This is a genomic window from Nodosilinea sp. AN01ver1 (assembly GCF_050565655.1).
Classification (GTDB): Bacteria; Cyanobacteriota; Cyanobacteriia; order Phormidesmidales; family Phormidesmidaceae; genus Nodosilinea.
The window spans coordinates 54,991-100,966 of record NZ_JBNXVS010000022.1 but is presented as its reverse complement, the minus strand read 5'-3'; the positions used below and the strand labels follow the sequence as shown (position 1 = coordinate 100,966).

45 protein-coding genes (1 of these 45 cut by a window edge) are annotated in these 45,976 nt (G+C 58.1%); 15 read left to right on the top strand and 30 right to left on the bottom strand.

All coding sequences use genetic code 11. The annotated features are described in order from the left end of the window. Window positions 1-331: 331 nt before the first annotated feature. Window positions 332-892, top strand: a complete 561-nt coding sequence (locus ACQ4N7_RS17445; RefSeq protein WP_430712768.1) for a pentapeptide repeat-containing protein — start codon at window positions 332-334, stop codon at window positions 890-892. A gap of 53 nt (window positions 893-945) precedes the next feature. On the opposite strand, the gene ACQ4N7_RS17440 is transcribed toward ACQ4N7_RS17445, so the two are convergent. Further along, a complete protein-coding gene (locus ACQ4N7_RS17440; RefSeq protein ID WP_430712773.1) occupies window positions 946-1,677 on the bottom strand; it encodes an MlaE family lipid ABC transporter permease subunit in 732 nt (243 codons plus the stop codon). Window positions 1,678-2,675: 998 nt separating this feature from the next. Here ACQ4N7_RS17440 and ACQ4N7_RS17435 point away from each other — a divergent pair. From ACQ4N7_RS17435 to ACQ4N7_RS17415, 5 genes are all read left to right on the top strand, one after another. Further along, window positions 2,676-3,467 carry a hypothetical protein gene (locus ACQ4N7_RS17435; RefSeq protein ID WP_430712767.1) on the top strand — a complete coding sequence of 264 codons (792 nt, stop codon included), beginning with the start codon at window positions 2,676-2,678 and terminating at the stop codon, window positions 3,465-3,467. Between the two features lie 54 nt (window positions 3,468-3,521). After that, window positions 3,522-3,935 (top strand): hypothetical protein, encoded by a 414-nt coding sequence (locus ACQ4N7_RS17430; RefSeq protein WP_430712766.1) that lies wholly within the window; start codon window positions 3,522-3,524, stop codon window positions 3,933-3,935. 13 nt (window positions 3,936-3,948) lie between these two features. Next, window positions 3,949-4,527, top strand: coding sequence for a hypothetical protein (locus ACQ4N7_RS17425; RefSeq protein ID WP_430712765.1), 579 nt, complete (start codon window positions 3,949-3,951; stop codon window positions 4,525-4,527). A gap of 102 nt (window positions 4,528-4,629) precedes the next feature. Then, a complete protein-coding gene (locus ACQ4N7_RS17420; protein ID WP_430712764.1) occupies window positions 4,630-6,750 on the top strand; it encodes a hypothetical protein in 2,121 nt (706 codons plus the stop codon). 444 nt (window positions 6,751-7,194) lie between these two features. After that, on the top strand, window positions 7,195-8,334 hold the full coding sequence (locus tag ACQ4N7_RS17415) for a hypothetical protein (RefSeq protein ID WP_430712763.1): 1,140 nt from the start codon (window positions 7,195-7,197) through the stop codon (window positions 8,332-8,334). 91 nt (window positions 8,335-8,425) lie between these two features. On the opposite strand, the gene ACQ4N7_RS17410 is transcribed toward ACQ4N7_RS17415, so the two are convergent. The 10 genes from ACQ4N7_RS17410 to ACQ4N7_RS17365 all read right to left on the bottom strand — a co-directional run bounded on the left by ACQ4N7_RS17410 (window position 8,426) and on the right by ACQ4N7_RS17365 (window position 14,935). Then, window positions 8,426-8,953: a PAM68 family protein gene (locus tag ACQ4N7_RS17410; RefSeq protein WP_430712762.1), complete on the bottom strand. Its 528-nt coding sequence runs from the start codon at window positions 8,951-8,953 to the stop codon at window positions 8,426-8,428. Between the two features lie 67 nt (window positions 8,954-9,020). Further along, complete coding sequence (rpsO, locus tag ACQ4N7_RS17405) at window positions 9,021-9,290, bottom strand: 30S ribosomal protein S15 (protein WP_035987838.1); 270 nt, start codon at window positions 9,288-9,290, stop codon at window positions 9,021-9,023. A 133-nt stretch (window positions 9,291-9,423) separates the two neighbouring features. Then, entirely contained in the window at window positions 9,424-10,050 is a 627-nt protein-coding gene (gene ruvA / locus ACQ4N7_RS17400; RefSeq protein WP_430712761.1) for a Holliday junction branch migration protein RuvA, read from the bottom strand. Next, entirely contained in the window at window positions 10,047-10,856 is an 810-nt protein-coding gene (locus ACQ4N7_RS17395) for a hypothetical protein (RefSeq protein WP_430712760.1), read from the bottom strand. The genes ruvA and ACQ4N7_RS17395 overlap by 4 nt, the downstream gene beginning before the upstream one ends. Further along, window positions 10,757-11,317 (bottom strand): pantetheine-phosphate adenylyltransferase, encoded by a 561-nt coding sequence (coaD, locus tag ACQ4N7_RS17390; RefSeq protein ID WP_430712759.1) that lies wholly within the window; start codon window positions 11,315-11,317, stop codon window positions 10,757-10,759. The genes ACQ4N7_RS17395 and coaD overlap by 100 nt, the downstream gene beginning before the upstream one ends. 177 nt (window positions 11,318-11,494) lie before the next feature. Then, a complete protein-coding gene (locus tag ACQ4N7_RS17385; RefSeq protein WP_430712758.1) occupies window positions 11,495-12,001 on the bottom strand; it encodes a GNAT family N-acetyltransferase in 507 nt (168 codons plus the stop codon). 25 nt (window positions 12,002-12,026) lie between these two features. Then, entirely contained in the window at window positions 12,027-12,617 is a 591-nt protein-coding gene (locus tag ACQ4N7_RS17380) for a tRNA-(ms[2]io[6]A)-hydroxylase (RefSeq protein ID WP_430712757.1), read from the bottom strand. A 126-nt stretch (window positions 12,618-12,743) separates the two neighbouring features. Continuing rightward, a complete protein-coding gene (gene aroQ / locus ACQ4N7_RS17375) occupies window positions 12,744-13,205 on the bottom strand; it encodes a type II 3-dehydroquinate dehydratase (protein WP_430712756.1) in 462 nt (153 codons plus the stop codon). Window positions 13,206-13,336: 131 nt separating this feature from the next. Beyond that, window positions 13,337-13,468 carry a hypothetical protein gene (locus tag ACQ4N7_RS17370; protein ID WP_430712755.1) on the bottom strand — a complete coding sequence of 44 codons (132 nt, stop codon included), beginning with the start codon at window positions 13,466-13,468 and terminating at the stop codon, window positions 13,337-13,339. Between the two features lie 153 nt (window positions 13,469-13,621). Continuing rightward, a complete protein-coding gene (locus ACQ4N7_RS17365) occupies window positions 13,622-14,935 on the bottom strand; it encodes a competence/damage-inducible protein A (protein WP_430712754.1) in 1,314 nt (437 codons plus the stop codon). A gap of 163 nt (window positions 14,936-15,098) precedes the next feature. Here ACQ4N7_RS17365 and ACQ4N7_RS17360 point away from each other — a divergent pair, with 163 nt between their 5' ends. Beyond that, window positions 15,099-16,874, top strand: coding sequence for an ArnT family glycosyltransferase (locus ACQ4N7_RS17360; protein ID WP_430712753.1), 1,776 nt, complete (start codon window positions 15,099-15,101; stop codon window positions 16,872-16,874). Here ACQ4N7_RS17360 and ACQ4N7_RS17355 read toward each other — a convergent pair. Together ACQ4N7_RS17355 and glyA are read right to left on the bottom strand one after the other, a co-directional pair. Continuing rightward, the gene (locus ACQ4N7_RS17355; RefSeq protein WP_430712752.1) at window positions 16,830-17,888 is read right to left on the bottom strand and encodes a glycosyltransferase family 4 protein; all 1,059 of its coding nucleotides are present in this window, start codon (window positions 17,886-17,888) and stop codon (window positions 16,830-16,832) included. The two genes, ACQ4N7_RS17360 and ACQ4N7_RS17355, sit on opposite strands and share 45 nt — an antisense overlap. Window positions 17,889-18,193: 305 nt before the next feature. Then, the gene (gene glyA / locus ACQ4N7_RS17350) at window positions 18,194-19,477 is read right to left on the bottom strand and encodes a serine hydroxymethyltransferase (protein ID WP_430712751.1); all 1,284 of its coding nucleotides are present in this window, start codon (window positions 19,475-19,477) and stop codon (window positions 18,194-18,196) included. 455 nt (window positions 19,478-19,932) lie between these two features. Between glyA and crtB the strand changes: the two genes are divergently transcribed. Beyond that, complete coding sequence (gene crtB / locus ACQ4N7_RS17345; protein WP_430712750.1) at window positions 19,933-20,859, top strand: 15-cis-phytoene synthase CrtB; 927 nt, start codon at window positions 19,933-19,935, stop codon at window positions 20,857-20,859. Window positions 20,860-20,960: 101 nt separating this feature from the next. After that, complete coding sequence (locus ACQ4N7_RS17340) at window positions 20,961-21,428, top strand: thiol-disulfide oxidoreductase DCC family protein (protein ID WP_430712749.1); 468 nt, start codon at window positions 20,961-20,963, stop codon at window positions 21,426-21,428. Window positions 21,429-21,589: 161 nt separating this feature from the next. Here the strand turns inward: ACQ4N7_RS17340 and ACQ4N7_RS17335 are convergent, their stop codons facing one another. From ACQ4N7_RS17335 to ACQ4N7_RS17325, 3 genes are all read right to left on the bottom strand, one after another. Then, complete coding sequence (locus ACQ4N7_RS17335; RefSeq protein ID WP_430712748.1) at window positions 21,590-21,919, bottom strand: DUF2973 domain-containing protein; 330 nt, start codon at window positions 21,917-21,919, stop codon at window positions 21,590-21,592. A 106-nt stretch (window positions 21,920-22,025) separates the two neighbouring features. Beyond that, on the bottom strand, window positions 22,026-22,292 hold the full coding sequence (locus ACQ4N7_RS17330; protein WP_430712747.1) for a TIGR02450 family Trp-rich protein: 267 nt from the start codon (window positions 22,290-22,292) through the stop codon (window positions 22,026-22,028). A 216-nt stretch (window positions 22,293-22,508) separates the two neighbouring features. Next, complete coding sequence (locus tag ACQ4N7_RS17325; RefSeq protein ID WP_430712746.1) at window positions 22,509-22,961, bottom strand: hypothetical protein; 453 nt, start codon at window positions 22,959-22,961, stop codon at window positions 22,509-22,511. A gap of 125 nt (window positions 22,962-23,086) precedes the next feature. Here ACQ4N7_RS17325 and ACQ4N7_RS17320 point away from each other — a divergent pair, with 125 nt between their 5' ends. The 4 genes from ACQ4N7_RS17320 to ACQ4N7_RS17305 all read left to right on the top strand — a co-directional run bounded on the left by ACQ4N7_RS17320 (window position 23,087) and on the right by ACQ4N7_RS17305 (window position 29,067). Continuing rightward, a complete protein-coding gene (locus ACQ4N7_RS17320; RefSeq protein WP_430712745.1) occupies window positions 23,087-24,532 on the top strand; it encodes a phenylalanine--tRNA ligase subunit alpha in 1,446 nt (481 codons plus the stop codon). 104 nt (window positions 24,533-24,636) lie between these two features. Then, window positions 24,637-27,138, top strand: a complete 2,502-nt coding sequence (locus ACQ4N7_RS17315; protein WP_430712744.1) for a PAS domain S-box protein — start codon at window positions 24,637-24,639, stop codon at window positions 27,136-27,138. Continuing rightward, complete coding sequence (locus ACQ4N7_RS17310) at window positions 27,104-28,621, top strand: sensor histidine kinase (RefSeq protein WP_430712743.1); 1,518 nt, start codon at window positions 27,104-27,106, stop codon at window positions 28,619-28,621. Before ACQ4N7_RS17315 ends, ACQ4N7_RS17310 begins: the two co-directional genes overlap by 35 nt. Then, entirely contained in the window at window positions 28,618-29,067 is a 450-nt protein-coding gene (locus ACQ4N7_RS17305; protein WP_430712742.1) for a response regulator, read from the top strand. Before ACQ4N7_RS17310 ends, ACQ4N7_RS17305 begins: the two co-directional genes overlap by 4 nt. 7 nt (window positions 29,068-29,074) lie before the next feature. On the opposite strand, the gene ACQ4N7_RS17300 is transcribed toward ACQ4N7_RS17305, so the two are convergent. Further along, complete coding sequence (locus tag ACQ4N7_RS17300) at window positions 29,075-32,212, bottom strand: hybrid sensor histidine kinase/response regulator (RefSeq protein WP_430712741.1); 3,138 nt, start codon at window positions 32,210-32,212, stop codon at window positions 29,075-29,077. 356 nt (window positions 32,213-32,568) lie between these two features. On the opposite strand from ACQ4N7_RS17300, the gene ACQ4N7_RS17295 reads away from it, so the two are divergent. Then, complete coding sequence (locus ACQ4N7_RS17295) at window positions 32,569-32,769, top strand: hypothetical protein (protein WP_430712740.1); 201 nt, start codon at window positions 32,569-32,571, stop codon at window positions 32,767-32,769. 17 nt (window positions 32,770-32,786) lie between these two features. Here the strand turns inward: ACQ4N7_RS17295 and ACQ4N7_RS17290 are convergent, their stop codons facing one another. From ACQ4N7_RS17290 to ACQ4N7_RS17250, 9 genes are all read right to left on the bottom strand, one after another. Next, a complete protein-coding gene (locus ACQ4N7_RS17290; RefSeq protein ID WP_430712739.1) occupies window positions 32,787-33,092 on the bottom strand; it encodes a hypothetical protein in 306 nt (101 codons plus the stop codon). A 66-nt stretch (window positions 33,093-33,158) separates the two neighbouring features. Then, window positions 33,159-33,767, bottom strand: a complete 609-nt coding sequence (locus ACQ4N7_RS17285) for a hypothetical protein (RefSeq protein ID WP_430712738.1) — start codon at window positions 33,765-33,767, stop codon at window positions 33,159-33,161. A gap of 154 nt (window positions 33,768-33,921) precedes the next feature. Continuing rightward, complete coding sequence (locus ACQ4N7_RS17280; protein WP_430712737.1) at window positions 33,922-36,147, bottom strand: Na-K-Cl cotransporter; 2,226 nt, start codon at window positions 36,145-36,147, stop codon at window positions 33,922-33,924. Between the two features lie 200 nt (window positions 36,148-36,347). Next, a complete protein-coding gene (locus ACQ4N7_RS17275; RefSeq protein WP_430712736.1) occupies window positions 36,348-37,538 on the bottom strand; it encodes an MSMEG_0565 family glycosyltransferase in 1,191 nt (396 codons plus the stop codon). Window position 37,539: 1 nt separating this feature from the next. Beyond that, window positions 37,540-38,529, bottom strand: a complete 990-nt coding sequence (locus ACQ4N7_RS17270; protein ID WP_430712735.1) for a sll0787 family AIR synthase-like protein — start codon at window positions 38,527-38,529, stop codon at window positions 37,540-37,542. A 490-nt stretch (window positions 38,530-39,019) separates the two neighbouring features. Then, on the bottom strand, window positions 39,020-39,538 hold the full coding sequence (locus ACQ4N7_RS17265; protein ID WP_430712734.1) for an MSMEG_0567/Sll0786 family nitrogen starvation N-acetyltransferase: 519 nt from the start codon (window positions 39,536-39,538) through the stop codon (window positions 39,020-39,022). Window positions 39,539-39,607: 69 nt separating this feature from the next. Further along, window positions 39,608-40,693, bottom strand: a complete 1,086-nt coding sequence (locus ACQ4N7_RS17260) for an MSMEG_0568 family radical SAM protein (RefSeq protein ID WP_430712733.1) — start codon at window positions 40,691-40,693, stop codon at window positions 39,608-39,610. Between the two features lie 95 nt (window positions 40,694-40,788). Beyond that, on the bottom strand, window positions 40,789-41,841 hold the full coding sequence (locus ACQ4N7_RS17255; RefSeq protein ID WP_430712732.1) for a Nit6803 family nitrilase: 1,053 nt from the start codon (window positions 41,839-41,841) through the stop codon (window positions 40,789-40,791). A 90-nt stretch (window positions 41,842-41,931) separates the two neighbouring features. Beyond that, a complete protein-coding gene (locus tag ACQ4N7_RS17250) occupies window positions 41,932-42,414 on the bottom strand; it encodes an MSMEG_0572/Sll0783 family nitrogen starvation response protein (RefSeq protein WP_430712731.1) in 483 nt (160 codons plus the stop codon). Window positions 42,415-42,791: 377 nt separating this feature from the next. On the opposite strand from ACQ4N7_RS17250, the gene ACQ4N7_RS17245 reads away from it, so the two are divergent. Further along, complete coding sequence (locus ACQ4N7_RS17245; protein WP_430712730.1) at window positions 42,792-44,072, top strand: MSMEG_0569 family flavin-dependent oxidoreductase; 1,281 nt, start codon at window positions 42,792-42,794, stop codon at window positions 44,070-44,072. Between the two features lie 80 nt (window positions 44,073-44,152). Here the strand turns inward: ACQ4N7_RS17245 and ACQ4N7_RS17240 are convergent, their stop codons facing one another. From ACQ4N7_RS17240 to ACQ4N7_RS17225, 4 genes are all read right to left on the bottom strand, one after another. Continuing rightward, window positions 44,153-44,434 carry a HepT-like ribonuclease domain-containing protein gene (locus ACQ4N7_RS17240; RefSeq protein ID WP_430712729.1) on the bottom strand — a complete coding sequence of 94 codons (282 nt, stop codon included), beginning with the start codon at window positions 44,432-44,434 and terminating at the stop codon, window positions 44,153-44,155. After that, window positions 44,431-44,721 carry a nucleotidyltransferase family protein gene (locus ACQ4N7_RS17235; protein ID WP_430712728.1) on the bottom strand — a complete coding sequence of 97 codons (291 nt, stop codon included), beginning with the start codon at window positions 44,719-44,721 and terminating at the stop codon, window positions 44,431-44,433. Before ACQ4N7_RS17235 ends, ACQ4N7_RS17240 begins: the two co-directional genes overlap by 4 nt. Window positions 44,722-44,790: 69 nt before the next feature. Further along, on the bottom strand, window positions 44,791-45,603 hold the full coding sequence (gene proC, locus ACQ4N7_RS17230) for a pyrroline-5-carboxylate reductase (protein ID WP_430712727.1): 813 nt from the start codon (window positions 45,601-45,603) through the stop codon (window positions 44,791-44,793). 115 nt (window positions 45,604-45,718) lie between these two features. Then, window positions 45,719-45,976 carry the final stretch of a cell division protein SepF gene (locus ACQ4N7_RS17225; RefSeq protein WP_106867322.1) on the bottom strand. Its footprint extends 342 nt past the window's final position, so the window shows 258 of its 600 coding nt (coding positions 343-600); its start codon lies beyond the right edge, outside the window; the stop codon is at window positions 45,719-45,721.

Below are 45,976 nucleotides of genomic sequence, written 5' to 3'. Positions count from 1 at the left end.
CTATTCTCACGATCTATTCACAGACTGCATAATGAATCTGACCTGCCCAGCTATGCTGTTTTTCCCTCGCCAATCGAGGGGGTGCCGAAGTTGATGCAACTAGGTGCCGAAGTTATGCAAATACGCAATTTGTCTTAAAAGATACAAATATTGAATGCTTGTCTATTGCGAAGACCGTAAAAACCCCTACGATTGAAGTTAGGGAATGTGCGCCAACCTCCTGCCAACAAAGGGTTTCAGAGTTTTAGGATGAGCGCATTTGACATCTACTGCACAAAGGCGATCGCAGAGCAGCGATCGCGGTTTCTACCCTTTTCTACCTGAACCGTCCATGCCAACCCCCAGTCGTTATTCCCTTGACTTACTCAATCAAAGCTATAGCCGAGGTCAGCTTCAGTTTCAGCATCTCGATCTGCGCAAACTTTCCCTAGAGGGCATCAAAATGCCCTTTGTGGAGTTCATCGACTGTAACCTTCAGGGCCAAAACCTGGCCGGGGCGTTCATGCCCGGCGGCGTGTTTTCTCACAGCTGTCTGCGCAAAAGCAAGCTTAACTGGGCCAACCTGATTGGTACCGACTTCTTTTTGGCCGACTTGTCCGGGGCTCAGCTCAATCGCGCTATGCTGGCCGGGGCGAAGCTGGTAGGCGTTAATTTGCAGGGCGCAAGCCTCAAGGAAGCGGTGCTAACCGGCAGCGACCTGCGAGGGGCCAATCTGAAGGGGACCAATTTACGAGGGGCAAACCTCAGCAATGCCAACCTGCAGGGAGCCGACCTGCGAGGGGCAGACCTGACCGGGGCTGATCTCAGCGATGCTTTACTGGTGGGCACCCTCATGCCCGATGCCACCTATGTTGACTACGGCGTTGAGCTGCTACCAGCCGGGGCGGAGTAGCTCAACTCGTTGAGGGCTCTGATGCCTAGGGCGTTGCCTAAACGGTAATTAGCTCAGTGGAGGGCTACCCCTGCCCCACCAAACAGCACCAGCGACAGAAAGAAATCGACGATGAACAAACCTACCCAGGTGGTAACCACAGCTGAGGTCGCGGCCCGCCCAACCGAACGACTACAGGTTGTGGTTAACCCCCAAGTGCAGCCCGCCAGCGCGACAATCGCCCCAAACAGCACTGACTTGATCAGCACGGCAATTAGGTCGTTGAGCACCATCAGCGATCGCACCGAGTCGAGAAACTGACCGACGGGCATTTCATAAAAGAAGAAAGCCACCCCAGCCCCACCGACAATACCCAGTACCAGCCCCAGCACTGTCAGCACGGGCAGCATAATGCAGCAGGCGACAACTCGCGGCACCACCAGGTAGTCTACGGGGTCGGTGCGCAACACTTTGAGCGCATCAATTTGGTCGGTCACCTTCATGCAGCCGATTTCGGCAGCGTAAGCCGTACCCACCTGACCAGCCATGATTGCAGCCGTCAGGATGGGCGCGAGCTCACGGCAAAAGGCCATTGCAAAGGCACCGCCTAAGGCATGCAAAGCGCCAAACCGTTCCAGTTCGCGAGCGGTTTGAATGGTAAAAATCATGCCGGCAAAGACATTGGTGAGCAGCACCGGGGTTAGCGTTAAGGGTCCTGCGGCCACCATTTGCTCAAGGGTGCGCTGGCGATTTACGCCACACCGCAAAACCCGCACCAGCACCTGTCCGCCCAAAAAGCAGGCCATTACGATGTGGTAAGGACAAGACTTTTGCCGCACGGCCTGGGCTGGTTTGGAACCAAGCTGAGGGCCATAGCTGGGGCGAACTGATACCGGAAGCGGAAGCGAAAGTCGCACGGCTTTGTGGTAGGCCTTAACCATGGCAAGAACTCATTAAGGATGTCAGGCAGACGCGGTCAGCAAGCGTAGTGTGCCCTTCTTCTGCAGCTCGGTTGAACGCAGGTCAGAGAAACTACATGAAGATGACAGGCGGATAGACCGGCTTCTACAAAGGCACTACTCAACTCAGCTGGGTCAGGAAACTTACCTTTTGCCGCCACAAAAGTGCATCACGAATTTCTGCGAGTTGAAGACATCTGAGAATACCTTCAGAAATACAGCTACAAAGCTGACACCAACTTACAGAGTCCTTTAAGGGTTCTAGATTTTCTACGGATAGTTTTCACATTGTGACCCCGGCTGACCTTGCTTGGGCCAGGAGGCTCACAGCCCTGCTACCGATGGATGCACAAGTCTAGGGGATCGGGGCCGCCCCAGCAGCCCAATCTGGCCCTCAGATCGAAGGATCGAAGCCTGAGAAAGCGCCAAAAAAAGACATCCTGCCAAGTTAGTACATTTTTAGTACAAACTTGACATACTCATGATACACTTGTACCAACTGATCGGGGAATTTCTCTATCAAAGGTCTGGGTCAGGCTTTGGGCCTGGGCATTCAGGCTTTTAGCTGCGGTTTACAGTCATGTTTGCTCTCCTATTAGGGGTACAGCACGGTGGATTTACAGAGCATTCAAACCAAACTTATTCATAGGGTTAATGCCCTTGGCCAAGACGAGGCCAATGTACAGGTTGATTGGGCTGGGGGGCCATCCCCGGTTGAGTCTAACCAGGTCCGGTCGGGGGGAACAAGACCTAAAGCAGACGTTTCGGCGGCCATCAACACGCTACAGCGCCGTGCCGTTCCGAGAGGGGGCGAAGGGAATGCCTCTCCATCTGAGTCAACCGCAATGGTTAACAGTTACATTCAACAGCTCAACGGCATTGCCGCCAAAATCAATCAAATTTCAGCAGAGCAGGAGCGGGCGATCGCAGAAATGCAGCTCATTCAGGCCCATCTGGCTCAGGTTTACCCTGTCGTTAACCATCAGGGGCAGCCAGTTGCCCCCCCTTACCTCGACGCACAGCGAGCCGTTATCGCGGCAGCGGAGGTAGATAGCTGGGGCAATGTTGTGCTGGCGTACCGCGCTGTTACTCCCAACTTAGCCACTGGTGCTGCAGCGCCGTCTCGCTCGCCTGCGGGCCGGGCCCATCAGCTAGCCCACCAACTGCGCAACAGCTATGGCTCCTCCTCGCCGCCGCTGCGCGGAGTTTGGAATTCTCTGGTCAGCGATGTAGAGGCCTTGGGCCACGAGCCTGCCCAGCTTCTGGCTCAGCTGGGTCGCACAGTCTGGGGGGCGGCGCTCAATCTAGCTCAACAGGTAAGGCCTATCGCGGCGCGACCTCGGCCTGCCCAACGCCCGTTTAGTCAACCGCTGGGGGCTTTTAGCCAAAGCAATCGCGGTGCATCGCTGTCGCTGGTAGACAGCATGCTGTGGTTTGGCGGCGGGGTCATCGGGCGGCTGGCCTTAAATTTGCTGATCGGAGCTTTTCCAGCCCTGTGGTCGCTGGCCGTGGCCGCTATCACGGCGATGACAGCCTATGCGCTGTATCGCGCTACTCTGGCTCCCAAATTGGCTTTTGGACCAGCGCTACGCGTGGCTTTGCTGGTGGTAGGGCTGATTGTGGGTGGCCAAATCTAGGGCCAGTAACCCGGGGCAAAACTTTTTTTGTTTGAGGTTCTAAGGAGGCAGGCTATGGTTTCGATGCATCAGGCTGGGGGCGGCATCACCCTGGCTACCGCTAAACCGTTCATTGCCGGTGGGCTGATGCTAGCCATTGGTTTACTGGCTATTGATGACCGAGGGCTGGGGCGCTGGTTAACGGCGGCACGCCCGCAAACGGCACCGGGGTGCGAAAAAATTGTGCAAAGCAATTCTCAGCTCAGTCGTGAGCAACTGGCTCAGCTTTTGGTGGTGCCCGAGCGCGACCCCAAAGAAAACGTGCGCAAGATTGTGGCAGAGCCATACTGCAGCTTGCCTCAGCTACAGGTGCGCTCAGGGGTAGTCTCGGAGCGCGAGGCCTATCCAATGGCCTGGGATCCATCTGTTCAGCTGGTTATTCTGTACGAAAATGACGAGTACGCTGGCTATCGCTTTCGGTTTCAGTAGTGGGTTGGCGACCGTGAGCAGCTTTGGTTTGGAGCGATGGTCAAAGACCGGCCCCGAGGGGCGATCGCGTCAGTTTTTGCAGTCTTTCGCTGGGCAGTTTTCCTGGGGCCTAGGAGCGCTGGGACGACTGGTGCTGAGCCTGGGGTTGGGTCTGCTGTTGGCTGGTTTGACCAGCTGTGGCAGCCTGACCCCAGTAGTGCCCCGCCAAATTGTGCTGAAGCAGTCGTGGGAAATTGAGTCGGGCGATCGCGTGGCTGGGCAGTTGGTGACGGGCAGTTTGGGCGACATATCGGTGCGGCTGCGAGGCACCCGGCTGCGGGCTCCCTTTGCCGGGCAGGTCGAGCTGGCTGCTAAAGGCTTTCACTGCATTTACTTCTCAACGCCCGAGGTGCCCGCCTACCTGTTTCGCTACTGCGGAGTCAGACAGCCCCGACTGGGCCTGGTTCAGGCCGGAGAGGTGATGGGTCGAGGGCAGCAGATTCACTTTGCTACCCTGCGTCGTCAGCCCGACGGAGCCTGGGCGATTGTCGAACCCTCCGATCGCGTTCTAGAACAGTCCCTCAATCAGCCGCCACCTGCTTTGCCTTTTTAGCGGCCAAAAAGCCCCGTGTTACTGACCTGTGTTGCTGACCCATAACAGGCGATCGCGCGACCCAGCCTTTTTTCTTACTGCCAAACAATTCGTCTTTGCCCCATGAAGCTCCACCCCAACCTGCTAGCTGCTAGCTCTCTGCTGGCCATCCTCAGCCCCTCAGCGGTGCGTGCCGACGACGGCGTTCTCAGCTTTGAGCTCTCGCCGCCCCAGTGGGCTGATGCCGCGCCCGCCGCCGATGCCGTGGCCGCCGAGACCGTAGCCCTAGTCTCTGCCCCCGACCTGGCTAACCAGCCTTTGCCCATTCCCCTCAGCGCGGCCAATCCGCCCATGCGCTACCACTCGCCCCAGCAGCTACCGGCTGGGGTTTATCGGCGCGGGGTAGCGGCTGCTCTCAACGAAAGCTCTGCTACAGCCCTGCTGCCCCCCGCTCCTCCCCTAGCCGCGGGTGCGGTCATGGTTGCCGCTGCCCCGGTCGAGCCCCAACCTGCCCCCGTACCCGAGGCAAAAGCCGCGCCCGAACCCCTGGCGCTAGATTTTGAGATGGCCCCCTCGGCGGCGGTTGTGGCGATGGTGCAAGCCAAGGCTGAAGCCCAGCTGGCGGCCTCTAAACAGCAGGCCAATCCGCTGCTGAGCCTGTTTGAGGGTAACTCTGACTCGCTGGTGGCGCGAGCTGTAGGTAGCGCAGAGGGCACCCGCACCCCCAATGGCGCTATCAACCCCGCCTATTTTGGTCACACTGACCCCGGCAACCGAGTCTGGAATATGGGCACATTTTCGTACCAACACGGGGCAAAAACCCCAGAGGAAGCCGACCAAAAACAGCTGGCTCGCCTACAGAATCAGGGAGACTTGCTGCGTCAGCGGGCGCTTCAGCACGGCCTAAACCTGACTCTAGAAGAAACGCTCAATGGCCTCGATTTGGCCAACCAGTCGCCCCTGGCTGCGATTGGCCGGGTTGGCTACGTTGAGCGCCTAGCCGAGGCAAAAGCCAATGGCCTTGAGGGTTCCGAGGCTATTTTGGTCGCTCGCACTCGGTCTTACATTAACCCCAACACCGGGCGGTGGAATGCACCGGGTCTGGGCAATACCGAGGCCAGCATTCGCCGAGATCAGCAGCGCCGGGCCAATGCCGTAGCCCAGGCGATCGCAGCCTACGAAAGCGAAAATCCGCAGCTTCAGGCCGCAACCTGGACACTAACCCCCAGCCCTGCGCCTGCCCCAGAAACCTTAGTCGCGCAGGCCGAGACCCAGGCAGAACCCGTGGATGATTTTCTCCAAATGTGGACTTCACCCAGCGATCCGGTGGCCAAAGCAGAGCCAGCGCCAGATTCGGCCCTGGTGGGTCAAGCGCCCGAGGCAGATGCCCCAAGCGAGAATGCTCCCAACTTGACCACCTCAGGTGTCGCCTCAGGCGATCGCATGCTGGCTACTCTTTGGCAGTTCACGGTGGATAAGGTTGCTGCTCTAAGCGTTGATGCCAAGAGCGAGCCTGAACCCCAGGCCGCATCCCTAGCTGACGTGCTGCTCAACCCTAACAGCAGCGAGTCTCAGCCCCAGGCAATCACCTCGGCGGCTGAGGTAGCGGTTGTTGAGGCCGTTGCAGCGCCCGCTGAGGTAGTCCCCGTACCGGAAGCGCCCGCCGAACCTGCTTCGTCAGCGATCGCCCCAGCCGCAGCAGAGGTCGCCCCCGTTACAGTCGTCCCTCCCACCTGGAGCGAGGCGAGAGAGGGCAGCCAGAGTACTCCAGCCGCCGCCGAGGTTGTAGCCACACCTGGAGCGTTTCCTGACAGTACCGTCTACGCTCCCCTAGCACCCGCTGAGACCCCAGCCTCCGAAGCGGCCCCAGCAGAAGTAGCCCAGGCTGAATCTTCGACCGCAGCGCCCGACGCTGTGCCCAGTTCTGCGACAGCTCCGCCTGAAGCTGAACCCACCACTATTCCGGCTGCCATGGCTGAACCCTTGACCTCTGAAGGAGCTAGCGCTCCTACTCCAGTAGCAGAGTCGGTCTCAGAAACGCCAGAACTGGTTCAGCCAGCCCCTACCGCTGACGGTAATGATGTGCTGGAGTTTGCCAAAGCTGACGCAGATAGTGCTGACGCAGCCGAAGCCCCTCTGACTGAGGCCTCGCCATCGAGCTACAGCTTGTCCACTTCAGCCGAAACTGACGCCGCAACTCCCCAGACCTCAGCCTTAGACCAGGCCCTAGTGGCTGAGCCATAGGCCCTGATATTGGGTCAGCTTGCTCAAGCAGCCCTCAAGCGCAGAGCGATGGTGAAGGGAGCGTTTCTTCACCATCGCTTTGAGTAAGCGTTTCAATTCTCAGCTATCTTTATACCGACGACTTAGCAACCCTTGCGATCGCAGAGTAAAGACTGGGGCCTGTCATCAATTTTAGCCACAAGCCTGATTCCATCGGCATTGCCAAACCCGCCTCAAAAAACAGGTTTGGGGCCATATTCGCCCATTTTCGGGCATCAGCAGTCAATTGATGACAACTCCTAAAACTACAGTTCTAATGACTCATTTTGCAACATTCTTACTTATGCCCTTCTTAATTGATAGCCTGGCCACTATAAAGATTAGCGGGTTGTTCTTAAAGAATTGGTCGCTATGTCTTCACCGACGCCTAGCATAAAAGAATCTTGAACGTTACTCGCTAGGCCAATGCCGAAGCCCGATACCACTGCGCTACCCAACGACCTCTCAGCCCTGGACTTAACCAGCGGTAGTGAGGCGGTTGATAGCCGCCTTAACATCGCTCAAATGCTGTCTTTGATCGACAGCATTTTGCCTTTTGAAGCCTGTCTGTACCACGAAATAATTCCTTTATCAGTAGAGTCGAGTTGTTTGCACCTCGGCATGGTAGACCCCACCGACACTACTGCCATTGATTACGCTCGCAAGCAGGTTTCATTCATTCACTGCTCAGTTTTGTCGTGGCCCATTTCCTCTGACTGGCAGCGCAAAATGCTGTCTAAGTATTTGAGCTACGCCGCTCGCACCAAACCCAAATCCCAGGCTCCAGCCGGTCATAGCTCACCCCCAGCGTCTCCGTCTGATGATGAGCTGCTGACCTTTATCGTCGACAGCCCTGAAGACCTTCACAGCGATCGCCCTGCTGAGCCTATCCAGCCATCTCCCCCCAGCGTTTCACCCCCTACAACCTCCGAGGGTCAACCGTTAAGCCTCACCCTTGACGCTGCTCTGGGCCAGATCCCTCCTCACCAGCTCCATCGTCTCTCGCCACCCCAGCTTACCCAGGCGCTGCTGAACCAGGTGCTTACTGAGGGCATTGGCCGCCTTTACCTAGAGCGCCGCCCTACCCACGGACGCGTGCTCTGGAGTAAAGACGGCGTGGTGCAGGCAGCCCTTAGCGATCTCAGTGTCGAGCAAATTCAAAGCGTTATCAATGAACTCAAGCGCCTTACCCATCTGCCCCTGCTGCCGACCAGTCAGCCTAAGCAGGCCGACATTGAACGGCTCTACAAGGGCGATCGCGTGCTGTTGCGCCTGCGCCTGATAGCGGGCACCCACGGCGAAGAAGCCACGCTTCAGGTGCTGCGGGGTGCGGCTCTGAAGTTCTACGAGCAACAGCAGCTTCGCCAGCTGGGGGAAGAGGCCCTAGACGTTGCCAACACGCTGCAAAAGCGGATCAGCGCTATTCGGCATCGGGCTCAGCAAACCCTGAACATTGAGGAACCCTCAGCACGCACCCTCGATGACCTGATGCAAATGCTCAAAACCATGGAAGAGCAGATTGGGCAGATAATTGAGTCGTCTCACCCCTCCGACCCCAAACCTTGACTCGATGCTAACCTCTGGCTGCCTGCCCCTGCGATCAAGTTCCAGGTCTACCCCGCCTAGTTCGACGGTAGTCAGGCAGCACTGCTTAAGCCTAACGCTCTGACTTAGCGCCCCAGGCGCTGGTCACGCGGCCAAAGTTCACCCTAAACTCGTCTAGCCCCAGCAGGCCTCCCGGTCGACCCTCATCCCACGAGGCTGAAAGCACGCCGTAGGTCAGGCCAACTACCCCAAGGCCAAAGCAGCCCAGGGTAAGCAAAAGCACAAAATAAGACGGCAGCACAACAACCTGGTTGACGACCAAGTAGTAGCTAACCACAAAGGTCACTACGCCTGAGGCTGTAGGAACGCCAGAGAAAAACAGCATCCGACGCAGCATGCGATCGCTGACCTCTTGCGGAATAGCCGTTGACGCACTGGCGGCTTTCTGAGCAGAGGCCGATTTCTTGCCAGCGGCAGACTGCTTAGCTGTTTTTTGGGCAGAGGCAGAGGCTGGCTGAGCCGTTTTTTGGGCTGGGGCAGGCGCTGACTTAGCCGCTTTCTTAGACTCTTTAGCAGCCTTGTCAGCGCCTTTGCCAACAGGCTCAAAAGGCAGCCGCTTGCGAGAAGACTCTGAGGCCATAGAGCTACATGATTACAACAAGCAACACCACAACAAACAAGACCGTAGCCTAGCTAGGCTTGCTGGCTTAGCCGCGAATGCCCAGCTTTTGAATTAGTGCCCGGTAGCGCTCAGAGTCTTGCTTTTGTAGGTAAGCCATCAGGCGCTTGCGGTGGCCAATCATTTTGAGCAGGCCACGGCGCGATGAGTAATCTTTTTTGTTCTTTTGCAGGTGAGCACTGAGCTGATTGATGCGATCGGTGAGCATGGCAATCTGCACATCGGCAGAGCCAGTGTCGGTGTCATGCACCTGATAGTCGGAGATAAGTTCCTGCTTGCGCGCTTGCAACAGAGTCATGGGACAGACAGCTTCTCTAGAAGGATAATTTGACCAGGATTTTTCACTATAGCACAGGGGTTGCCGCACCCATCTATTCTGCTTAGCGGGAAGTCTGAGCCAGCAGCAGAAGGGAACGCCCTACTCCTGGTCATCATTGGCTCAACCATGCGATCGCCTCGCGCACCCAACTCTCAGGGTCCGCTGACTTTTGCAGCGTAGAGTTTTGACCCACCGCCTGCAGCGCCTTGAGAATTTCGCTCTGGCTGTAGCCTAGCGCCGTCAGGGTAACTTCTACCTCTTCGTAAAGGGTTGGTACTGGCCCGGCGCTGGGCACCAGACCCACCCCCGACTGAGTCTGCCAGTCTTGTAGCTTAGTTTTTAGCTCTAGCACCAGGCGCTCTGCGGTTTTGCTGCCCACTCCAGGAGTGCGCGACAGCAGCCGCGTGTTGCCGCTGACAACCGCCTGGGTCAGTTCGGCTTCGCCCAGGGTATCGAGCAGAGCCAGAGCCATCTGGGGACCAATGCCGCTGACGCTGATTAGCAGCCTAAACAGGTCACGTTCCTGGCGCTGGCCAAAGCCAAACAACACCGCCTGGTCTTCACGAAAGTAGAGATGGCTAAACAGCTGCACCACCTCACCCAGAGGCGGCAGGAAGGCAAGCTGTCGAGCGGGTACCTGCATGTCATAGCCCACCTGGTTCACGTCGAGGGTGACAATAATTTTGTGGCTGCCGGGTTTTTGAATGTCGGCCAGCACCCCTTTGAGGTAGCTGATCATGGGTCGGCAGCAGGCTTTTTGGGAGAACGAGCGCGATCGGGGCGAGGTTCTGGGGCAGCCGAGCTGGGAGGCGCGGCCTTGGTACTCTTGGGTCGCTGAGTCGGGGTAGGGACCGTCGTCTCTTTAGCGGGTTGCAGGTGGCTACGACCGTTTTGAATGATCCGCAGCATTTGGGAAAGCTGCTGTTCTACATTGGAGAGCACCTGGTCGGCGTAGACATCGGCCTCCTGCTGAATCATATCCTGCTCGGCCAGGGCCTTTTGCCGCAAAGACTCCCATTCTCGCTGGGCCTGAATCTGCATTTGCTCAATGTCACCCATCACCTGGGCGCGCAGGCCATCGCAGTCTTGCTGAGCCTGAGTTTTGATCTGCTGCGCCATCTGTTCAGCCTGACGTACAATGCCCAGTTCATCTAGCATTTGAGCCGCCTGCTGCTCTGCCGCCGCAATCAGCTCTTGAGCATAGTTTTCGGCCTCGGCCATGAGAGCATTGCGCTGCTGCAAAACCTGAACCGCCTGGCGAAAGGCCGGAGGCAGGTTAAGGCGAATGGCATCGAGCTGATCGAGCAATTGATCTTCGTCGACCAGGGTTCGACCGCTGAAGGGCACCCGAGGGCTGGCCAGAATGATTTCTTCTAGCTTGTTGAGGTCTTGTTGGATATCAATATCGCCAGGGCTAGGCAGGGCCGACCCCGCCTCTGCCGCCTCTACAGACAATCCATTGGTTTGGGCACCGATGGACTGGGTACCGCGGGGTTGACCATGGCGGGGCTGTGCGTTGAGGCGGGCGGGGTCTGGGCGTAGCATTGGTAAATGTCTCGCGCTACATGGTGGGGAACAAGGTGGTCGATGGGGCCGCCAAAGCGAGCAATTTCTTTGACCAGGCTGCTGCTGAGAAAGCCGTACTCCGTAGAGGTTGAGAGAAAGAGAGTTTCGATATCGTCGGCCAGGGTTTTATTAGTATGCGCCATTTGCAGCTCTTTTTCGAAATCCGAGAGCACCCGCAACCCCCGCAGTAGCACCTGGGCCTGGCGCTGGCGGGCGTAAGTAATCGTGAGGCCGTCGTAGTGATCGATATCGACGTTGCTAAGGTGGCCTACTGAGCGCTCAATTTGACGAATGCGCTCAGCGGTAGAAAACATGGGCACTTTGTTAGGATTGCTGGACACCAGCACAATGACCCGTTCAAACAATCGACTGCCACGGGTAATGATGTCAACATGTCCCAAGGTGATGGGGTCAAAACTGCCGGGATAGATGGCAATCAAAACGGCCTTGCCCAGTAGGAATGTGGCGATTATAGCTAAATTCTGCCGGTTTAGGGCCTAGGGCCAGGGACGCCAGACCAGGGGAATGACGCTGTATGGCGAAGCCCTACAGCGTTGGCGCTGACAGGCTAGACGGGTTCAACGGTTATGGTTGGGCCGCGCTGGCCTTAACTACGATCAGGTTTTAGATTTGACCAGGGTTTTGCGGTAGACGCGATCGCACCTGGCGGTCTCTACGCCGCTGGCTCGCTGGTAGCCGCTCGCTTCGTATAGGCCCACCGCTTCTTTCAGCACTGAGGCGGTTTCTAGCCAAATCTCCTCAAAACCGCGTTGCTGAATGGCCGACTCCATTGCGCTCAGCAGGTAGCGGCCCAGCCCCTGCCCCCGCGCCTGGGGCAGCAGATACATCTTGCGCAGCTCTACAGCGCCAGGGCCTCGGCTGGTGGGTCGATAGCCCGCTGTTCCAACCAGGACTCCGTCAACCTCCACAACCCAAAATTCGCCGCCGGTTTCCCAGTAGCAGACTTCAACCTCTCGGGCATCGCGATCGCTGTCAGCAGGCTCGCAGGTCAGGCCGTATTCTTTGAGCACCTGGGCAATCAGGGCCAGGGCGTCGTCGCGATCGCCGGGCTGCCAGCTGCGAATCAGGTAGGGGCCAAAGGTGCTGCGGTGTTCAATCGGCATCGGATGTCGGGAGCTAGTGAGGGTGTTAGCTATGAATGCGGGGCTGAGAATGCAGGGTCGATAAGACGTTGCTTTCTGCGGTAGCCAAGTCTTCTAGCCTGGCCTCCACTTCGGCCCGCGGAAAACGACCTGTGGCCAGCACCCAGTAGGCTCCATAGTGGCGGGCTTCTGAAGCCATCAGGCTGCGGTAGAAGTGAGCCAGTTCCGGCTCGGGGCAGTGCTGGGCCAGTAGCCCCAACCGCTCATGGCTGCGGGCTTCAATCAGGGCCGAGACCAGCAGCACGTCGAGCTGGCGGTGTGGTTCGACCGGGCGCACCTGCTGCCGCAGAGCGGCCCCGTAGGGCGGCGGCGGTAGCGGCCCAAAAGCGACACCACGGCGATCGAGCCACTGATTGACCTGGGCAAAGTGGGCCAGTTCTTCCTGGGCGATCGCGGTTAGAGCCTTAACCAGCTCAGCATCTGACGGGTACCGATTGATCAAACTCATCGCCACCCCCGCCGCCTTGCGCTCACACTGGGCGTGATCCAGCAAAATGACGTCAAGATTGGCTAGCGCCTGCTCAACCCAGTCCTGAGACGTGGGCACCTGAAGGAATTTAATCGTAGCGGTGGCCATACAGATTTGGAAAGACCTAGGGAAAAGTTTGCGCCAGCTCAAGTCTAAACCACCAGCCGTTCACCCACTCTGCACCCATCTACCCGCCCACCCACCTACTCATCCACCCACTCACTCAAAACACCCCTAAGCGTCCCCCAGCCCCTGCCGCAGGCTCTTGAGGTGCTGCACCAGCCCGTGCAAGCCGAGGCGATAGCTGTCGGGGCCGAAACCGCAAATTTGGCCCACGGCCACAGCAGCAATATAGGAGTGGTGACGAAAGGATTCGCGCTTGTGGATGTTGCTGAGGTGGACCTCGACGGTGGGCAGCCCAACAGCGGCGATCGCATCTCGAATAGCCACGCTGGTATGGGTATAGGCACCAGGGTTGATCAAAATCCCATCCTGTCGACCGTAGCAGGCCTGGATGCAATCTACCAGAGCACCTTCGCTATTCGACTGAAAAAATGCTAAGTCTGCTCCAAGTAACCCCGACTGCTCGGCCAGCATCGCTTCAATCGTGGCCAGCGTTTGGCTACCGTAGATGCCGGGCTCTCGCAAACCCAGCATGTTCAAATTGGGGCCGTGAATGACCTGAACCCTAAACAATGGCCTAATTCCCAGTAGCGTCGGCTGTATCGACGTCCTATCACATTTCTCAGGCCGGATAAAATCTTTCGCAACCAGCTTGAGCATCAACGGGAAACCGCTTACCCAAAAATTAAGCTTTAGAGAGTAATCTAGCGGCGGGGCTCATCCACAGGAATAGGGATCAGCTCAGGCTCGACCTGGGTTTCGGGACCAAATAGAGCCTCAATGACCCTATCGACCCACTCGCGCAGTTTTTCGAGAGCCTCTTCGATGTAATCCATTAGGATAAAACTCCTTACTGGCACACGCCGCTCCATTTGTTCTTGCCTAAGCACTGACTCAGATCAGTAAAGCCTGGGTCAGTGAAGCCAAAAGGAGCTGCACTTTTCCATAATTACATAATAGCCATTTGAAGCAAATGATCAACCCAAGCATTACAGCAGGTTGCGGCGCAGGGCATCGAGGGCCGAAAGAGCGCTGAGCTGGCGCACCCAGTCGCGGCCCCGATAGCCAGAAAACTCGTGTCTATAGCTCACCACCTCGCCGCTGGGAGTAGCCAGGCCGATGTAAACCAGCCCCACAGGTTTGTCAGGGCTACCTCCCCCCGGCCCGGCAATGCCGGTAATGCTCAAGGCCCAGTCGGTGTGCAGCAGCGCCTTGACCCCTAAAGCCATTTGCTCGGCGACGATCGCGCTGACGGCCCCCTGCGCCTCTAGAGCAGCCGCATCGACCTTAAGCAGGTTGACCTTAACGCGGTTGGCGTAGGCAATAACCCCGCCGTGAAAATAGGCTGAGCTACCGGCGATATCGGTCAGCAGCTGGCCCAGGCCGCCTCCGGTACAAGACTCTGCCACCGCCACGGTCTGCTGCCGCTGCAGGAGCAATCGACCAACTACCGAGGCCAGCGTGTCATCGTCGGTGCCGTAGCAATCGTCTTGCATCAGAGCGCGAATGCCCGCTTCTATGGGTTCAATCTGAGCCAGAGCGGCGGCGGTCGAGTCGGCCATAGCGCTGATGCGGAGCTTGGCTTCGCCCTTGCTGGCGTAGGGGGCTACCGTCGGGTTGCCCTGGCTGAGGTAAGGGGCCACCTGTTCGGCCAGAGCCGATTCGCTAATTCCCCAAAAACGCAGCATGCGGCTGACGATCGTGGTTGTCACCCAGCCGCGATCGCGCAGGTAGGGCACGGCGGTTTCGCGCCACATGGCCTGCATCTCCCGCGGCACACCGGGAAAGGTCATGAGCGTTAAGTTGGGTCGCGGCGACCAAATAATGCCAGGGGCGGTGCCCTGGGGGTTGGGCAGCACCAGGGCTCCCTCCGGTAGCAGCGCCTGCTTGCGATTGCTGAGGGGCATCGTGCGGCCCCGCGCCGTAAACTTGGCTTCGATATCGGCCAGCAGATCGGGATGTTCGACCAGGGGGGCACCAAACAGGGCAGCCAGCGTCTCTATGGTCAGGTCATCGGGGGTGGGGCCAAGGCCACCGGTAAACAGCAGCAGCTTCGAGTCTGAGCCAGAGCGCTCTGTAGCCAGAGTCACCACCTGCTGAATGCGGGTCGGATTGTCGCCCACCACGGTTTGGTAATAGTGGGCAATCCCCAGGGCGGCCAGCGCTTGGGCCAAAAACTGAGCGTTGCTGTTGAGAATATCCCCCAGCAGCAGCTCGGTGCCAACGCAGATGATCTCTGCGCTTCTGGCTATCGAACTGGGGGTTTTGAGGGGCTCAGGCTGGGAAGCAGGGCTAGGGGTCATGGGCGGGCCACAGGCGAAGGAAAGCAAGCTGAAGGCGCAATAGTGTCATTATGACCATGGCAGGGGAGCGAGGAAAAGCCTGCCATGCCTTTTGAAGGCATTCCCCGGTGACAGAGCCTTGTGTGGTTGATATTGCGTTGGTTGGGATATGGAAGAAAGCCCGATGGCAGGTTGGAGCGATGGCCAAACCGCTCCTGGAAACGATGGTAGAGAACCCGGCATGGGGGGCGATGGTCGAGGACCAGCCCAGAGAGGCAAACGCAAGCCTAACTGGGCCTCTGGGCTGCTGGCCCTAGTGCTGGGAGGCTTACTTTACCGCACTATCGTCGCTTTCTGGATGCTGCCGGGTTTTGACGAAGCCTACTACTACCTCTACAGCCGCTATTTGAACTGGAGCTATTTTGACCATCCGCCCATCGTCGCGCTGACTACAGGCGTGGGCTGGTGGCTAACCGGCATCATTTCGCCGTTTACCCTGCGGTTGGGGGCGCTGGTGATGTACTGCATCAGTCTGGTATTTCTATACCTAACGGCAGCGCGACTGTTTTCGGCAGCGGTCGGGCGCATGACGGTAGCTATTGTCACCCTAATTCCGCTGTTTGCGATCGCCTTTGGCATTCTGACGTCTCCCGACAACGGGCTGATTTTGTTTTGGAGCGCCACGCTGCTGGTGGCTGCCTGGGAGTTTTTCCCGGACCACAGCCGCCTCAGCGACCCCGACCTGATTAAAGCTACCTACGTGCCCACCTGGCGCATCGCGCTGTTAGGTCTGACCGTAGCGCTGGCCTGTTTGAGCAAGTACCACGGCTTTGTGCTGGGCCTCAGCCTGGTGGGGTTTTGTGTGGCCTCTCGGCCCTATCGCGCAGCGCTGCGATCGCCCTGGCTCCTGCTTGCCATCGTCGTCTTTGGCCTCACCCTCTTTCCCCTCTGGTACTGGAACAGTCAGCACGACTGGATTTCCTTCCGCTTTCAGCTGGGCATGCGGTTTGACGGCAACACCGGCAGCAGCGGCTTTAGCCTGGGGCAAATGGTGGGCTACTGGCTGCTGTCGATCGTCTACCTGTTTCCCCTGTTTGGGTTTCCGCTGTGGTGGGTAGCCGCCAAACAGAGCGGTAAACAGGTGTCGTTTGGGTTTTCTCCCAGCCCCAGCGATGGCGCAGCCCAAGATCACTACAAGCAAGCCCTGATTCTCTGGCTGTCGCTGCCCATTATGCTGCTGTTTACCCTGTTGGGGGGCAAGCAGCAGATTTTACCCGCCTGGCCCGCTCCTGGCTACTGGGGCATCAGCATCTTGCTAGCGGCTCAGGTTCTGGTCTGGCAGCGCCAGCGGCATCGGCTTATTCGTCGCTGGCTATGGGGCTCTGGGTTGTTTTTGGCCTCGCTCTCGATGGTGGCGCTGCTGCACCTGCGGCTGGGCATTTTGCAGCAGCCCAGCACCTACGCCATCTTGGGTGGGCTGGTTCCCGTCGAACAAGATGGCTCTACTGAGCTAATCGACACCTCACAAATGCAGCGCCTGTTTGCCAGCACGCCCGAGGTGAGGGCCGCTCTGGATGAGGTGGGTTTTGTTTTCACTAACGAATACTATCTGGGAGGCTACTTTGCGATGGCCATTCACCCCCTGGTCGACCTCCCCGTGACCGCCTTTAGCCAAGACCCGCGCGGTTTTGCCTTCTGGTTTAACCCCCAAGACTGGGTGGGTCAAGACGCGCTCTACATGACGATCGCTCGCTTCACCGAAAATGACGAAATTGTCGATCGCTACCGCCCACTCTTTGACAGCATTGAGCCTTTAGCCACCGTTCCCCTGCGGCGGGGTGGGGCGGTTACTGAAACTATTCACATCTATCGTGCGAACAACTTGCGCCAGGCCTACGAGTACCCCTATGGCCCCTCAGCGCGTGCGCTGCCGCAGCCGCCAGCCGGTGTAGCTGAGTAGTGCCGTAGCCCCTAGGGCATAGACCAGGCCGCTCGGCACCCCGGCAAAGGCCAGAGCCAGCGTGCCGGCCCACAGGGTCAGCACATAGATAAACAACACCGTCACCCGGTGAGAAAGCCCCGCCTGCAACAGGCGGTGGTGCAGGTGGCGCTTATCGGCTACAAAGGGCGACTTACCAGCGCGCAGTCGGTCTACAATTACCGCCGACATATCTAAAATGGGCACAGCCAAAATCAGGTAGGGCAGCAGCACCGCCGCCGTGGTCACCGTTTTGACCAGGCCAATAACCCCTACCCCAGCCAGGGTAAAGCCCATAAAATAAGCACCGCCATCGCCCATGAAGATCTTGGCTGGGTTGAAGTTGTAGCGCAAGAACCCCAGAGCCCCCCCAGCCAGGGCGGCGGCAATCAAAGCCGCAGCGGGCTGATTCATAAACAGGCTCACCACCAGCATGACAAGGGCCGCAATACCCGAAACCCCAGCAGCTAACCCATCGAGCCCGTCGATCCAATTGATGGCATTGGCCATACCCACCAGCCACAAAATGGTGACCGGCAAGCTAATAAAGACGGGCAGCTGGATGAGCCCATAGAAGGGAATGGTGAGGAAATCAATGCTGACGCCCACGTGCCAAGCTATGGTGGCCACCACAGCCTGCATAAACAGACGACTAAGGGGAGAAAGCCCAAACAGATCGTCGGTCAGTCCGATGAGAAAGAACGCCAGACCGCCCAGGGTGACGCCCCAAATCTGAAACTCTTGCGGAGGGGCGAGGTGCTGGCCAGTCGCATCAATAAACCCGCCCAGAGACCACACCAGCAGCAGCGCCAGCAGAGTACCCAAGAATATCGAGACCCCACCCAGACGCACCATGGGCTTGTCGTGCACCTTGCGCCCGCCGGGCTGGTCTACACGCCCGCTTTTGAGGCCAATGCGGCGCACAATGGGCGTCGTGCAAAGCACCACCGCGGCGGAGATACCAAAGGCCAGCACATGATAGAAAACGAACGGCATCCTCACCCCTCCTATATTGAGAACCCTGTACTCAGCTAGTTGGGTTCTATCTCAGCAGCCTACTACGCCTTGACGGCAACCTTATGACCCAGGCCTGTTCTAAGCGCTGAGCGCCGAGGTACTAAAACTGAGCCAGAGAGTATTCTGGCCCGAAATAGTCCACAGGATAGGTCGAGTTTGCTAAATAAGCAAAAACTCCATGCAATTATGACAGATCGTTAAGGTGTCACCCTAACTTTCTACAACATTACATGGAGCGTTAATTAGACCCAGAACAGCAGCCTGGGCTAGAGCGTATTGGTGGCCTAAACTAGGGCCGGAACCAGCCCGCCCAGGTGAGCATAGAGGGGGAAGCGATCGCACAGTACCGCCACTCGCCGCTTGCAGTGCTCAGCCATCGTGGCGTCGTCTGGGTTGAGCAGGCGATCGGCAATGATGTCGGCAATTTCGGTAAACTCAGCCTCGCCCATGCCCCGAGTGGTCATAGCGGGGGAACCCAGGCGCAGCCCACTGGTGACAAAGGGCGACTCGGGGTCGTAGGGCACGGTGTTTTTGTTGGCGGTGATATTGACATCGCTGACCAGCTGGTCGGCCCGCTTGCCCGTCATGCCGATCGAGCGCAGGTCGCACAGCACCAGGTGGTTATCGGTGCCGTCGGAGACAACCTTGATGCCCCGCTGCTGCAGCTGGGTCGCCAGCTGCTTGGCGTTGGCAATGACCTGAACGGCGTAGGTGCGAAACTCGGGTCTGAGGGCTTCACCGAAGGCCACAGCCTTAGCGGCAATGACGTGCTCTAGAGGGCCGCCCTGGCTGCCGGGAAAGACAGCTTTGTCAAACTTTTTGCCCAGTTCGGCATCGCGGGTGAGAATCAGGCCCCCGCGAGGACCGCGCAGGGTTTTGTGGGTGGTGGTGGTGACCACGTCGCAGTAGGGCAGTGGGTTGGGGTGCTGACCAGCCGCCACCAGTCCGGCGATGTGAGCGATGTCGGCCAGCAGGTAGGCACCGGTTTCATCGGCGATCGCGCGAAACTTCTCAAAGTCAATCGTGCGCGGATAGGCCGAATAGCCGCAGATGATCAGTTTGGGGCGGTGCTCCAGCGCCAGAGCGCGGATTTGGTCGAAGTCGAGCTGCTCGGTGTCGCGGCTGACACCGTACTGCACCACCTTAAACCACTTGCCCGACACGTTAACGGGCGAGCCGTGGGTGAGGTGGCCGCCGTGGGAGAGATCCATGCCCAAGATGGTGTCGCCGGGCTCTAGCAGGGCCAGGAACACAGCAAAGTTGGCCTGGGCACCGGAGTGGGGCTGTACGTTAGCGTGGGCCGCACCAAACAGTTCTTTGGCGCGATCGATCGCCAGCTGCTCGGCCTCATCTACAAAGGCACAACCGCCGTAGTAGCGCTTGCCGGGCAGTCCCTCGGCGTACTTGTTGGTCAGCACCGACCCCTGGGCCGCCAGTACCGCAGGCGAGGTAAAGTTTTCGCTGGCGATTAGCTCCAGGTGGTCGCGCTGGCGCTGTAGCTCGCGCTGCACGATGCTCGCCAGCAGCGGATCCGACTCTTGTAGAAAATCAAAGTTAGTTTGAGGCACGGGCAAGGCTCCCAACAATCGACAGAGTTATACGGGCAAAAAGGGGGCCGGTTAACGGTAGCCGATAGCAGAGCTGCCTTCCCCCGAAGCATTTGCGGCTGCTTAAACCAGGCCATCTGCCTGCCAATGCTGCGCCACGAGTTCACATTAAGGCAAGCAGTAGAGACTGTGGCCATTGAGCAGTTTGCACGCAGTCTATTATCTTATCTGGATGGCTTTGAATTTGGTAGCTCAATCCCTGGCTTGGCGGGGGCAGACTGCACGAATTCAGAATTTACGGGCAAATGTTACGGATTGCAACATATAATCTTTAGGAACGGCGGGGGCAGGGTTGCTTCTGAGAATGGGCCAATTTCAACTGTTTTGCCAAAGTTGGGTGCAGTTGTGAGAGGCTAGGTTAAGCAGAATTGCCTGTAGTCGGTTTGAGATTTATATTCTCCAGGTTTGGGTCATTAATGCTGCAACTGACGGATTCTCCCCCCATCCAATCCCTATCCTCCGTTGAGGACGCCTACGAGGTGTGTCGGCGCGTCACGGCTAAGTATTCCAAGACGTTTTACACCGGCACTATGTTGATGGCCCCGGCTAAGCGGCGCGCCATTTGGGCGATCTATGTCTGGTGCCGTCGCACTGACGAGCTGGTGGATGGGCCGCAGGCGCAGTTTACGAGCGAAAAAACGCTCGATCGCTGGGAAGCGCAGCTAGAGTCGATTTTTGCAGGCTGCCCGGTGGATGACGAGGACGTGGCCCTGGTCGATACCCTAGAGCAGTTTCCCCTCGACATTCAACCCTTTCGCGACATGATTGCGGGCCAGCGCATGGATTTGCACCGCAACCGCTACGACACGTTTGAAGATTTAGAACTCTACTGCTACCGGGTGGCGGGCACCGTAGGGCTGATGTCGACGACGGTGATGGGCGTTGATACCCAGCTGCAAACTGCCCCCTGGAGCCAGCAGCAGCAGCTTGACCCGACTCCCCAGGCGATCGCCCTCGGCATTGCCAACCAGCTCACTAATATTCTGCGCGACGTGGGCGAAGACGCTCGCCGAGGCCGCATCTACCTGCCCCTAGCCGACCTGGCCGCCTTTGACTACACCGAAGCCGATCTAATGGCTGGGGTGGTTGACGATCGCTGGCGAGCCCTGATGGCCTTTCAGATCGATCGCGCCCGTCGGTTTTATACCGAAGCAGAGAGCGGCATTGGGCTGCTGAGCGAAGATGCCCGCTGGCCGGTGTGGTCGGCCCTGGCCCTCTACCGCCAAATTTTGGACGTGATTGAGGAAAACGGCTATGACGTGTTTAGCCAGCGGGCTTTTGTGCCCTCGCTGCGCAAGCTGTTAACCCTGCCGGGTACATTGCTCAAGGCGCGAGTGCTCTAGGCTGCAATTATCGGCTGGCCCAACAGGGCCGGAAGCCGCAGAATTTATTAAGATATGTATAGAACCCCACCGGGTTTATATCTCTCCCTGCGCTGCCTGCCATGACGACCACTGCCGCTGCTGCTGAAGCACCAAACGCCGCCACCTGGAAAATTAAGCTGCTCTACGACGGCGACTGCCCCCTCTGCCTGCGAGAAGTGAACTTTTTGCGCAAGAAAGACGGCGGACGCGGCCTGGTTGCCTTTACTGACATTGCCGCCGATGACTACAGCCCCGAAGACAACGGCGGCGTTGACTTTGCCACCGCCATGGGTCGCATTCACGCTGTGCGGCCCGACGGCACGGTGATCAAAAATGTAGAGGTCTTTCGCCAGGTCTACAATGTCCTGGGCATCGGCTGGATCTACGCCCCCACTGGCTGGCCGATCATTGGCCCTCTAGTGGATTGGGTTTACGGCCTGTGGGCCAACTGGCGGCTGGCGGTCACGGGTCGCCCTAGCTTGAAGACAATCTTGGCTGAGCGCGAGGCTCGACTAGGGGCGGGATGCAGCGATCGCTGTCAGGTTTGAGAGATTAGCCTCGCCTTAACCTGAACAGCTTAAAATTTTTTCGGCTTGGCAGGGCAACTATCAGTTGCCCAATCGAGAACCGCTACGCCGGCAACAATTTACTAAAAAGGCTGAGTCTTTTTGGAGACTCAGCCTTTTTAGTAGGTCTTGAAGAAATTGCCTTACCGCTCCGACTCGGTACTGGTATCTTCTGGTTCGTCGAGGGAGCTGCCGCTGCCGTTGTAGAGGGCATCGAGCTGCTCGCGGGCGTCTTTGACCGAAATTGACTTCATCACCAGCAGCGGTTCGCGAATGACCTGACCATCCTGGTCGAGCAGCTCGGGGTGAGGTACGGAGCGATCGCCCTGACCAAACTGTTGACCGCCGCTATAGGTTCGAGGCGATTGGGGATTGCGAGCATTGCCGCCGAGCAAAATCAGGTTTCTAACCAGGTTTGCGATCGCCATGATAGCCAGAACCGCAAATGCAATGATGTAAACGACGTGCCACATAGCTGCTGTCCTCTGGCTAACCTTTGCCTGTACTGACTTTAGCGCGTTTCAGGTTCGCGTGCTGTGTCGACCGTAAAACCTGAGTTTTAACTCGCTTAACCTGTATCTAGTTTAACCAAAATTCCTCTGCGTCAGCCTCATCCGTAAGGGTGCTCATCGGTTGCCACCCAGGCTGCCAGAGCGATCGATTCTTCAGCTGCTTGGCATTCACCCACAGCCGCACCGTCGGGTCACAGGAGGCCACCAGTTCCGCAAAAATCCACTGGCCCTCTTGTTTGCGGTTAGCCACCTGAAAATGCCGCCAGCCCTCGGTTTTTTGGCGGGCGGTCCATTTAGAGCCGAGCAGGTGGGGGTATTTTTGTTTGCGAGGCATGGGGAGTGGATGGGTGGGCGAGTGGGTGAGGGGATGGGTGGGCGAGTGGATGGGTGGGAGAGTGGGTACGTGGTGCGTAGGGGATTTGGATGAGGTTTAAAGTCTTGCTGGGTGGGCCATTGGTTAATCTACCCATCCACCTTACCCTCCAGGAAGCCGCGATCGCGTCTACTCCCCATCCACCCACCTACCCATCGACCCATCCACCCACCTACCCTAACGAATCCCGCTATCCTCCAGCCGCTTCCTGATGCCGCCCATATGCACAGCGCGGCTGCTAATCTGGGCCTGTTTTTCGCCGATCAGTACGTAGACGCGGCCTGAGAGCAGCTGACGCACGAAGGGACGACGGTAGACTAAGATGCCGTCTAAATTGGCGTCGCTATCTTCGGTATAGCCCATTTCGGCCAGGGCAGCATCGAGTTCGCGCTTGAAGGTTTTGCGGCTGCTAATGGGTAGCGCCAGGGTGGTGCTGCGGTTAACCAATGCCCCCAGCAAGCCACCTACAGCCCCAAACGCCGTGCCATAGAGGTTAGGCAGGCCAGTATCGAGGCCAATGCCGAGGGTTTTGGTCGCTAACAGGGCGGTAACCAGGGCGGTGCCAGAAAAGTAGTATAAAAACGTGAGGCCAAAACCGGGGCCAGCGGGCAGCGTGGGTTCGTCGGACATAGCAAGGCTCTCGCACCTGGGCACTGGTGTCTATCTTTTCATCAATCCTGACCGTTGGGAACGGTTGAAGATTGGTAGGCTGATAGAGATTTTCTAAGGTTTCTTGGGCTTTTTGGGGCTTGGGTATGCTCGATCTGCTTCAGCTCAGCGGCAAACAGCGGCAGTTTGTAGAACTACTACAGCAGCAGCAAACGGTGGAGAGTCTGCGATCGCTCTGTACCCAGGCCGGTTTTGATATCAACTTTATCAATGGTTTTTTGCTGAGCGGGGCGCTCGATGGCTACGTGCAGTGGCAAGAGCATATCCAGCAGACCTGGGTTTTGACGGCTAAAGGCGAAGATCTGGGCGGCGTGCTGCCGGGGTTTGCGTTAGCCAAGCGGCTGCTGGCGGGCATGGGCGATCGCGCCACCCTTCAGGCTGAGTTAGGCTCTGCCTTTAGCCTCAACTACGGGGCGCTGCGGCGCGAGCAGGCGGTCGACCTGGCCGATGGCGAGGGCGAAGGCGTGGTCACGGTGCTGAAGTCGTCAGTGCTGGGGGCCTATCAGCAGCGGCAGGGGGTGTTTAGCGCGATCGCTGCTGGGGAACCTCTGACGGACGGGGCGGCCTCCTCGCTGGAATGGCTGCAGCAGCAGGGATACATTACCAGCCAGGTTGAGACAGACTACAGCCTGACGGTGCTGCCCGTGCTGCAAACCCTGGAGCTGGGCGATCGCGTGACGGCCTTGAGCAGCGAGCTAATTCTCTCGGGTCAGTGGCGAGAGGTTGACCTCAAGCCCTACGACATTCACGCCGAAGTGCCGGATGTGGCCTACGGGCGACCGACTATTTTGACCCAGTGCATTCAGCGCATTCGCGATATTTTTTTGAATATGGGCTTCGACGAAATGTCGGGCTACCTGGTGGAATCGGCCTTTTGGAACTTTGACGCCCTGTTTACCCCCCAGGATCACCCGGCCCGCGAGGTGCAGGATACGTTTTATCTGGCCAATCCTCAAACGCTGCCCCTGCCGGCAGATCAAAGCCTGGTCGAGCGGGTAAAACAGGTGCACGAGGCCAACTACGGCGGCCAGTGGACCGAGGCCGAGGCCAGCCGCGCTATTCTGCGGGCGCACACCACCACCTCGACGGCCCGCCGTCTGCACCAGCTTCAGGGCCAGGACGGCAAGTATTTTTCGATCGATCGCGTGTTTCGCAACGAAACGGTCGATCGCACCCACCTGGCCGAGTTTCACCAGATTGAGGGCGTAGTCGTCGGCGAACTGCTCAGCGTGCGCACCCTGATGGGCTACCTCACCTACTTTTACGAGCGCCTGGGGTTTAAAAATCTCAAGTTTAAGCCCACCTACAACCCTTACACCGAGCCGTCGCTGGAGGTGTTTGCCTACCATCCGCCCAGCGATCGCTACCTTGAAGTGGGCAACTCCGGCCTGTTTCGCCAGGAAATGCTGCAGCCCCTGGGCTGCGGCGACAAATCTACAGTGGCCTGGGGGCTGGGCCTAGAGCGCATTGCCATGCTGCTCTACGATGTCGAGAAACTCTCTGACCTGATCGGCCCCGACATTCGCTTCTAAATTTTATTCAGACATTCACCCTCTTTGCCCCTCAAAGACATTTCTAAAGCGGGAGTTGTCTGGAGTTGCCCATCGGGTATAACGGGCAAGATTAGCGTAAGGGCATGAGTGTTACAATTCCCCACACCCGATTTCGCCGACGGCTGATTCGCGCGATCGCCATACCCGTTGTCCTGCTGCTGCTGCTGTCAGGGATCTCGATCTGGCAAATCACTCATTTGTCAGCGGTCTTAGAGTCGGTAGAGCGTACGGATCGGGTGCTTTCGCAGGCCAATACGGCCCTAAAGCTGGTAGTGGACATGGAGACGGGCTTTCGAGGATATCTGCTGACCGGAGAGCCAGAGTTTTTGGAGCCCTACGAGCGAGCCAGCACGCTGCTTGAGCCCAGTTTAGAGGAGTTGAAGACTCTACTTACCAACAATCCGAGCCAGGTTCAACGAATTCAGATTCAACGAATTGTTGAGCTGATGGCCAACTTGCAGCGGTGGGAACAACTGGTTCTATCGGCCATTGCCCGTCGGCAACAGGGCGAACTGGAACCTCTAAGCAATCACAGACTCCAAAAACAGCTTGTCGATCAAGTGCGACAAGAGATTGCTACTTTTGTTTCAACCGAAGAGCAACTGCGAAACCGGCGTAGCCAAAGGGCTCAAGCAGCGACTCAATCCGTCCTTGTGACCAGCGTGCTTCTAGCCATCGGCATCGGGGCCATTCTGGCCTATTTCATCTATCGCCAAATTTTACAAGTATCGCGGGTTTATGAAGGGGCTTTGCAAACCGCCCAGGCTCGCACCCAGGACGCTGAACAAGCGGCTCTTTCACTCCAGCGCAGCGCCCAGCGCCTGGCGGCCCTGCACGACATTGACCGAGCAATTTTGGCCACAGAGATGGATAAATCTCTGATTGACAACGCCCTCACCCAAATGGGCCAGGTTGTGCCGTACCAGGAAGCGCTGGTGGCTGTATTCGATTTAGAGGCTGAAACCGCTCAGGTATTAGCCGGAATTAGGCAAACTGGGAAATTGACTACGCCTGTGGGCACTCGTCTGGCCATGGCTGACTTTGCCCCAGAACAGAGCCTGCTGCACGGAATTCGCTACGTTCAAAACCTGCCCACCGCAGATTTTTGTCCACCTGTACTGGCGCGCTTGCGATCGCAGGGCTTTTTGAGCTGTCTGAGGGTGCCCTTACTGATAGAAAATACGCTGATCGGAGAACTCAACCTGGCCTCGGTCGAACCTGCGGCCTTTGACGCCGAAGCTCAGGAAATTGCCCTGGAAGTCGCCAATCAGCTGGCGATCGCGCTACGACAATCTCGCCTGCGCCAGCAGCTGCAAATTACCAATCAACAGCTTCAGCGCGAGCTTCAGGAACGACGGCAGGCCGAGACGGAGCTGCGCGAACAAGAGCAGCTGTTTCGCTCTACGTTTAACCAGGCAGCCGTTGGTATTGCCCACGTCAACTCAGACGGTCGCTGGCTGCGAGTGAATCAAAAACTATGTCAGATTGTCGGCTACAGCCGTGACGAACTGCTGCAGCGAACGTTTCAAGACATTACCTATCCGGAGGACTTAAATATTGACCTGACTTACTTTTACCAAATGCTGGCGGGTAAGATCCAAACCTACTCCATGGAGAAGCGCTATATCCGCAAAGACCATTCTCTGGTTTGGATTAACCTAACGGTATCTCTAGTACGAAAAGCCACCGGAGAGCCCAACTACTTCATTGCGGTTGTAGAAGATATTAGCGAACGGCAAGCTGCGCTACGCGAACGCAAACAGGCTGAAGACGCCCTGCAGCAGCTGAATGACACCCTGGAGCAGCGCGTCGAAGAACGCACCGTCCAGCTGGCCGAAATCAACCAGGAGCTAGAAGCCTTTACCTACTCGGTTTCCCACGATCTGCGGGCACCGCTGCGCACCATGCAGGGGTTTGCCCAGGCCCTGCTAGAAGACTGTGGCGACCGGCTCGACGACTTCTGTCAAAGCTATATTGACTCCATTATTGATGATGCGGTGCAGATGAATGGCCTGATCGGCGATTTGCTAGACTACAGCCGCCTGACTCGTACCCAAATTCACTTGCAGCTCACCGAATTAGAGGATGTCGTCGCAGAAACCCTGAAGCAGCTAGAGGCTCAAATTGAGGAAAAGCAGGCTCAAATTAATGTTGCAGCCAGTTTGCCCAGGGTTATGGCCCACCGTTCAACTCTGATTCAAGTTGTGACTAATCTGGTCGGCAACGCCATTAAGTTTATCAAACCGACGACTCCACCACAGATAGATATTTTCGCCGAAGAAACGTACCAAGATAATGGCCGCTGGATACGATTGTGGATTGTAGACAACGGTATTGGCATTGCCCCCGAACACCAGGAGCGAATCTTCCGCGTCTTCGAACGTCTGCATGGTGCCGAAAACTACCCCGGTACGGGCATTGGGTTAGCCATTGTGCGTAAAGGGCTAGAGCGAATGGGCGGGCAAGCCGGGGTAGAATCACAACTGGGTCACGGGAGCCGTTTTTGGATTGCGCTGCCAAGTGCTGTTCTCGCGTTGACTGAAGGAACCCATGACCTCACCTCTCCGAATGCTCCTGATCGATGACAACCGCAGCGATCGCGCTTTGGTTTTGCGAGAATTGCAGCGTGAGTTTGACCCATTAGATGTTCAAGAAATTACCAGTTCTGGTGAGCTAAATCGGGCGATCGCGATCGGTAACTTTGATGCCGTCGTCACTGACTTTCAGCTGCGTTGGACTACCGGGCTCGACATTTTAGAACTGATTAAACAACACTACCCTCGCTGCCCAGTGGTCATGTTTACCAACACCGGTACCGAAGAAGTCGCCGTCGAAGCGATGAAGCTAGGCCTCGATGACTACATTATTAAAGGGCCAAATCGCTACATTCGAGTTCCCATCGCCGTTCGCAATGCGCTAGAGCGCCGGGAGATGCAGCAGCGGGCCGCTCTGCTCGAAATTCGCCTGCAAAGACTGCTAAATCAGGTCAAGATCGGTATTTTTAGGTCTAATGCAGAAGGCGCACTGATCGAGGCCAACCGCGCTTTTCTAGAGCTACTGGGCGTCGGGTCGCTGGCTGAGGCCAACACCATGAATTGGCTCGATCTGCGCGACGGCTACAGTCAGCTGATGCATCTATCGCCACCTCAGCAGCAGGAGCGAGAAGTGAGCCTGCAAAAAAGCGATGGTACCCAGTTTTGGGCACTGTTAACGACTACCTTAAACACCGTTGAAGCGGTTAGCGTTGTCGATGGGCTGCTGGAAGATATTAGCGATCGCAAACAAGCCGAAGTAGATCTACAGCAGCTCAATGCCACCCTAGAAACCCGCGTGCAGGAGCGCACTGCCGAACTAGAGGCGGCGAACCAAGATCTCGAAGAGTTTGCCTATTCTATCTCCCACGATTTGCGGGCTCCCCTGCGCGCCATTCAGGGGTTCGCTCAAATTCTGCTAGAAGACCTCAGCGAAACCCTAGACGCCAATGCGTCATCCGTCCTGCAGCGCATCGTAGCCAATGCTCAACACTTGAACACGCTCATGATCGACCTTTTAACCTACAGTCGTCTGAGGCGCATCGAAATTGATTTAGAACCGATTGATGTCTCCTCGGTGTTAGCCGAAGTCATCGCTCAAATTAACTCAGACATGCAGCAACAGCAGGCTCAGATTCAGGTTGACGAGCCGTTGCCCAGCGTGCGGGCCAATCGCCTCATTCTCACCCAGGTCTTGATCAACTTACTCGTCAATGCGGTTAAATTTGTTGCAGAGGGCGTGCAGCCCCAGGTGCGAGTCTGGGCTGAGGAGCGGGCCGGAGCCGGGGAAGGCTCTACCGTGCGCCTGTATGTGGAGGACAATGGCATTGGCATTGCCTCAGATCGGCAGCAGCATATTTTTAGCCCCTTTACCCGCCTACACCGCGATGCCGACTATCCGGGCACTGGCGTCGGGCTGGCGATCGTTCGCAAAGGAGTAGAGCGGATGGGGGGACAGGTGGGCGTTGAGTCGCAGCTGGGGCAGGGCAGTCGGTTTTGGGTAGAGTTGCCGGGGGGTGAGAGAGCCTTGAGATGAACCCAGAACACACCATACTTCTGGTCGAGGACAATCCAAAGGATGTTTTTCTGGTGCAGCGAGCCGCTCGTAAAGCCGGAATTATCACACCGCTACGGGTGGTGAGTGACGGCGATGCCGCCCTCAGCTACCTCTCTGGAATTGCCCCCTACGGCGATCGCGCCGCCTACCCGCTGCCCGTACTCGTCCTGCTCGATCTCAAGCTGCCGCGCCGCTCAGGGGCCGAAGTGCTGTCGTGGATTCGCCAGCAGCCCCGTCTCAGGCGCTTGCCTGTGGTGGTGCTGACGTCGTCAAGGGAGTACGCCGACATCAACGGCATCTACGATTTGGGTGCCAACGCCTACATTGTTAAACCGGCAGATTTAGACCAGCTAGTAGACATTCTCAAAACGCTAAATCTGCACTGGATTATCTACAACGAAAAGCCTCAGATCGACATTTTCTGAGCCAGCATTAGGCCATCGGTTCAGGGTCGCTGGTTGAGGTTTTACTCAAAAGATTGACAATCGCACTAATCAATATCTCTGGCTCGATCGGTTTGGCCAGGTGCAGCTGAAACCCGGCGGCGATCGCCTCCTGCTGATCAATTTCGGCGGCGTAGGCGGTCAGAGCGATTGCGGGAATCGCCCGGTGTGCTGGGGCTAGGGCTCTAATTTGCCGCATCAGCATATAGCCATCCATGTCGGGCATACCCACATCTGAAATCAGGATGTCCGGCGCGAAGGCGGGTAGCTGCTGCAGGGCCTCGGTTGCAGCAGCCATCACCCGCACCTCGGCACCGGCCTGCTGCAGCATGAACTCAACCAGCTCGCGCACATCGCCATCGTCATCGATGGCTAAGACTCGCACCCCCGCCAGGGGATGCGGGGTCGCGGGGTTAGCCGACCACTCTCCTCCCAGCCCCTGCCCCTCATCGTCATGGCCCCTCAGCAGCGGCAGCTGCACCGTAAAGGTCGATCCCAGGCCTTCGCCTGCGCTCTCGGCCCGCACCGTGCCGCCGTGCAGCTCGGTAATATGCCGCACGATCGCCAGGCCCAGGCCCAGGCCACCAAACTGGCGGGTTGTGGTGCCATCTTCCTGCCGAAAATAGTCAAACACATGGGGAAGAAAGTCTGGATTAATACCTTTACCGGTGTCTCTTACCTGAATTTGAACGCAGTTGTGGCTTGGCTCCAATCGAATCTCTATGGCTCCTTGGGGAGGCGTAAACTTGACGGCGTTGCTGAGCAAGTTCCAAATGACCTGCTGCAGACGGGCCGTGTCGCCCATGACCACATCGATGTCCTGGTTAAAGCTTTTTTGAACGCGAATGCCTTTGGTTTCGATCGCCAGCTTTACCGTTTCTAAGGCGGCTTCGATGGTGTGACTTAGGCTAACCGGCGCAATGTTTAGCACCAGCTTGCCGCGCAAAATGCGAGAGACATCGAGCAGATCTTCAATCAGCTGGGTTTGCAGCTTAGCGTTGCGCTCAATGGTGGCCAGGGCCTGCTGGGTTTTTTGTTCACTTAGCTTGCGGGTTTGCAGCAGTTTTGACCAGCCCAAAATAGGGTTCAGCGGCGACCTCAGCTCGTGGGAGAGCACCGCCAGAAACTCATCTTTAATGCGGTTGGCCGTTTCTGCCTCCTGGCGGGCGATTTTTTCGCGCGCCAGCAGCTGTTCGCGCTCCTCGGCCAGACGCAGGCGCACGGCTTCGGCCTGTTTGCGATCGGTGACATCCATAGAGGTCACGCCTACGCCCAAGACTTGCCCATCGCCCAGGCACACCGGAAAGTAATTGACCAGGGCATGACGCACCAGATTCGATGGCGAAGTAACGCCAGACACTTCTTGGTCGAGCAAAGGTTCGTTGTTCTCCATTACCCGCTGCAGCACAGGCGTAAGCAACGGTGCCCAGTCGGGCAAAACAGCGTGCAGACGTTGTCCCAAATGTTCGCTGAGGGGAATACCGTTGATTGCGGCCAGGGCTTCGTTGGCGTGAACGTAGCGCAGCTCACGATCAAATAGCGCAATCCCAATTGGGGAACTGGCGATTAGGGCATTGAGGGTAGTTTCACTCTGGCGCAGGGCCAGTTCTGTCTGTTTACGGTGGGTGATATCGACCGAGGCACAGGTAATGCCAGTTGTTTTGCCGTTGACATCCTGCAGGGGCTCAACGGTTAAATCATAGTAAAAATCTTGATTCAGCATGGTGAGTTTGACTTCCTCTCGCCTGCCGCTGCCGGTTTCTAAGACGTGGCGCTTGATGCGAGTGAGAATGGCAGCATCGTCTTTGGAGAAAAAGTCAGGATCTTGTTTGCCAATCACGTCGCTGACAGGGTAGTCAAAGGCTGGGTTATAAATCCAGGTGTAGCGCAGATCTTGATCCTGATTAAACACGGTAATGGGAGAGCTTTTGAGGGCAACGCGCAGCCGCTCCTCGCTCTGGCGGTGGGCTGCTTCGGCTTGCTTGCGATCGGTAATGTCTATAAATAAGCCATCCCAAGCTTCTCCGTATTCGGTTTGCTGGGGGCGCGAGCGCCCCTGAACCCACTTGAGCCGCCCGGATGGGGTCGTCAGCCGTCCTTCCCACTGCCAGACAGCGGAGTTTTCAATGGCGATCGCCACCGAATGTTGAAACCCCGCCCGGTCATCGGGGTGAATCAGGCGCAGAAAAGCCTCCGCATCGTGCAGAATCATCTCGGGGTCGAGTTCGGCTAGCTCACGGGAACCAGCACTGACATAGGTAAAGGCCGCAGCACCATCACAACCGTGCACATAGCGGTACACCATACCCGGCAGATTGCTCACCAGCACCTGAAAGCGGGCTTCGCTTTGACGCAGGGCCGCTTCGGCCTGTTTGCGATCGGCAATATCGAGCACAAAGCCAATGACGGTGCTCTCGCTCAGCATGGCAGAGCCCAGCAAAACGGGGGCGCGCGACCCGTCTTTGCGGATGTATTCCTTCTCAAAGGGGGTACAGACGCCCCTAGTTCTCAGTTCGGCCTGCGATTGCTCACTCACGTCTCGATATTCAGGCGGTGTCATCTCCTGCCACCGAATTTGACCGGAACGCAAATCGTCTCGGCTATAGCCAACCATGTTGAGAAAAGCATCGTTGGCCTCAAGTACAAAGCCATTCAGGTCGGCCAACATGGTGCCAATAATGCCAGACTCGGCCAAATGACTAAACCGGGCTTCGCTGTCGTGCCAGGCCTGTAGATTGGCTTCGGCTCTCCGCCGCGCCAAGCGCTGGGCCTGGTTGAGCGAACTGATCAAAAGAGCCGCCATCACAAAAACGCTCAGCCGGGTCAGATAGCCTACGTTGTTGATATTGAGCGAGTAGAGCGGAGCAATATAAAAGTAGTTAATCGCGACCGTCGATAGCACCGTGGCCAGCAGCCCAGGCCCCAGCCCGCCGTACCAGGCACTTACCATGACGGCGGCAAAGAACAAAGGCGTTGGGGTTGGCTCAAGGTAGGAGCGAAAAAGCAGGTTGATGCCCAGGGCTAGGGCCACCGATAGCAGGGCCACAGCGTACCGCATCAGCTGGGTCGGCTGCGACGTTGATTGCGTTTGGCCACCTCCAAACAAACCTGAACGGTTTTGGGTCATGATGGCCTTAACTCCATTGTCGGGCAGTACTGGTTCAACGCTTTTGACTCCGTTCTTGCAGAATAACAACAGGGAAATGATGGCGTAAAGGACTCATCAACCTGAGCCTATTTCTAAATAACTAAACGCCAGCATTTTGTCGTTTCTTCGTTGAATAGGCGGTTCCCAACCCTATCCCAGGCTGTTTCTGGCCAAGGCTGGCAATGGCTAAAGGAGAATGACTGAGGCCGCTAATATAGCTTGCTGACATACAATTGGTACTTCCGGCACCCGCATAACCATTAGCAACCTAGAAGAAGACTATACAAATTCAGGGACGAAAGTTTTCCCCTATTTGATTATCTGTCAGCAGGCAGATGGCTCAATCTACCTGCTGGCATAACCTTGAGCCGGGTAGTTCTGAGCGCGCTCGCGATCGCCTATGGGTACGCGATCGCTCAGCCCGAATTAAGTTCCCCACATTCTCTCGGGTGTACAAAGATTTAGGCTTTTTGCCGATCAGTTGGCGGCGCAGTGCCGCGATCGCGTTATCTAGAGCGCAATCTGCTCAACAGTAATACCGTCAAAACTCGTCCTAGACGGCAGGTTCTTCGGCTACATTGTCTAAAGAATCTACCAGCACCTCTAACTCCAGGGTAAGCTGCCCAGTCGGTTCAGCATCAGCGGGTTCAGAGTCATCGCTGGCGGTTGGGGTAGCTTCAACCTCACTCTCCTCAGGGGGCGCTTCAGCGTCGCGATCGAGCCAGGGAGAGTCGAAGTGGTGCCAGGGCAGCACAGGCTCGTTGGGCAGGCTTTCGGTGAGCACGGTAATGTTGCTGACATCGGGCTCGGGCAGCGCCACGCGCCGTTCTAGAGCCGTTTCGTGTTGTCCATCACTCATACTGGTTCCCGCTGAAGGCGGTCAAAAACGTTAGAGTCAGAGCTTCTAGCCATATCTAGACTGGTGCTAGGTTAACCCAGAAGCCGACCCGGTCGCCACGTAAATTACCAGGATATGTACCAGCATGATAGCAGTTGTGCCCCAGATGGTGTAAGCCGCATATTTGAGGCTTTGTGACGTGTCTTCGAGGCGCTGCTTGTTGGCGTTGTAGGTTTCCGACAGGTTGACCAGCATTTGCAGCTGGTAGTCTTGCTCGGGCAGCGCCAGATAGGTTTCTAAAAATTTGCGGTCTTCTAAGTTGGGCGTAACGGCCACCTGGCGGGGCAAAAAAGCCCCCATCAGCAGCGAAAAGCTGACCAAAAACCCAAGAACTTCGGCCAGACTAAACCAGCTGCCGCTGACCAGCAGCCGCGAAATGCTGAGGCTGGTCAGCAGCGCCCCGTTGGCGACAAACAAAATGTTGAGCTTGGTGGTCAAAATTTGGCTCTGCTCGTTTTGCTCGCGCAGCACCATCCGCACATCCTGGGCGGCTAGGGCCAGGGTGGCTGGAGGAATGGGCGGCGGGGCTGGCCCTTCGACGGGCAGGCTGAGCTGCACCTCCTCGGAGAGCCGATCGTCGTCTACCACCGGGGGCAGCTGATCGACTGGAGCAGAGACAGAGACGGCATTGACCATAGTGCGGCTGGCATTGAGATAACCCCTATCTCAATACTAGTGAGGATTTCAGCGGATGGAGCCCGCCGCAGGGGCAGAAATGTCATCGGCGACAGGCGATTGGCTAGGCGGCAGTTGGGCTGGGGTAGAACAGGAGCCATTCTGCCCCGGCCCTTTAGCCATCTTTTTGCAGAACCTCGGCAAAGGCCAGATCTTCTGAGGCCAGCACCAAAATTGTCGCGGGCAGCGATGCCGTCCGCCGCTGCAAGTCGAGGTAGTAATCGGTGAAGTTGTCTGCTGGGGTGGCCAGGCCCAGAAACACCAGATCGGCGGTTTGAGAGGTGGTCTTTAAGATGTCGTCAAAGGGGCGATCGCGGGCCACAATCACCTTAGGAATAGCGCCAATTCGCAGGCTCTTAACCAATTGCTCCAGGTTTTGCTCGGCCGCCGCTTGGGCGGGCTCGTTGGGCACCACCAGGTTCAGGTAAATATCGGCATTGCGCCAGCGCCCGCTGGTGCGCAGCAGGTAGGCCAAAATCAGCATCAGACCGCCGTTGGCCTGCAGACCGCCCCACCAGACATCGATGCGCCGCTTAGTCGGTTTAGGCCCGCTCACGGTTGGGTAGTTCTCGGGCTGGCTGCGCAAGATCAGCACGTTGCGCCGCGCCTGGTGGCAGGTGGCGATCATCTGGCAGAAGCGATCGCGCGTGTTTTCGGCCTCGGTATCGCCCAGCAGCACCGTATTGGGCACCAGCGGTCCAATCCCGTAGGCATCGACCAGTTTTTCCATGCCGCTAAACGGGTCGGGGGCCGTGACCAGCCGCACAAAGGCCTCAATGCCCTGCCGGTCGAGATAGTCTTTGATCGTCGAGGCCAGGGCCTCTTGCTGAGTGGCACTGCGCGCCCCCAGCGGCAGCACGCTGGCCAGGGTAATCAGCCCCCGGTTGTGGGTTAAGTCAACCGCCAAATCGGTCAGATGAGGGCGCTTGGTGGGTGCGCCAGAAAACACCAGCAGATGGGGTCGCCAGTTCTTGGCGTCGGGGGTGGTTTGCATTTGAAACAGGCTGGTGCGCACCAGGGTCATCCACAGCCCGTTGCGCACGTCGCCCCAGGCCCCCTGCATCTCGCGGCGCTGCAGCCAGAGAAAAATGCCCAGCACAATCACGGCCGCCATCACCGTCGCCACCGCATTGATCAAAAACATCACCACCAGACAGCCCACCGCCCCCAGCAGCGAGAGACTCCAGTGCACCTTAAACGTGGGCCGAAAGGAAGGGCTCTGCAAAAACGTCTCCAGCCCGGCCGAAACATTCAGCACCAGGTAGGTGGTCAAGAAAAACATGGTCAGCACGGGCGCAATCAGGTTCAGATCGCCAATCGTGACCGCCGCCAGGGCAATACCCAGCGTAAACAACGTGCCCAACCGGGGTTCATCCATCGGGCCGTTGCCCCGCCCCAGCCACCGCAGCCAGGCGGGCAAAATGCCGTCGCGGGCCAGCGCTTGCAGCACCCTGGGCGCACCCAAAATGCTGCCGATCGCGCTCGACAGAGTAGCCCCCCAAACGCCCAGCAAAATGACATCGCCCCAGCGGGCCATCCGGCGCATGACCAGGGGCTCGGCCACCAGGGTAAACGGGTCGGCCCACTGGCTGAGCAAAATTGGAATGCCCATGTAGATGACGTAGCCAACGGCGATCGCGGCCAGGGTGCCAGAGGGAATCGATCGCTGTGGATCTTTCAAGTCGCCCGACATGTTGACCCCGGCCATAATGCCCGTCACCGCCGGAAAGAAGACCGCCAGCACCGCCCAAAAGCCCACCGTGCCGGGTACTTCACTGGCAGGTAGCGCCGTGGGTTCAACGCTGTGGCCCAGCAGCAGCGACCCCAGCGACAGCACAATGGCCGCCATGATGAAATACTGAGCTTTGATGGCAATATCTGCCGATTTCAGCGCTAAAACGGCAACCAGAATCGTGGTGATCAGCGCCACCAGGGTCTGCGAGAACATCGGGAAAACCTGCACCAGGCTTTCGGCAAAGCCAAGGGTATACAGCGCCACCGAAAACGCCTGGGCCAGATACAGTGGAATGCCCACCGCCCCGCCGGTTTCGATCCCCAAAGAGCGGCTGATCATGTAGTAGGCTCCGCCCGCCCGCACCACCTGATCGGTGGCAATGGCCGCAATCGATAGCCCGGTCAGCAGCGTGATTGAGGTAGATATCGTCACAATCAGCAGGCTTTGCCACAGCCCCACGTGGCCCACCACCCAGCCAAACCGCAGGTACATGATTACCCCCAGAATGGTCAGTATCGAGGGGGTAAACACGCCGCCAAAGGTGCTTAACCCCTGCGAGTCCTGGCCTTTGGACAGAATGACGCTGCTGTCCTGCGATTTAGTCATGGGCTATTCCTAAGCAGTGCTGTTTGACTAACCTGTCATCAGGTCAGTGCAGAATGTCCCGGTAAATCTGATCCTTACAATTCCTCTGGGTCAAGGTCATGCCGCTTGCAGCGGTAGGGCCACTCCGCACGGCCATATCCTAGCCTTAATGGCGGTAGGGTCGGTCGTTGCCAAAGGGTTTATGGCTTTGGTGGCTCCGATCACGGCCGGGGCGAGGGGCCGAGCACCTGCCGATAGTGCTGCCCATGGAGGGCGGCTGACCGGGGCCAGACGTACTGAGCCAAGATGGGGCGGCTTTGCTGGAGCAGCGTTTGAGCGATCGCAGGCTTGACGCTCTCTACCATGGCCAGCGCGATCGCGCTGGCCGAATCAGGATCCACTAGCAGCGCCTGGTCAGGGGTAAGAAATTCGGTAAAGGGCGGCTGATTGGCGGTGATCACGGGCAGCCCCGAGGCGATCGCCTCCAGCACCACCAGCCCCCAGCCCTCTTTGGTGGACGGGAAGCAAAACGCATCGGCGGTGCGATAGAGAGCGGGCAAATCCGCATCGGGAATCACCCCCGGTAGGATGACTGATTTACCGATAAGCGGCCCGTGATCCTGCTCTAGAGCGGTCGCCAGCGCGAAAAACTCCTGGCGGTAGGGTTCGTAATCAAACAGAGTAGCTCCGCCCGCGATCACTAGCTGCGCCTGAGAATGGTGGGCCAGCACCTGAGCAAATGCCTCCAGCAGGCGGATGGAATTTTTGCGCGGCTCGATGCCCCCCACGGTGAGGTAGAGGGGCGACCCGGTCAGGCCGTAGCGGGCTTTGATCGCGTTCTCCTGACCTGAGGGAGTGGGGGAAAATCGCCGCAGGTCTACGCCATTGAGAACTCTAGGAGCCTCGATGCCGTAGTCGTGACGGAGGGCTGCCTGCCAGCGATCGCTCACGCACAGACATAAATCTGGATCCCGAATTGACTTATCCTGACACTGCCGCAGGTAAATGCTGGCATAGTCTTCAATATGGTGGACGGTGCGCACGACGTTGGATATGCGGCCCTGCTGGCGCAGCTGCACCAGCGCATTGGCCCCAATGCAGTCCTGGGCGTGGTAGATGTCGTAGGGATCTGGATGGGCCAAAAAGTAATCGACAAATTCTTGAATGCGCTGGCGAATCAGGGCATCGATCGCCTGCTCAGGATTCAGCCCGGTGGGAGGCGATTGGGCGGGAACAAGCTGAACGGTTGCGGTAATCTCGCGATCGAACCCCTGACCGTCTTTATCGAGGGCGTAGACGCAGACATGGTGACCCAACTCGGTCAGAGCAGTGGCCAACTCCAGCGTATGCACGACGCTGCCCCGCAGTTTGGTGGAGTAGGTCAGCAGCGCAATCTTGAAGGGTTGGGCCATATTAAACCTCGTGACGGTCACCAAATCCAGTCAGAGACTCGGTGGCAAAGTCCCAGAAACAGAGGGAGGCTTCACCTAGTTTGAGGGTGAGCGTTTGACCTTCAGTCATGTTGCCCACGGGTTCACATACCAACCCTCGGTCGTGGAACTGAGGCTGTATTTGCTCTACAGTTTGGGGCCGGACGCTGAGCAGGTAGCCGTAGCTGGGGAAGCTGAGCAGCCAGGGCAGCAGATCAATGCGGGGGGGAGGCGCGATCGCTCTCAGATCCAGCACCGCCCCACAGCCCGAGGTCTCTAGCAGCATCAGCGTGGTGCCGACAATGCCGCCCATGCTGATGTCTTTGCCCGTGTCGCAGAGGCCAGATTCGGCCAGTGCGGGCAGCAGGTCGAGGTTTTGGCGCAGGCGATCGCGATTTGCCTCCGTGGCCGCATTCCAGAAGGGATATTGCGGGTGCATCTTGCCCTGCATATCTACTACATGTAACAGTACGTCCCCCGGTTGAGCGCTAAAGCTGGTGATCAGCTTTTTGGCCCGACCGAGGATGGCCACTGATAGGGCTGCATAAGGGCTGTGGCAGCTGGTATGCCCCCCCACAATGGGCACGTTAAACGCCTGGGATGCGGCTACCATGCCCTGCCAGAGAGGGGCTATCTGCTGGGGTGACTGGCTCCAGACGGTATCGACCACGGCGATCGGGCGGCCCCCCATGGCGTAGATATCGCTGACGTTGACCATGACGGCGCACCACCCGGCAAACCAGGGGTCGGTTTCGACCAGGGTGGGCCACATACCTTCGGCGGCTAGCAGCAGGTAGCCATCGCCGTCAGGGATGGCGGCGCAGTCGTCGCCGAGCAGAATGGGGGTTTGGTTGACGGAGCGGGCGTGGGTACCGAGGCGATCGGCGGCGGTTTGGATGTCGCGCTTGTGGAGGATGCCGAGCGATCGCCGCAGTTCAGCGGCCAGTTTCTCCAGCGTTAGCTCGTCTGACATAAATGATTGAGGGAGTGAGTAGAGAGGGTTGAGTGCTGTAGGGTGCATTCGCGCAGCAATGCACCGCAGCTAGTGGGTAAAGCGGTAGCTCGTCTGACATAAATGATTGAGGGAGTGAATAGAGAGGTTTGAATGCTGTAGGGTGCATTCGCGCAGCAATGCACCGCAGCTAGTGGGTAAAGCGGTAGCTTTGTGGCTGGCGGAGGTGGTTGGTCAAAAGCCAGATTTGCTGCTGGGGCCATTTCGCTGGCCCCAGACCCCCTTCGACCAGGGACGTCGCCCACAATGGGGCGCAAATAAACATTGGCCGCCCTGGACCCAACGGAAAGGACTAACTGATCATCGGTTTAAATCTATGTCCTGCAAACTGGCTGGTGGGCGGCTCTCAACCCCAAGGCTTCAACCGTTTTCAGTAGTTTGTGCTCATCTACCCATCTACCTCACCTACCCATCCACCCACCCATCCACCCATCCACCCATCCACTCGTCATCAGGACACTTCCTGCACCAACCACGGCAAAACAGGCCTCACCTCATCGCCAGCAGGATAGTGGTCCAAATCGGCTTCCATCAGGTGGTGGGGGCGATCGCAGAGCATCATTTCCTCTAGCGAGTTCCAGTGCAGGCGCTGGAAGAAGCGCACGTTTTGCTGCTGTACGGTGGCGAGGAAGCGATCGCAGCCCCAGGTGTTGGCCGTGGTTACCGCTTTCTGAATCAGCCCTTTGCCGATGCGGCCCACGCGGCGGTAGTTGGGGTGAACGCCGAGGCGACCGCCGTACCAGAGCCGGGGCGACTTTTCGTAGATGCGCACGACGCCAACGATGCGATCTTGGGATTGAGCGTCGTGGTCGATGGCGACGATGGGGTAGGCAACGCCGTCTATGTTGTCGGCATCGTCGTGGTCAAAGAGGCCCTGTTCTTCGCAAAAAATGGCCTGCCGAAGCGAAAAATAGCCCTTGAGGTCGTCGGGAGTTTTGGCCAGTTCAAAGCTGTAGCGGTGGAGAGCCATGATCGTGGTTGGTTAAGCGAAGGTTTGCATCTCACAAGTGCAGCTAATCCCCGACCGGGCAGGGGTGGATTAGCTCTCAAAGGTCGATAGCGCCGAGCAGGCTCCGCACTTGGCGCAGCCCGCTTTCATATCTGCTGAAGCCAGACCCGACCGCTTGAGTAGGGCACCGACCCGCTGGTAGAGAGTGAACATAAACTCGCTGCTGGGGGCAGGGTGGTGGGCCAGGGGCGTTTCACCAATGGGCACGAAGGGGACGACAAAGGGGTAGACGCCCAGGTTAATCAGGCGATCGCTGGCTTCCAGCAGGGTTTCTAAGCTGTCGCCCAGGCCCGCCAGCAGGTAGGTGCTCACCTGACCCCAGCCAAATACTTTGACTGCGGCCTCAAAGGCCTGGTAGTAAACCGTGAGGGGAACCTCGGCTTTACCGGGCATAATTTTGGCCCGCACGTCGGGGTCTACGGCCTCCAGGTGCAGGCCCAGGCTATCGATACCCGCCGCTTTCATGCGGCTAAACCAGGCGAAGTCGTCGGGGGGTTCGCACTGGGCCTGAATGGGCAGATTCACCCGCTGGCGAATGGCGGCGGCGCATTCGGTCAGGTAGGCGGCCCCGCGATCGCTGGTGTTGGGTGTGCCCGTCGTCATAATCATGTGGGTGACGCCATCGAGTCGAACGGCGGCTTCGGCGACCTCGGCGAGCTGCTGGGGAGTTTTGCGGGCAATGGTGCGGCCAGCCTCAAGAGATTTCTCAATGGCGCAGAACTGGCAAGCAGTAGCCGGGTCGCGGTAGCGCATGCAGGTCTGCTGTACCGTGGTCGCCAGCACGTCGCGCCCGTGCAGCAGGGCAATTTTCCAGTAGGGGGTGCCGTCAGCAGTGGTGAGGCCGTAGAACTTGGGCGCGTTGGGCACGTCGATGGGGGTAACGGCCTCCCCTGAGGCTTCTAGGTGCAGCGGGCTAGCCGCCGTCGCCCGGATGGCGTAAGGGGAGCGGGTCGCGCGGTCGGTGTAGACCGGTACCATCACGGTTGTGCCGTCGATGGTAATGGCCCGGTGGTCAGAGGGGCCTGCCCCGCCCCGTCGCCCCGCCGCCCCTGGCGTAGACTCTTCTACCCGCAGCCCGTAGGACTGTAGCTCTGTAATCAGCCGTTGCTTATTCATGGCCTGCCATTCAATACCCGATAACAACCTGCGTCAAATCGTGTCGCCCCAGGGCGACTTCCACGTCGTATCCAGTTGTGAGCATGTCTACCGACCTACACCGCAGGCAGCCCCAGGCCCGTAGGAGGGAGCCTGGAATCGTCAGCCTGATCTCCTAGCGCCCTATGACCTGAGGACTGCTCTTCTGCAGCGCGCTCTGTTGGCTGCACCGACTGGGGGACAGGCTCAACCACCGACCAGGGCTCGGCATTTACCCGCAGGCGCAGCAGGTCGGGGCGAGCGTAGTGGCCCACCGAGTCCATCATGCGCTTGCGCTTGGTGATGAGAGAAAAGTCGAGATCGGCGATCGCCAGCCCCTCCCCCTCGGTAATGGGCTCGGTCAGGGGCACCCCCTCGGGGCTGATAATGGCGGTGTAGCACCCCCCCGACAGCACCCGATGCATAGTCTCGTCGCGACTAATCTGCTGCTTTTGCTCCGGCGTTAGCCAGCCCGTGGCGTTTACCACAAAGCAGCCCGACTCCAGAGCGTGGTGGCGCATGGTGACTTCCATCTGGTCACCAAAAATCTGCCCCACCATCGACCCCGGAAACTGCCCGCAGTGAATCTGCTCATTCTGGGTCATCAGCGCGTAGCGGGCCAGGGGGTTGTAGTGCTCCCAGCAGGCCAGTGCGCCCACCCGCCCCGCCGCCGTCTCGACAACCCGCAGCCCGGCCCCATCGCCCTGGCCCCACACCATGCGCTCGTGGTAGGTGGGGGTAATTTTGCGCCGCTTCAGCACCAGGCTGCCGTCGGCATCAAAGATGAGCTGGGTGTTGTACAGCGAGCCGGCCTCGCGCTCGTTCACCCCCAGCACCACCACCATGCCGTAGGACCGGGCTGCCCGACTCACCGCATCGGTGACTGGCCCTGGCACCACCACCGCTTCCTCGTACAGCCGCATGTGCTCTTTGCCCATCAGAACGGGGGGCTGCACAAACGAAAAGTACGGGTAGTAGGGAATAAAGGTTTCTGGAAAAACGATTAACTTAACTCCAGACTGGGCGGCTTGGGCAATGGTCTCCAGCACCTTTTCAGTAGTGCCATCGCAGCTAAACAGCACGGGGCTAATCTGAGCAGCGGCGGCGCGAATGGTTTTGGTGTAGTCCATGGGCGTTGGTGGTGGCAGGAAGGAATAGTGGGCAGTGCCCACCCTACGGACTTCCCCTCTCCCTGGGGAGAGGGGGTGAGGGTGAGGGCTCTACATCGTCCAGGTATCGAGAATAAAGGCCCCTTCTTTGCGGTGCATGAGCACCAGGTCGAGCACGTCGAGGGGGTTGATGGGGCGAATGCCGGGGATCAGCGACGGTTCGCCGTGACCGTAGAGGGCCTGGAGGGCGAAGCGACAGGCGTAAACTTTGCCGCCCAGCTCCATTACCTTAACGATCTGGTTGTTCATAGCCATATGGCCGGGGAAGGCTTCATCGCCCAGCTTTGGGAAACCCCGCTGTACACCCAGAGTAACCCCAGGCCCATAGAGCAGTACCGAAGTCTCAAAACCTTTGCGAATGAGGCGAGTAGCCTGAAGCAGGTTGACCAAGCCGATGGAGCCTTCAAAGGCTACGGTGTGGAAGGTAATCAGGGCTTTTTCACCAGGCTCAGCCTGCACATCAGGAAAAACTTTCTCTTCGTAATCAACCAGAAAATCCCCAGCCTGGTGGGCTGGCAAAGTTACTTCAGGCATGAATTTCAGTTCCTTGCAAAGTTGTTGGCAGCACTGAGTATCGGGCTGCATGTTTCAGCACCTTACGGGTGATCCCAAGGAGTTCCCGTATCAGCAACTACAAACTTGCGATGTCTGCCCTAATCAACAGGGGCAGGACAAGTCCTAAGGTCATTCAACTCTCTGGACAGAAAATACCCCTATCACTTTCGACAGGGGTACCACCCCCATTTGCCCTGAGTGAGTTCGTGAAGGTGTGATAAAGGCGCGATCGCAGTGCCCATCCCTCTCACTAACGCTAGATCAAGGCTTTCGGTAGCCGGAGTTACACGCATTCCCCAAACAACCGCCTAGGGTACGAAACAGAACCTCCAGCGCACCTCACTCAGGATTCAGCTATGACCACTCACTACGGCGTAATCGTCATCGGCGGCGGCCAGGCGGGGCTATCGATCAGCTTTTGTCTGCAGCGGCGAGGCATCGACCATATCGTGTTTGAGCAGCATCAGATTGCCCATTCCTGGCGCACCAAACGCTGGGATTCATTTTGTCTGGTGACGCCCAACTGGCAGTGTCAGCTGCCCGGCTTTCCCTACCCAGACAACGACCCAGAGGGCTTTATGGGCCGCGACGCCATTGTGGAATACATTGAGCGCTACGCTAGCCACTTCAACCCGCCGCTCAAAACTGGGGTACAGGTCAAACGAGTCAAGGGCCGCGAGGGCCGCGGCTTTGAAGTGATGACCAATCAGGGTACTTTTACCGCTGACCAGGTGGTGGTCGCCACTGGCGGCTACCACACGCCCAAAATTCCCCGTCTGGCGGAGCGGCTAGACCCTAACATTGTGCAGCTGCACTCGGCTGAGTACCGCAACCCTGAGTCGCTGCCCGAGGGTGCTGTTTTGGTGGTGGGTACGGGGCAGTCGGGCTGCCAGATTGCCGAAGACCTGCACCTGGCCGGGCGCAAGGTACACCTGTGCGTGGGGGGGGCACCGCGATCGCCCCGCCGCTACCGGGGCAAAGACGTAGTGGAATGGCTCGACCAGATGGGCTACTACGACCTGGCGATCGATGACCACCCGCAAAAAGAGACCGTGCGCCACAAAACCAATCACTACGTTACCGGGCGCGGCGGCGGGCGAGAGATCGACCTGCGCCACTTTGCCCTCCAGGGCATGGCGCTGCACGGTCGGCTCAAAGCTATTCAGGGCACCCAGCTCACCTTCAGCGATGACCTGAAGCAAAACCTCGACCAGGCCGATGCCGTCGCCGAAAGCATCAAGCGCACCATCGACGCCTACATCGATAAGCACAACATTGATGTGCCTATGGATTCGCCCTATCGGCCCGTCTGGGAGCCTGAGACGGTGGAAGCCAGCCTTGACTACCGGGCCGCCAACATTACCTCGGTGATCTGGTGCATCGGCTACGGTCTCGACTTTAGCTGGATTGAATTGCCCGTGTTCGACGGCCAGGGCTACCCCGGCCACCGCCGCGGCGTGACCACCGTGCCGGGGCTTTACTTCCTGGGGCTGCCGTGGCTCTACACCTGGGGTTCGGCCCGCTTCTCCGGCATTGCCCGCGACGCCGAGTACCTGGCGGAGCAGGTAGCGGCTAGAGCTGGGAGTAGCTATCCTCGTGTCTCTCAAAGCGTCAACGAGGTGGCGATCGGGTCTTAGGACCCCAAAAATTACGCTTTTGCCTAAGGTGCCCCTTGTTTCAGCATTGATCTGACGCTCCTTTCCAATGCGGACAGATGCTACTCTATAACCGCCGAAATAGTTGAGGAGTCTATGTCACCCAAATAGTTGTGAACCAAGATATTGCGAAATCCCCTGATTTCGCGCCAAGGAATCTCTGGATAAGAGGCCTTGAGTTCTTCGGGTAGCTGTTGAGTAGCCTCCGAAAGGGTTTGCAGGTTACGGAGCGCAGCGTCGTAAAGGATGACATCTTCGGTTAGATCACCCCGGGCTTGAATCTGGCGAATTTTGGCGATCGCATCCAGGATATGTAGAGCATAGGGTCGCCAGGACTTACTCATAGGTCTATGGCTTCAGCTAAGACAGCCGCACGTATATGGCGATTGAGTTCGTGTTCAGGCACCAGATCTACGGGACAACCCAGGAGCTGAGAGAGGCGATCGCCCAGGGGCAATCGCTGGGCGAATAAATCGTAACCAGGCGGAAAATCAACCAAAAAATCTATGTCGCTGTTGGGCTGATCTTCACCCCGAGCGACGGATCCAAAGACCCGAATACGCCGTGCCCCATACTGACGGCTCAAGGCCAGTATGTCGTCTCGGCGGGTCCGTAGGGTATCGATCAACACAAAGGGAAGGAGGCTAAGAGCGGATAAGATTGGCTTGAATCGGTTAAATGTCCTTAAGCCTCATTTTAATCACGATTGCCCTAGCTCTTGAGATCGCAGATAAGCCGATCGCACCGCCGCCATCAGGGCCGATCGCATTCCTCCCGCCTCCAGTGCCGCGATCCCCGCAATGGTGGTGCCGCCGGGGCTGGTGACACGGTCTTTGAGTACGGCCGGATGCAGATCGCCCTGGTGCAGCAGTTCGCCCGTGCCGCGTACGGTGGCGATCGCCAGCTCCAGCGCTACGGCCCTGGGCAGCCCCACCGCCACACCGCCGTCGGCCAATGCCTCGACCACCAGCGCCAGATAGCCTGGCCCCGAGCCCGAGAGCGCCGTCACGGCATCCATCTGAGACTCGGGCACCTCAACGACGGTACCGACGCTGGCAAAAATGGTGCGGGCCTGCGATCGCTGCTCTTCGCTGACCGAGGCCCCCGCCGCCAGCGCCGTTACCCCAGCCCCCACGGTGGCAGGCGTGTTTGGCATCGCCCGCACCACGGCCCAACTGGGGAAAGCCGCCTGTAACCGCGCCAGCGTTGTGCCCGCCAAAATCGACAGCAGCAGCGGCGGTGTTTCATGGTTAGGGAATTTGAGGGTTCCGGCTACCGCTGCGAGCACCTGAGGCTTAATCGCCAGCAGAACGGTCTCAGCCGCATCGATTACCGCCTGGTTGTTGTCGGTGGTCTGCACGCCGTAGGTCTGGTGCAGCACCTCCCTTCGGGCCGCCTGGGGGTCGCTGACGAGTACCGCTCCAGGGGCAAAAATGCCCTGATCAAGAAGGCGGGCGATGAGCGCTTCTCCCATCATCCCGCCGCCGATAACCCCAAATGTTGCCTCAGGCATACGCTCTCCTACGACCTCCTTAATCATGCCGTCAAGGATGACCATACCCTAAGGTAGCCCCCAGAGCCAGTCTGGGGGCGATGATAGTCAGAGTTGTGAGTGGTCTTAGACCGCGCTAGGCCATGCGAGCCATCGGCTCTGCACCCCAGGTGGGCGCAGGGGGCATTTGACCGGGCATGGGCATACCCTGGGGCTGACCCATGAAGATTTCTTCTTCGTACTCGGTGGGGGTGCTGACCTGTACGCAGTTGGGGGTAAAGAGGAAGATGCTCTCGCCAATGCGCTCCTGGTGGCCGTCAATGGCGTAGGTGCCACCCGCGACAAAGTCAACGGCGCGCTGAGCCTGGTCAGGATCCATAATGGTCAGGTTTAG

Coding starts and splice junctions, on each gene's coding strand:
- ACQ4N7_RS17305 (WP_430712742.1), top strand. CDS start 28,618: ATGAACCCAGAACACACCATACTTCTGGTCGAGGACAATCCAAAGGAT.
- ACQ4N7_RS17430 (WP_430712766.1), top strand. CDS start 3,522: ATGGTTTCGATGCATCAGGCTGGGGGCGGCATCACCCTGGCTACCGCT.
- ACQ4N7_RS17280 (WP_430712737.1), bottom strand. CDS start 36,147: ATGACTAAATCGCAGGACAGCAGCGTCATTCTGTCCAAAGGCCAGGAC.
- ACQ4N7_RS17290 (WP_430712739.1), bottom strand. CDS start 33,092: ATGAGTGATGGACAACACGAAACGGCTCTAGAACGGCGCGTGGCGCTG.
- ACQ4N7_RS17385 (WP_430712758.1), bottom strand. CDS start 12,001: ATGCCGATTGAACACCGCAGCACCTTTGGCCCCTACCTGATTCGCAGC.
- ACQ4N7_RS17330 (WP_430712747.1), bottom strand. CDS start 22,292: ATGCCTCGCAAACAAAAATACCCCCACCTGCTCGGCTCTAAATGGACC.
- crtB (WP_430712750.1), top strand. CDS start 19,933: ATGCTGCAACTGACGGATTCTCCCCCCATCCAATCCCTATCCTCCGTT.
- ACQ4N7_RS17300 (WP_430712741.1), bottom strand. CDS start 32,212: ATGACCCAAAACCGTTCAGGTTTGTTTGGAGGTGGCCAAACGCAATCA.
- ACQ4N7_RS17275 (WP_430712736.1), bottom strand. CDS start 37,538: ATGGCCCAACCCTTCAAGATTGCGCTGCTGACCTACTCCACCAAACTG.
- ACQ4N7_RS17250 (WP_430712731.1), bottom strand. CDS start 42,414: ATGCCTGAAGTAACTTTGCCAGCCCACCAGGCTGGGGATTTTCTGGTT.
- ACQ4N7_RS17360 (WP_430712753.1), top strand. CDS start 15,099: ATGGCAGGTTGGAGCGATGGCCAAACCGCTCCTGGAAACGATGGTAGA.
- ACQ4N7_RS17410 (WP_430712762.1), bottom strand. CDS start 8,953: ATGGCCTCAGAGTCTTCTCGCAAGCGGCTGCCTTTTGAGCCTGTTGGC.
- ACQ4N7_RS17295 (WP_430712740.1), top strand. CDS start 32,569: ATGGCTCAATCTACCTGCTGGCATAACCTTGAGCCGGGTAGTTCTGAG.
- proC (WP_430712727.1), bottom strand. CDS start 45,603: ATGCCTGAGGCAACATTTGGGGTTATCGGCGGCGGGATGATGGGAGAA.
- ACQ4N7_RS17365 (WP_430712754.1), bottom strand. CDS start 14,935: ATGACCCCTAGCCCTGCTTCCCAGCCTGAGCCCCTCAAAACCCCCAGT.
- ruvA (WP_430712761.1), bottom strand. CDS start 10,050: ATGATCAGCTACCTCAAAGGGGTGCTGGCCGACATTCAAAAACCCGGC.
- ACQ4N7_RS17265 (WP_430712734.1), bottom strand. CDS start 39,538: ATGGCTCTCCACCGCTACAGCTTTGAACTGGCCAAAACTCCCGACGAC.
- ACQ4N7_RS17310 (WP_430712743.1), top strand. CDS start 27,104: ATGACCTCACCTCTCCGAATGCTCCTGATCGATGACAACCGCAGCGAT.
- ACQ4N7_RS17380 (WP_430712757.1), bottom strand. CDS start 12,617: ATGGCCACCGCTACGATTAAATTCCTTCAGGTGCCCACGTCTCAGGAC.
- ACQ4N7_RS17420 (WP_430712764.1), top strand. CDS start 4,630: ATGAAGCTCCACCCCAACCTGCTAGCTGCTAGCTCTCTGCTGGCCATC.
- ACQ4N7_RS17285 (WP_430712738.1), bottom strand. CDS start 33,767: ATGGTCAATGCCGTCTCTGTCTCTGCTCCAGTCGATCAGCTGCCCCCG.
- ACQ4N7_RS17245 (WP_430712730.1), top strand. CDS start 42,792: ATGACCACTCACTACGGCGTAATCGTCATCGGCGGCGGCCAGGCGGGG.
- ACQ4N7_RS17355 (WP_430712752.1), bottom strand. CDS start 17,888: ATGCCGTTCGTTTTCTATCATGTGCTGGCCTTTGGTATCTCCGCCGCG.
- ACQ4N7_RS17315 (WP_430712744.1), top strand. CDS start 24,637: ATGAGTGTTACAATTCCCCACACCCGATTTCGCCGACGGCTGATTCGC.
- ACQ4N7_RS17240 (WP_430712729.1), bottom strand. CDS start 44,434: ATGAGTAAGTCCTGGCGACCCTATGCTCTACATATCCTGGATGCGATC.
- ACQ4N7_RS17260 (WP_430712733.1), bottom strand. CDS start 40,693: ATGAATAAGCAACGGCTGATTACAGAGCTACAGTCCTACGGGCTGCGG.
- ACQ4N7_RS17270 (WP_430712735.1), bottom strand. CDS start 38,529: ATGTCAGACGAGCTAACGCTGGAGAAACTGGCCGCTGAACTGCGGCGA.
- ACQ4N7_RS17440 (WP_430712773.1), bottom strand. CDS start 1,677: ATGGCCTGCTTTTTGGGCGGACAGGTGCTGGTGCGGGTTTTGCGGTGT.
- ACQ4N7_RS17325 (WP_430712746.1), bottom strand. CDS start 22,961: ATGTCCGACGAACCCACGCTGCCCGCTGGCCCCGGTTTTGGCCTCACG.
- ACQ4N7_RS17255 (WP_430712732.1), bottom strand. CDS start 41,841: ATGGACTACACCAAAACCATTCGCGCCGCCGCTGCTCAGATTAGCCCC.
- ACQ4N7_RS17415 (WP_430712763.1), top strand. CDS start 7,195: ATGCCGAAGCCCGATACCACTGCGCTACCCAACGACCTCTCAGCCCTG.
- ACQ4N7_RS17340 (WP_430712749.1), top strand. CDS start 20,961: ATGACGACCACTGCCGCTGCTGCTGAAGCACCAAACGCCGCCACCTGG.
- ACQ4N7_RS17335 (WP_430712748.1), bottom strand. CDS start 21,919: ATGTGGCACGTCGTTTACATCATTGCATTTGCGGTTCTGGCTATCATG.
- ACQ4N7_RS17395 (WP_430712760.1), bottom strand. CDS start 10,856: ATGCTACGCCCAGACCCCGCCCGCCTCAACGCACAGCCCCGCCATGGT.
- ACQ4N7_RS17370 (WP_430712755.1), bottom strand. CDS start 13,468: ATGGATTACATCGAAGAGGCTCTCGAAAAACTGCGCGAGTGGGTCGAT.
- ACQ4N7_RS17320 (WP_430712745.1), top strand. CDS start 23,087: ATGCTCGATCTGCTTCAGCTCAGCGGCAAACAGCGGCAGTTTGTAGAA.
- ACQ4N7_RS17435 (WP_430712767.1), top strand. CDS start 2,676: ATGGTTAACAGTTACATTCAACAGCTCAACGGCATTGCCGCCAAAATC.
- ACQ4N7_RS17445 (WP_430712768.1), top strand. CDS start 332: ATGCCAACCCCCAGTCGTTATTCCCTTGACTTACTCAATCAAAGCTAT.
- rpsO (WP_035987838.1), bottom strand. CDS start 9,290: ATGACTCTGTTGCAAGCGCGCAAGCAGGAACTTATCTCCGACTATCAG.